The sequence below is a fragment of the Phycisphaeraceae bacterium genome (genome assembly GCA_019454185.1).
Classification (GTDB): Bacteria; Planctomycetota; Phycisphaerae; order Phycisphaerales; family UBA1924; genus JAHBWV01.
Genome location: CP075368.1, coordinates 2,129,049 through 2,185,515, shown reverse-complemented (window position 1 = coordinate 2,185,515; position 56,467 = coordinate 2,129,049). Strand labels below are relative to the sequence as shown.

The window sequence follows — 56,467 nt, the reverse complement described above, 5'->3', positions numbered from 1 at the left end:
GACCTCGTATTCTACGGCCTCACCCCCAGCTCAAGTCCCTTGCTCTCGATCTCGTGCTTGAGGCGTGAGACGAAGGTGTCCAGAGGCATCGCGCCGAGGTCCTTCTCGACTCCCCGGGCGCGGATGGAGACGGAGTTGGACTCGGCATCGCGGGGGCCGACGATGAGGAGATACGGGATCTTCTCGTCCGCGGCCACCTTGATCTTGGCCTGCACGCGTTCGTTGGCATCGTCGATGGATGCGCGGACGCCGGCGGTGTGGAGAGCGCTCAGGACCTTGTGGCCGTAGTCGTTGGACTTGTCGGAGATGGGCAGCACGCGGCACTGCTCGGGGCTGAGCCAGGTGGGGAACGCGCCCGCGAAGTGCTCGATGAGCACGCCGCAGAAGCGCTCCATGGAGCCGAAGGGGGCGCGGTGGATGACGACGGGGCGGTGCTGGCGGTTGTCGGGCCCGATGTAGGAGAGGTCGAAGCGGAACCCCATCTGGTAATCGACCTGGACGGTGCCGAGCTGCCACTCGCGGCCGATGACGTCCTTGACCACGAAGTCGATCTTGGGGCCGTAGAAGGCGGCCTCGCCGGGCTCTTTCGAGAAGGAGACGCCGAGAGATGCCGCGGCGTCGATGCAGGACTTCTCGGCCTTGTCCCACGATTCGCTGGAGCCGGTGTACTTGCTGGAGTCTGGATCGCGGAGGCCGACACGGACGCGGTAGTCCTTCATGCCGAGGACGTTGAAGATGGTCTTGACGAGCGAGAGGCAGCCCTGGATCTCGGCGGGGATCTGGTCCTCGGTGCAGAAGAGGTGGGCATCGTCCTGGGTGAATCCTCGGACGCGGGTCATGCCGTTGAGTTCGCCGGACTGTTCCCAGCGGTAGACGGTGCCGAACTCGGCCAGCCGCACGGGCATGTCGCGGTAGGAGTGCGGCGCAGAGGCGAAGATCTTGGCGTGGTGGGGGCAGTTCATGGGCTTCAACATGAAGCCCTCGATGAGCTGGTCATCGGGGAGGATGCGGTCTTTGGCGATGATCTGTTTCTGGGCGCGTTCGTTGAGGCCGCGGGCGAGGCGATCGGAGACGCCTTCGACGCGGCTCAGCATCTCGGCGCAGGAGCAGCCGGAGGAGCAGAGTTCGTCGAGGGCGTTGCGCTCGATGATGGGGGCGAACTGCGAGTCTTTGTAATAGGGGAAATGGCCGGAAGTCTTGTAGAGTTCGAGCGAGCCGATGTGCGGGGTGAAGACCTCGGTGTAGCCCTGCTTCTTGAGCTCGGCGGCGATGAAGGTCTGGAGTTCCTTGCGGATGATGGAGCCCTTGGGGGTCCAGAGGATGAGCCCCTGGCCGACGGCCTCGTCGATGTGGAAGAGGCGGAGGGCCTTGCCGATGGCGCGGTGGTCGCGCTTCTTGGCCTCTTCGAGTTGCACGAGATAGGCGTCGAGCTGCTCCTGGGTGGCGAAGGCGGTGCCGTAGACGCGGATGAGGCGATCGGAGTTCTCATCGCCGTGCCAGTAGGCGGAGGCGAGGGACATGACGCGGGCGGCGCCGATGCGGGAGGTGGAGGGGACGTGCGGACCCCGGCAGAGGTCTTCCCAGTTCTTGCCGGGTTGGCCGGTGGCGTAGAAAGAAAGTGACGGAGTGACGGAGTGACGGAGCGACGCAGTGGAGGAGTCGGAGGGGGGGAGTGGGGGGGCCGCTTTGGGACCGGTGTAGACAGAGGATGGCATCCCGAGTGCGCGTTCGGCGTTGTCGACCTTGTATTTGTTCCCCTCAGACTTCAGGCGCGGGAGGGCATCGGAGGCGGGCTGCTCGTAGCGGGTGAAGGGGCGGTCTTCCTTGATGATCTCGGCGATGCGGTTGTTGATGGCGTCGAAGTGATCTGAGGAGAGCTTCTTTCCCTCGGGGATGAACATGTCGTAGAAGAAGCCGGTGTCGGTGGGTGGGCCGTAGGCAAGGAGGATGTCTTTGCCGAGAACGTCCTGGATGGCCTCGGCCATGACGTGGGCGGCGGAGTGACGCATGAGGAAGAGCGCGTCGGGGGTGGCGGCTTGGTTGGCGCGGGGCGCGGTGATGATGGCGATGGAGGCATCGCGATCGATGAGGGTGGAGAGGTCGCGGAGCTGCGGGCCCTGTCCGTCATTGAGATCGATTTTGGCGCCGATGGCCGCCTTGGCGAGGCCGGAGCCGATGGACTCGGCGACCTGGCGCGCGGTGACGGGGGCGTCGAAGGACTTGACGGAGTTGTCGGGAAGGGTGATGCGGGGCATGGGGCTTTCTTTCGTGTGATGCCTGATGAGGGGCTGGAGCGCAGAGGATAGAGGGAAGGGTCAGATGGCGGCGTTGGCGAAGAGTTCGAGGCGGCCGCAGGAGGGGCAGCGTTGGGCCGTGATCTTCAGAGCGCGGGGGAGATGTGATGGGCTGACCTCGCCAAGGGACATGCCCATGAACTTTGCCGGTCGTGGCTCGCCGGCGCACCAGCGGGCCTGGAGAATCGCGGCATGGGCCGAGTCGGCGATGAAGCCGGGCTCAAGCGGGACATCGCAGCGGAGACAGGTCTCTGGGTGGAAGTCGGGTGGGGTTTCGGACATGGGATGTGTTCCTGCTGAAAGCGAACAAGCCCGACCGAAAGGCCGGGCTTGGTGGGGGTCGATGGGCGTGCTCGCGCGTCCGGCTTCAGGCGCGAGTGCGGTAGGGGGGCGTGGTCGTGGCGGGAGTTCGAATCGCCGGGTTCATAGTGGCAAAGGTTAGCCGGGGTGCGGGCGTGCCGCAAGGAAGGGTGCCGCGGTGCGAGAGGGACGAATGGGGAACAATCCTCTGTTGCACGATATATCTGAATCCGATATATTCGGAACCGATGGGTGTGGGCGGCGTAGAGGTGAGGGCACAAGGCACGAGGAGCGGACGATGCTCGGACGAAGCGGACAGCGGGACGACATGGAACTGGTGGTGCTCTCGCTTCTGGCCGAGGCGCCGAAGTACGGGTACGCGATCAGCAAGGAACTGGCGGCGAAGTCGGATGGGCGGGTGCGGCTGACGCCGGGCGTGCTGTATCCGCTGCTGAAGGAACTCGAAGCATCGGGATTGATCCAGGGGACGTGGGACGAGGTGAAGTCGGAGGAGGAGCAGCCGGGCGAGGGTCGGAAGCGCAAGTGGTATCGCGTGACGGCAAAGGGAAAGAAGCGGATGGCGCAGCGCCTGGCAGCGCACCGAGCGTTTCGGTCGTTGATCGACGCGCTGGTTGGCCCTGAGGCGGGGGAGGTGACGCGATGAGCACGGCGAGCAGCACACGGCCCGGTCTCTCGGGCGGCGAGCGCGATGCGATTGACAGCATGTGGCTGAGCCAGCCCGACCCGGTGGGGGCGTGGCTGGATGTGCTGATGGGACTGGTGCGACTGGGGAGCGCGGAGAAGCGGGCGATACGAGATGAACTGGATTCGCACCTGCGTGATCGGGTACGGGACCTGATGTTGACTGGGCTGCACGAGGCCAACGCGACGCGTGAGGCGATCGCGGAACTGGGCGATGCAGCCGAACTGGCGGCACGGTATGCGCGGGCGAGCAAGTCGCCGGCGCGAAGGAGAATCGCGATGAACCTGGGACTCTTCGGCATGGCTGGTGCGGCACTGGTGACGAGCTTTGTGGCGATGTCGGGGGGCGGCGAGCCGAGCCGGCCTGAGATCAGCGTGTACGCCGCGTCGGGGCAGCAGCGTCAGGCGGTTCCGATCGGCAGGTTGAGCGCGACGGGCAAGCCGCTGCAGGAGGTGCTGCGTGAAGTGGCTCTGAGTACGGGAAAGCGGCTGAGCGTGGATTGGCACTCGCTCGCCCCGCTCGGTCTGGAGACGGTGACGGAGGTCACGCTGGACGTGACGGATGGTGACCTGTCGCAGGTGTTCGGCGCGATCAACACGGGCTCTGTGAGAGCGGAGGTTCTATCAGGGATCGACCGTCAGGGTGCGATCGACTATCGGATCGCGGATGGTGTGCTGCGTGTCGCTTCGGCGCACGCGTTCGACATGCAGGAGCGGGTGCTCGTGACGATCGATCTGAGTGCCGCGCAGTTGCGTGGCGTGGCTGAGGATGAGATCCACTCGCTGGTGACGACGTTCATCGAGCCGGACGGGTGGGTGGACAACGGCGGGGAGATCGCGGCGATGTCGATCGTGGGGACGAAGTTGTTTGTGAAGGCGCCGCCGCGGGTGATCGAGGGTGTGAGGTGGATCGTGCGGGAGTGCGGGATCGATTCTCCGGCGATCGATCCTTCCGCTCAGTCTCGAGAGTCGGAGAATCGCGATGGCGATTCGGGCCGGTGAGTTCGGGGTGCAACCGGCAAGGCGGAGGCGGATCGGGCGGGGGGATGTAGAAGTCTGGTATAGTCTCGGGCGTGATATGCCCATACTGCGAGGTTGATAACGACAAGGTGATCGACAGCCGCGCGAGCGACGGCGGACGGGTGATCCGTCGCCGTCGCGAGTGCGTCCACTGCGGGAAGCGCTTCACGACGTACGAGCGGGTGGAGCAGACCTCGCGGCTGATGGTGATCAAGCGTGACGGGACGCACGTGCCCTTTGACAGGCAGAACGTGATGCGGGGGATCATCGCGGCGTGCGGGAAGCGGGCGATCTCCGAGGAGGTCAAGGCGAAGATCGCCGAAGAGGTGGAGGAAGGGCTGGTCAGGGACTTCGAGCGCGAGGTGGCGTCGCGGGTGATCGGCGAGCGGGTGATGCGGAAGCTGCTGGAGGTGGACGAGGTGGCGTTCCTGCGCTTCGCGAGCGAGTATCACCAGTTCCAGTCGGTGGACGACATGCGAAAGCAACTGGATGAGCTGGCGACGATGCCTCGTGAGGTGAAGGATCAGCAGAATTTGTTTTAGATGAGAAGCTGAGCGCGAAGGAAGAAGAAAGACAGGACTCACCACAGAGGCGCAGAGGACACAGAGGGGAAGCGGGGTGGTTTGGGCGCGTGGAGAGCACTCGAGCGAATCCCGGTGAGGCGGCGCGTGCGTTCGCGTGCACGTACCTGGCGCTTGAGGGCGCGGGGATCGTGGCGTTCTGGGCCGTACTGTGGCTTGTTCCCGGTGTGCGAAGTCACTTCGTGATGGCGGGCGCGCCGGATGCAACGTTTCTAGCGTTCGTGCTCGCGGATGCGGTGTTCTTGCCCGTGGCGGCTTGGGCGGGGGCGTGGGCGATCAAGCGCGGGGCGCGATGGACCGTGCCGCTTCTGTGGCTGCACGCGGGGGCGGCGGTGTACGCGGCGCTTATCGCTTGCGGCATGTGGGTGTTCGATCGGACGCTGTGGCTGGGTGCGGGGCTGATGCTGCCGTTGCTGCTCTTTCCGGTTGTGATCGCGAGCGCGTTCACGCGGGCGATTTCGTCGAATGGAGCAATGAACGGTTGCGATTCCGGAGTGAACAACGGGCTCACGCCGCTGGTCCGCACCGCGTGGCAGGTGCTGGTGTTCTGGACGTTCTTCCTGGCGGTCGTGCCCGCGGCGATCGGACTGGTCGAACGCGAGCTCGGCGTGCCGGTGTGGGAGGGCATCAAACCGTGGCGGCGGTTGGCAGCGGGCGCGATGTTCGCAGGCGCCAGCGCGATCGGATTGTGGAGCGCGACAGCGATGGCGATTCGCGGGCGGGGCACGCCGCTGCCGACCGATCCGGCCGTTGAGTTGGTGACGACGGGTCCGTATGCGTGGGTGCGGAATCCCATGGCGGTGGCGGGGCTCTTACAGGGGTTGTCGGTGGCGATCTACCTGGGCTCGGGTCTCACGCTCGCTTATGTGCTGCTGGGGTGCGCGATCTGGCAGGTGGCGGTGCGGCCGCAGGAGGAACGGGAACTGCTGGCGCGGTTCGGGGAGCGGTATGAGGCGTATCGGCGGCGGGTGCGGTGCTGGCTGCCGCGGTGGGGTGGGGATGGTGTCCGCGTGCGATGAACCCGCGAGCTCGCGCTCGATGCTGATCGACTTTGGGGCTCCCTTTGAGCGGCTCACTGCCCTTGCGCGAGCGAATACCCCTTGACGCCGTCGAAGGTGCGGAGGAGTTCGTAGGAGCAGATGGTGAAGGACTCGGCGATCTTGTCCATCAGCGCGACGCAGCGGCTCTGTCCGAAGGATCCGGGGACGACGCCGTCCTTGAGCTCGAAGCGGACGCGGTAGTAATCGACGCACTCGGTGTAGACCGAGCCGGTGGGCCAGACCTGTGTGCCGCGGTTGGAGATGACGGTGAGCTTGAAGGGCGTGTCGGCGCAGGCGCGCTGCATCTCCTCGGCGAGTGATATGGGGCTGAGGGGCGTGTCGAGGTAGATGTCGCAGCCGACCGCCTGGGTCACGAGGTTCTTGAAGGTGCGGATGACCTGCGGGCCGCTGGGCTTGGGAGCGCGGACAAAGCAGGTTTCTGAGGCGTCGGGCACGGCGGCAGCGGGCACGGTCTTGGGCTTGTTGCCGAGGTTGTTCTTGATCGCATCGACGAACTGCTGTGTGCCGACCGGCGGGGTGGCTGGATCTCCGAAGTCGCCGGTGTGGACGCCGGACTCGAGCGTCGCGAGCAGCGCGTTCTCGATGGTCGCGGCCTCGTGTCCCATGCAGACGTGGCGGAGCATCATCAGGCCGGAGAGGATGAGTGAGGTGGGGTTGGCGATGCCTCGCCCGGCGATGTCGGGCGCGGTGCCGTGCACGGCTTCAAAGATGGATATGTGGTTGCCGATGTTCGCGCTGGGCGCGAAGCCGAGGCCGCCGACGAGGCCGGCGCAGAGATCGGAGACAATGTCGCCCTGAAGATTGGGCAGAACGATCATCTGGTACTGCTGGGGCTTGACAACCAGGTTCATGCAAAGGGCATCGACGATCACGTCGCCGGTCTCGATCTCGGGGAAGTCCTTCGCGGCCTGCTTGAAGCGATCGAGGAAGAGACCGTCGGTCATCTTCATGATGTTGGCCTTGTGGCCGCAGTGCACCTTCTTCACGCCGAGCTTGCGGGCGGTCTGGAAGGCGAAGCGGTGGACCTCATCGCAGCCGGGTGCGGAGATGAGGCGCTTGCACTGGATCATGTCGTTGGAGAGGCGGTGCTCGACGCCGCCGTAGGTGTCCTCGATGTTCTCGCGGACGACGGACATGTCGATGTGGATGCCGGCCTTTGAGTAGACGGTGTGGACGCCGGGGAGGGTCTTGAAGACGCGGAAGTTGGAGTGGGCGTTCCACATCTTGCGGGCGGTGACGTTGATGGACTTGCCGCCGCCGCCCTTGGGCGTGCCCATGGGGCCCTTGAAGAGGATGCCGCAGTCTTCGGTGGTGCGGATGGCCTCATCGGTCATGCCTCGCGTGTTGCCCTTGGCAAAGACACCCTCACCCATCTCGACTGGGACGAAGGCGAGGCGTTCGAGGATGCCCGCGGCCTTGAAGAGGTCCAGCGTGGCGTTCATGATCTCAGGACCAATGCCGTCACCGTGGGCCAGGGCGATCGAGAGGTGGGAGGACATGGCGCGTATCTCTTGTGAGAACAGGGCTTTGTGACAAAGCCGCGTCCGGGTGCGAGCAAAGAGGGCGGGGGCAAAGGATAGACCTCGGCTCCCGCTTCTGGAAGCATCGGCGATTCGGGGGCGTGACTTATGGGGCGTTCAGGTCGCGAGATCGCTCAAGAACGCGATCTTCCGCGATCAGGGATCGCGGAAGATCGCGATGCTGGCGGTGTGGGCGTGAAAGTAGGCATCGCGCCCGACGGGGCCGATCTCGCCGGAAGCGAAGAAACCGGCGATAGGGAGTTCGCACGTGTCGGTGGCGATGGCGGTGCCGCCCTTCGCTCGTGCCGCACCGTCCGGCGTGGCGCGGAAGGCGCGCTGGAGCGAGCCGACATCGTGAGCGGGGGACGGGAAGAGACGCCGGCCTCGCATGTTGCACGTGAAGACGAGTGCTCCGGCGGGTCGGCCGTGGAGTTTCTGTCCGTCGAGGAGCATGGACAGGTCGCTGGTTGCTGTGTCGGCGTCGCGGACGTGCAGCCGGACGGTCTGGCCTACGCGGACGGTCTCGCTCACGGCGATGGCGCTGTGGTCTTTGTCGGCGCCGACCATGGCGCGGATCAGATAATCACCCACCCCGAATCGTTCCTTGTACTCATCCACGACGCGTCCCATGAGCAGGCCGCGTTTGAGCGCATTGCGCTCTTCCTCGCTGAGTTCGGCGAGGAGTTCCTGCACGACCTGGAGTGCGGGGCGCGTTCCGAGTTCGAGGATGAGGTTGCCCCGGGCCTTGGTGATGACGAGGTTCGGGCCGATCGGGCGGCAGCCCTGGCTGACGACTGCGTCGACGCGGAGTGGGCCGGAGAACGAGACGCCGACGCCCCCTCTGTCCATCATGCGGTCGTCGATGAGGAGGACGTTTCCGCCTCCATCCGGCGTGCGGGGAGCGGATGCCATGCCGCCGATGATCGGTGCCCGCGGATCGGTGCGGGCGTCGTTCAGAGCGGGAAGGAGGCGGGACACGGGGACGGAGTATGGATCGAGGATGGTGACGATCGCGCGGAGGTCGGGGCCTGCGTCGATGACGCGACGGATGGATTCACGCTGGCGTTCGATGTCCTGCTCGTCGTCGAGGACAAGGTCATCGATCAGGAACGGGGAAACCCTGACGCCGGGGAGCCACATGGCGAGCAGCGCGATACCGGGCGCGCCCTCGAGCTCGTGGGATGAGCCCAGCACCGATTCGGCGGTCGTGCCGACAAGACGCGTCGGGCTGAGAAGTCGTTGGACATGGGCACCGATGGTGCGCATGGACCAGGCGTGGTGCGAGGAAACGAAGAGGTAGACCAGGTCCGGTTGTGAGCGAGGGAGATTGGGCGTTGAGAGAAGACGCTCGCACGCGTTCGCTGCGGCGGTCAACGGGTCGGGCTCAGCGGAGATGCCGCTTGCCGTCAGGATGGATGGATGCTTGGTTCGCACGGCTCCATTACTGTACCGAAATCGTCACAAGAGAATGCAGAAGGCGGGTGCCTTGTGCGGATGAAAATGGTCCGGAGGGGATGATGTCGGCCCTTCCGATACTGGCTGAAGGTGTGCCTACCGGGCGGCAGGGGTTATTCCCTGCTGGTGGGCACGTTTGCAAGGACCTCAACGCGAGAGGCCTCGATGGTGCGGAGGCCGGTCCGCGGGTCAAGGATGATGTTGCCGACGACGCCGACAGTTTGGCCGATCTTGGTGTCGAGCCCGAGCTCGGGTGTCGGCTGGATATAGCCCAGCGTCCGCGTCGTCTGCCCGCCGATGGACTGCACACGGAGCATGCGCGGCAGTCGTACGCCGTCGTACAGCTCGCTCGTGGTGAGCTTTCCGGTGATGGTGTAGACGCGGTGCTGCTGCAGTTCCTGGATCGTGCGCTCGGTGGTGCCGGTGGCGGCGGTGGCCGCGAGGCGACGCTCTTCGAGTGCACGCATCTGGTCGCGCCACTCGGCGCGGATGCGGAGGATCTCGATGCGCTGCTGGAGCCCTGCGCGGATGAAGCGGTTCGAGGGGACATCGTCGACCTTGGCGAGAGCGGCCTCCAGCTCGGCGCGGAGCTCGTCGATCTCGGCCTCGGCATCGGACTGTGACTGGACCCGGCGGAAGGACTCGTCAAGGGCCTGCAACGATCCGGCAGCCGGGGGGGCTTGCACGGGTGCGACGGGTCGCTGCTCGATCACCATTGGCGAGTCTGCTGGAGTATCTGTTGCCGGGCGTGTGGCGGGCGGAGGCGTGCCGGTGCTCGTCGGCTCTTCGATGAGGGAGATCGGGGCAGGAGTAACGGGCTCAGTGGGGGCGGGTGCTGTCGGTGCGGGCGTCGGAGCCGGCGTGGGTGTGGGAGCGCTCGCGACACCGGCGGCGTTCAGTTCCTCGGGTGTCGGCGTGCGAAGGTTCGAGCGGAGAACAAAGCCCCGGGCCGCTTCGGGGGCGGCGACCTTGTACCCGGAAATGGCGTTCGACTGGTTCCGCACCGTCTCAAGTGCCGTCAGCTTGGTGCCGGCGGGGAGCGCCTGGCCTTCGGCGAGCAGGGCTTTCCAAGAGCCGTCGAGGCCGGCAACCGCGTTGGCGGCATAGAGGCGGGAGGGTGAGTTCAGGACAAGCGTGCCGGGGTCGTTGCCCTGCGTTACGGAATCGGCACGGACGAAGGCCCCGATGCCCGCCGGGTAGGCGATTCTGGCCCAGTCTCCGCTCTGGCCATCGACCCGAACGAGCGTGCCGGGTTGGAGCTCCGCGACCCGGTAGTAACGCTGGGAATCGCCGCAGTGGACGACGGCGGGCCGCTCTGTGATGGCCCAGTACGCGTCAACGGCCTTGATCTGCTGTGCGGCTGCCTCTGTCGAATAGAGCGAGGTCGCGACGCCGACGGCCGCAAGCGGGGCGAGGCAGGCCGGTGAGAGGGCGCAGGCAAGTGCAATGGAGCGAGCGGTGTTCATCGTGGCATTCCTTCGCGCGATTCGCATCGGTCGCGGCTGGCTAAGGCGTATTCCCCAGCGTCGCGGGAGGCCGGACCGTCAAATCGTATCGGCAAAAGTGGTTGAAGTTGAGTATTGGGGCGATCTTCCGTGCGGGAAAGAGTCGGCCTTGTTGCCGCAGGGGTTGTGAGGGGCTAACTTCTCCCTCGCATGACCTCTCCAAAGCACGTCGGGCGTCGTTTGCGGGTATGCGTCGGCGCGATCAGCGGGGCGATGCTCTTGTCATTGTCGGCAGGGTGCGAGTCGCCCCTGCGGGCATCGAGCGAGGCGGAGCTGCGCCGCTCGGTCGTGGAGAAGGTCCAGCGCGAGCTGGCAGAGAGCAAGGCCAACCCGGCACTGCGTGAGACGACCCGCGATGTGGGTGTCTCGCGTCTGGATCTGAAACCCGAGACGCTGAAGACCCTCGATGAGATGGCCGGCCCCGGCGCGTATGCCGGTCGGGAGTTGCCTCTGCCCGATGATCTTACGGCGACGCCGGCACGGACCGTGACGATCTCGCTGGAGCACGCGATCCGTTCGGCGGTGGAGCGGAATCTCCAGGTGCAGTTCGCGCGTCTGGCCCCGGCGGTCAGCGGGGCACAGCTTGTGACCGCCGAAGCGGCGTTCGACTGGACGTTCTTCTCGAACCTTGAGTACAGCAACGTCGATGAACCGAGGTCGAGGCAGTCCACGAGCGGGATTCTGACGGGTGTGAGCTCTGAGCAGAGGCAGGCGGTGTCGAGCACGACGGGGCTTCGCAAGCCGCTGGAGACGGGCGGCTCGTTCCAGGTGCAGCAGGAACTGATCTACACGGACAACTCGACGCCCGGCCTGCGGGTGAGCCCCGATCCCGCATCGCAGCTGGCCGTGACGGTGCAGCTCGACCAGCCGCTGCTCAGGAATTTCGGCTCGGATGTCGCGTTGGCGCAGGTGCGTCTGAGCCGCAACGCCGAACGCGAGTCGGTCGCGAGGTTGAAGCGTGATCTGATCTCCACGGTGACGGACACGGAGCGTGCGTACTGGCAGGTCGTGCAGGCCAAGCGGGATCTAGAGATCCTGCGTCGGCTTCTTGAGCGTGGCGTTGAGGTGCGCGATCAGTTGGCCCAGCGTCGGACGCTGGACGCGACGCCGGCGCAGATCGCCGACGCGACGGCGCGTGTGGAGCGGCGGCGCGCGGACCTGCTCCGCGCCCAGACCGCGCTGCGCCGGGCATCGGATCGGCTGAAGCTGCTCATCAACGACCCCGATCTGCCGGTCGGGGGCGAGGTCATTCTGCTGCCAGCGGATTCCGCTCTGGACGCGCCGGTCGCGTACTCACTGGCGGACTCGATCACGACCGCGCTCGAGAAGAGGCCCGAGATCCAGCAGGCGATCCTGTCGATCGACGACACGTCGATCCGGCAGCGGGTGGCGGAGCAGAACCGGCTTCCGCAACTGGACATGCGCCTGCAGACCCGGTTCCTCGCGCTCGAGGACAACGCGGGCGAGGCGTACGAGAATCTCGACGGCTCGTTCGTGGACTATCTGGTCGGGCTCTTCTTCGAGCAGCAGATCGGCAACCGCGCGCCGGAGGCGGAACTGAGGCGCCGCCGGATCGAGCGGATGCAGGCGACGATCTCGTATCAGAACACGGTTCAGCAGATCGTGCTCGAGGTGAAGAACGCGCTCGACAACATGACGACGAGTTACAAGCTGATCGAGCAGACACGGACGAGCAGGTACGCAGCAACGGAGGTCTTGCGTGCGCTCCTGGTGGAGAAGGAGACGATCCGGGGTTACACCGTGGAGCGCCTGGACCTGGAACTCAACCGGCAGGAGTCGCTGGCGAACGCCGAACGCGAAGAGGTCGCGGCCCTGATCGACTACAACGTCTCGCTGGCGGAACTCGCGGCGGCGACCGGCATGGCCCTGGAGCGTAATCGCATCGACTTCAAGGTTGAGGACCCGCCGATGGAAGGGTGGAGGATCCCCGTGCTGGTGAACGATCCGCGCGTGCCCGCTTCGGGGCAGGCGCCGGCAACGGCGGGACCGTGAGATGAGCGCGGGACCGGAGGAGATCGCAAGGGCCGTCGCCCAGTTGCGTGAGGGGCGACTGGTGGCGTTCCCGACCGAGACGGTCTACGGACTCGGCGCGCTGGCGACGGACGAGCGTGCGGTGGGGCGGGTCTTTGCGATGAAGGGTCGGCCCCCCGGGAATCCGTTGATCGTGCATGTCTCCGGCGAAGAGATGGCACGGACGTTGACCCCCCGATGGACCGATCGTGCATCCCGTCTGGCGCACGCGTTCTGGCCCGGCCCGCTGACCATCGTGGTCGAGCGAGGCGCACGGGTGCCCGCAGCGGTCTCGGGGGGCGGGTCCACAGTCGCGGTTCGATGCCCCGCGCATCCGCTCACTCTCGCGTTGATCGAGATGGTCGGCGAGGGCATCGTCGGGCCGAGCGCGAATCGATCCGGCTTTCTCTCGCCGACGAGTGCGGCTCACGTTGAGGACGAGTTCCGCGAAGAGATCGAACGCGGTGAACTGATGGTGCTCGACGGTGGCGCATGCCGCGCGGGGATCGAGTCCACCGTTGTGTCGGTTGTCGGCGAGACGCCAGAGGTCCTGCGACCCGGCGTGATCGGCGCGAGCGAGGTGGCCCGTGCGCTCGGGTGCGATGTGCGGGAGAGACGCGGGAGCGACGACCCCGCGGGCGGGCCGATGGCCTCGCCGGGACGGATGGAATCGCACTATGCCCCGCGGACACGGGCTGTGCTGCTTCCGAGAGAGCAGATCGGGCGTGCGATCGAGGAGAGCGGCGTGCCGATGGCGCTGGTCGCGATCGCGGGTCCGGGGCGGCCCCGTGTTCACACGCTCATCGAGATGCCCTCGGACGCGATCGGGTATGCCTCATCCCTCTACCGCGCGCTGCGCGAGGCCGACGCCTCGGGCGTGGAACTGATCATCATCGAACGTCCGCCGACAGGCGGTTCCGACGCCGAGATCTGGGCCGCCATCCACGATCGATTGGCGCGCGCAACCGCACGTCGCGTATGAAGCGAGATTCGCGCGGGTGTCGCTCTTTGTGTCTCAGGCGATGCTTACATGAGCGGCGGGAGCCCGAGGCCGCGCCGCAGCGTCGCGATCTGGCCTCCGTGCCATCCCTCGTGCCAAGCCGCCTTCAGCACAGCGTCCAGGCGCGTCGTCAGCCAGCCCCCCGAGTCGCCGTGCGCGGGCTTATCGAGATCGGCATCGGTGAGTGACTCTGCGGCGGCGATGAGCGCGTCCAGCGAGGATCTGTAGTTGGCGCGGAGCTCGTCGAGCGAGGGATACATGCCCGGATCGGCCGAGGGCTTGGACTTGCCGCCGAACAGCGCGCTGTACGTCTCGGGGATCGGGGGCATCACGCCGGAGATGGAAGAGGCGAACCACGCGCGGCTGAGGGCCTGATGCCCGAGCGTCCACGCGGCGTGATTGTCCGCGCCGTGGAGCTGCGATAGCGCGTGCTCATCGGGCATGGAGCCGATCTGGGCATCGGCGGTCGAGGCCGCGAAGCGGAGGAAGGCGATCGCCTGATTCGCGATGCTTCTGGAGGTGGTCGGCGTCGCGCGAGCGACGGTTGCTTTCCGAGATGCCGCCTTCTTCGGTGCGGACTTTCTCGGGGCCGTCTTCGCGGGCGAGCCCTTCTTCGCGGGCTTGCGAGCGGGGCTCTTTCGGGACGCCTTCTTCGGGGCCGACTTTTTCGGTGCCGGTTTCTTGGAGGGGGCCTTCTTCGATGCGGGCTTTCTGGCGGCGGCCTTCTTGCTCATGGCGATTGCTCCTAGGGAATCGATCGTAGAACACGTCTGGGCATAATCCTCAGACAGCCACGTCCTCCGGTGTTCGGCTCTCCGGAGCGATCTGATTCGAGCCGTTGCTCTCCTTGGCCAGTAGACTCGCACCAAGCATCACGGGTCCGACGCGACCGACGTACATCAAGGCGATTACGATCATCTTCCCCAGCGGCGAGAGGGATCCGGTGACGCCCCTCGATAGGCCGACGGTTCCGATCGCCGACGCGGCCTCGAACGTCAGGTCCTCCAACGAGGCAGACTCCGTCAGCGTCAGCAGGTATACGCCGATCACGAGCGCAAACTGATAGACGACAAGGTTTGACATCGCAGAACGGATTCGCTCCAGCGGCAGGGAGTGTCCGAGAAAGCGTGCATCCGTCGTGCCGCGCAGCGTCGCCCAGACGACCGAGAGAAGAGCCGTAAGGGAGGTCACCTTGATTCCGCCGCCTGTGCCGGCGGGCGATGCCCCGACCACCATGAGGATGAGCAGGACCACGGTCGTCGCACGAGATAGAGATCCAATCGGCACGGTGTTGAATCCCACGGTCGTGGAGGCCGACATCGCCTGAAAGAACGCAGCCATCAGGCGTTGATGGGGCGGAAGCCCGGAGATGAGCGGCTCATCAAGAAAGATGAGCACCGTCGCGAGAGCAATCATCAGTGGAGTCGTGAACAGGATGATCCGTGTCGTCACCGTCGTGCGCCGCGCCATGCCCGTCATCCGACGGAGGAGGTCAAGCATGACGATGAAACCAATCGCGCCGAGCAAACTCAGCACCGAAAGGATCATGTTCAGTCCCACATGCGATCGGAACGACTCCATGCTGTCGCCGTAAAGCCCGAAACCCGCCGTGCAGAACGCGGAGACCGAGTGGAACACGGCGTCCCAGAGGGGACGCGTCGATCCGGCGTCCCGGAACGCAAAGTAGAGTGCCGTCGCTCCAGCGGCCTCGATGAAGAGCGTAAAGAACATCGCCCCGCGCACCAGCGACGCAACCGTTATTCCATCGGGCAGCGTGAAAACAGCGCGTCCGACTCGCTCTCTGAACGCCGGGAGTCGCTTGCGATGCGCGAGCACGACGAACGATCCCGCTGTCATATAGCCGATACCGCCGATCTGGATCAAGAGCAGGATGACCATCTCACCAAAGAGCGTGTAGGTGTCACCGGTGGGAGTCGTCGTAAGGCCGGTCGTCGAAACCGCTGAGACCGCAGTGAAGAGGTGGTCGAGGATTCCAGCCCCGCCGGCATGGCTTACCGGCAGCATCAACGCAAACCAGCCGAAGAGCATGTAAGCGCCGTAGCCAAGAGCGATCTGCCTGGAAGGGCGTATGCGAGCCGCCGTGAGAAACAGACGCTTGATCCTGCGGTTCATGTTGACGGTGTCCACCGCCCGGCGCGCGTCCTGGATCGGACGCATCTGGAAAGCCCCCAGCATCGTGGGGCCACGTCGAGCGCATGGGATGGAATGTAGGTCGGCCGAGCTCGCCCATCACGCGGGCAGGCCGTTCGCGACGTGATCGCCCAACGAATGTCGGCAGTTCGTGCGAACGATACACGAACGTGACGCGATCGGTTCATTCCTCATCGAAGTAAGACTCGGCGTCGTCGGGCATCTCTTCGCTGAGGATCTCGGCGATGTCCTGCTCGGAGAGTGCCTCAGATTCCATGTGTTGCACGAGCGGCTGCTCGCGCTGCACCCGACCCTTGAGGTGCTCGGTGGTGTGCATCTCTTCGCCGCGCTTGCGACCCCGGACCAGGATCCGGATCGGAACCTCCTCGAAGGGGAGCGCGTCACGGAATCGCCCGAGCATGTACCGCCTGTAGTTGGCGTTGAAGAGTTGCGGGTGGTTGACGACCATCGCGATGGTGGGGGGGTGTGTGCGGACCTGTGCGGCGTAGAAGACCCGCGCGATGGTGCCGAGCTTGGAGGAGGGGCCGCGCTGCGCGAGAATCGATTCGAGGAGCCGGTTGAGTTGGCCGGTGGGGACACGCTGACCGGCCTGCTCGAAGAGATCGAACGCGACCTTGATGGGGGCCTTGAGGTTCAGGCCCGTGGCAGTCGAGATGACGACGATCGGGGCGAAGTCGAGCCCCCGCAGTTCCTTCTGGAGGTAGGCGTGGTAATCGGCCGGAGAGATCTCGCGCCCCTTGTCGTTCTTGCGGCCCGCGATCATGTCCCACTTGTTCACGACGATCACGCAGGGCTTGAAAGACTTCTGGATCAGCATCGCCATCTGCTGATCGACCTGCGACACGGGCTCGGTGGCATCGATCAGCATGAAGACAACATCGGCGCGGTCAATGGCCCGCTTGGCGCGATCGAACGCGTACCACTCGACGGCTCCGGTGAACGACTTCTTGCGGCGGAGGCCGGCGGTATCGATCAGCATCACCGACTTGTCGCCGGCCTGGATCCTGACATCGACCGCGTCGCGCGTCGTGCCCGCGATCTCTGAGACGATCACGCGGGGCTCGCCCGCAAGGGCGTTTACAAGTGAGGACTTGCCCGCGTTGCGCTTGCCGACAATCGCGATCTTCAGATCGACCAGCACGCCCTCGTTGTCCCCCGGCTCCGCAGGCGGCAGCAGATCGAACAGCTTCTCACGCATCTCGCGGCGCAGGTAGTTCGTGCGCGCGGAGCAGAGGATCGGCTCGCCGAAGCCGAGCGCGGCAATCTCGAACGCGTGGGCCTCCCACCGGGGCCCGTCCGTCTTTGTCGCGACGACGTGCACCGGCACGACGTGCCCATCTCGCTGACGCGTGCCAAGCCGCTGCTCGCGGAGCAGCCGGGTGATGTGCTCGTCGAGGGGCGTGATACCTGCCTGGGCATCGATGCAGAACAGGATCACGTCTGCCGATGAGATCGCTTCGGCGATCTGGGCCTCTATGTCCTTGGAGAGTTTCGAGAGGTCGGCACCGACATCGTCGAAGCGCTCGCCCTCGGCGACGTACACGCCGTAGCCGCCCGTGTCGGTGAGTTCGACGGTGCGTTCGGGCTCGCCCTCGTGGTGGCTGGGCAGGTCGATGAGGACGGAGACACGGTCGCGCGTCACGCCCGGCGCGTCGTCGACGATCGAGACCTTGTCGCCCGCGAGCATGTTGAGGAGCGAACTCTTGCCGACGTTCGGTCGGCCGATGATGGCGATGCGTGGGACTGGCATAAGAACCGTGATGATAGGGACCATCCGGTGGAGGGGCTGTGTGGGCTCGGGCCGGCCTCGTGTCTATGCGAGCGAGGGTGGCGCGGGCTAGTGAGTTGGGCTGTTCGAGTCAGGCCCCCGCAAGCTCGCAGTAATCGGGGCGGTCCGACGCCGACTCATGGCGGAAGGCCCGCAAGATACGGCCCCGGTGTACCAGGAACGCCCCGGGCATCTGGAAGCCGTCGCCCTCAAGCCGGCCCACGCCATGCCGATCGAGCAGCCCCGCCCGCAGACCCCGGATCCAGACACGCGCCCCGAAGAGCGCACCGAGGCGCCCGCGCTGGAGCTCGAACGCCCGGTACAGCGAGCGGTCAGGATCCGAGATGTGAGGGGTGTCGGAGAGGCCCATCGTGGCGAAGTACGCGCCGGCGCGTCGCGGCTCGCTCATGTGGACGAGAATGACCGACACATGGCTCGCATCCAACCGGGGCTTCATGCGTGCGAGATCGGCCACTGCCTCGCGACAGAACGTGCAGCCGATATGCCTCAGGAAGACCACAAGCGTCGGTCCCACGTCAGAGATCTCGCGGAGCGTGCGTCCATCCGATGCTCTGGCGACAGACAAGAGTGCGGTGTCGGGAGCGGCGCGGTCGGCGGAGGTGTCAATCGCCGCGATGCGTGAGAGGCGAGCTGCCTCGTTGGCTCGCCATGCGTGTGCGAGGATGAGGGTGAAGGGGATCCACCACACCAGATCGTTGGCGATGAGCATCGGCCAGAGTTCGGCTGGCGCATCACGCGTGATGAGCGCGGTCCAGACGAAACCGATGGGGCCGAAGATCTTTCCGAGCAAACCGACGAGAACGATCGGCCAGTGGCGTGCCGGGTTCGATGCAGCGAGCCAGTAGCCGATTCCGTAGACGCCGATCACCATGCCGAGGCACTGCCAGATGAAGGTATCGGTCGGGACGGGCGCGCCCAGAAAGATGAATGGGAAGCGAGGATCAAGGACAGACCACGCGCCCCACACGATGTTGTAGACGCCGGCGATGCGGAGCACTGCCCCCATCCAAGGAGGCGTGGGGCCGCCTGGCGATGCCTGAGAATTGGTGCTTATCTGGTCGACCATACGCGAGTGTTCGAGCGTGGTGCTTGGTTGGATGCCCCCGGTGAGTGAGGGTTTCCCGCCATTCCTGGCAGGTTCTGCGTCTTCCTTGTCGTTGGCGTGGACGAGGCGATGGGTCGTGCCTACTACGTTTGGCATGATGGAAGCCACCTCGCCCGAGTCCATGCTCCACCGGTTCGACGCCCTCGGCGCGAACTCGTGTTGTTGTTGAGCACAGGACGGTTCGTCGGCGGACTTCTGTTCCCCTTTTGACAGTCATTGCATCTGAGTGGTTGGGCGGCGGCACGTCCGCTCGCTGACCTATGTGCTCGGCGCGATCGGATCGGCACCAGGACCGGTTGCCATCGCGTCGAACGAGGGGCTGATTCATGGACCATGGCGCACGCGTGTACGAGAGCATTCTTGAGATGCTGCCGAGTGAGGAGAACCCCTCGCCGCTGGTGCGGCTCAATCGGCTCGCGCCGGAGGGCTCGACGCTCTGGGCGAAACTCGAGTGGATGAATCCCTTCGGATCCGTCAAGGACCGTGCGGCATCCGCGCTCATCGAAGCATTGGAGCGTGAGGGACGTATCTCGGCGGGGAAGTCCATCGTCGAGCCGACGAGCGGCAACACGGGGCTCTCCCTGGCGGCGATCGCCTCTGCGAAGGGATACGGCATGCGTGCCGTTGTGCCGAACAAGGTGCCTATCGAGAAGAAGGCGCTGCTCAAGCTCGCGGGCGCGGAGCTGGATGTCATCAACGACAACCTCTGTCCGAGCCCCGGCATGGGTGACGGCGCGATCGGCATGGCACGGACGCACGCGAAGGCGCAGCCCGATCGCTACGTCATGCCGAACCAGTACGAGAATCGCGCCAATGTCGAGGCCCACATCAGAACCACAGGGCCGGAGATCTGGCGCCAGACAGAGGGGAAGATCACGCACCTGTTCACTTCCCTCGGCACGTGCGGCACGGTGACGGGATGCGCGACGTTCCTGAAACAGAAGAACCCCGGGATCAGGATCGTCGCGATTCAGCCCTCTGAGGGGCACGACGTCCCCGGCATCCGCAACAAGAGCGAGTTGCACGTGACGAAGTTGTACGACGAGTCGCTTGTCGACGAGGTGATCGAGATCGACTTCGAGCGGGCGTACACCGGGGCGATGGAACTCGCCCAGCGCGAGGGGCTCCTCGCCGGACCGAGCAGCGGGCTGATCTTCGAGGGTGCGAGGCTTGTCGCATCGCGCGAGCCGGTCGGCATGGGCGTGATGATCTTCTGCGACAGCATCTTCAAGTACATGTCGAGCATGCTGAGGCACCTTCCGGCGTTGAAGGAAGGGACCGAGGCGTAGCCGGGAGCCAGAAAGTCACGAAGTCACGAAGTCAGGAAGTCACCAAGTCAGGAGGCGAATCATGAGCGAGTACGCGGACACGAACGTGCTGGTCTCGACGGATTGGGTCAAGGAGAATCTGGGCAGGCCGGGCATACGGCTCGTCGAGGTGGATGTGGATACGAAGGCGTATGACGCCGGGCACATCAGAGGGGCGGTCGGCTTCAACTGGCAGACCCAGCTGCAGGACCAGGTCCGACGCGACATCCCTACGAAAGCTGAGTTTGAGCGGCTGCTCTCTGAGGCCGGCGTCTCGAACGCCGATACGGTGATCCTCTACGGCGACAACAACAACTGGTTCGCGGCGTACGCCTTCTGGCTCTTCAAGCTCTACGGCCACAAGGATGTCCGGCTGATGAACGGCGGCCGTGCCAAGTGGCTCGCCGAGGACGACAAAGAATTGACCGTGGAGCCGACGCAGGTCAGGCCGACCACGTACACAGCGTCCGAGCCCGACCTCTCACTCCGAGCAATGGTCACGGACGTGCTCGGCGCGGTGAAGTCGCGCGGCGCGAACCTCATCGATGTGCGCAGCCCCGACGAGTTCAGCGGCAAGGTGATCGCCCCGCCCGGCATGACCGAGACGGCGCAGCGCGCCGGGCACGTGCCAGGGGCCCGGAGCGTGCCGTGGGCGACCGCCGTGCAGAAGGACGGCACGTTCAAGTCGATCGACGAGCTGCGAGAGATCTACCTGAAGGGGGCCGGGGTCGATCCGGAGAAGCCGACGATCGCGTACTGCCGCATCGGCGAGCGGTCGAGCCATACCTGGTTTGTGCTTCGATACCTGCTCGGACTCAGGGATGTCAAGAACTACGACGGATCGTGGACGGAGTACGGGAGCATGGTGGGCGTGCCGATCGAGCGTTGATCGCCTCGCGATGAACATGTGATGACGCATCCGGCGGGAGCCCTCGGCGGCTCTCGCTGCTGCGTGTGTCACTATTGAAAAAGAAAGCGAGCGTGCCGCCACGAGTTCGGCACGCCCGCGAGAAGGGGTGTGGATCGATCACGCCGCACACACGCGGCGTGAAGGTCATGCGTCAGTCACAGCACTCGAAGCCGAAGGCGTCGAAGAAGTCAAGGAAGTCGAGGATGTCGATCTGTCCATCACCGTTGTAGTCGCCCGAGGGGTGCTCCGAGCCGAAGGCGTCGAGGAAGTCGAGGAAGTCGAGGATGTCAACGAGCGTGTCGCCGTTGAAGTCAGCGAGCTTCGGAATGGGCATGTCACCGATGATCGAGATGTCGTCGATGTTCCAGCCGGGATAGGTGACGGAATTATCGGTGGTTCCCATGCCCCAGCGGATGTAGAGCGTGATGGCGTTGTTGGCCAGGGGCAACGCGTACTCGTGCTGCGTCCACGCGAGTTCATTGAATGAGCCGCTCGCGTGCTGCCAGATCGTGGTCCAGGTCGTGCCGTTGGTCGAGTACTGGACGTTGGCCTGATCCCACGTGCTGCTCTCGATGCCGAGGCGGCGCCAGAACCGCAGACGCACGTTCGTGGCGTTGGACGCGTTGATCGGCGTTGTGGTGAGGTACTGGGTGGGCGAGAGGTTGTTGGGATAGTCGCCGGCGAGGTTGTAGCCATAGACGTTCATCCCGGTGTAGCCCGATGTGGGATCTCCACCGTTTGAGCCGCCACCGGTGGGCACGCCCCATGCCCACTGGCCCATGGTGGTCCAGCCGGGATTTGTGTCGAGCGGGAAGCTCGCGACAACGCCCTCATTGGTCAGTGTGACGCTGACGGTGGCGGTGTTGCTGTCGAGGCCGTCGTTCGCCTTGAACGTGAACGAGGTCGATCCGGAGGAGGCGTAGGACGACTTGTAGTAGACCTGATTCCCGCCGCCCGCGAGGGTGTGGGGAACCGACAGGATGCCGGTGTTGGTTGTGGGATCCCACAACGCACCGACCGTCGGGAGCGATGTGATGATGAAGTCGAGCGGGTTGCCGACGCCGCTCAGGGCTTGGAGCGTGATGGTCTCAAGTGCTCCGGGCATGGCCATGATCGAGCCGTTGCTCGCGCTCGGCGGGCAGACCGGGCCGCTGGTGGCGATGCGGAGCGACCAGGCGTTCAGGGTTCCCGTATCGAGGTTGGCGTTGTCGGAGACGCGGAGGGTCCACGTTCCGGTCACGATCTCGCCGTTGAAATCGTCGAGAGAGCCAGGGCCATCGGGGTTGACGACGCCCTGGTCGTAGGTCTGGATGATGTTGTCGTCGCTTCCGCCTGTGCGGTTGTGGAGGCGAACAACGGTGCCCTCGGGCGAGATCAGCTCAACGATCAGGTCGCCCTTGAAGGTGTGGGTGATATCTACGGCAACATCCACATCGCCGACGCAGTATGCGTCAGAGACGCTGAGCGTGCTGTCGAAGCTGCTGTTGTCCGTGATCGGACGGGGAACATCGTTCGAGTGATAGACATAGCGGCCGACATCGAGGATCACCGAACGGGTCGTTGTCGCGCCGCTCGTCAGATTCTGGAACGTGACGGTCGCGGTCTGGATTCCTGCGGGGAGCGACCCGGCGGCGGGGCCGACGCCGACAAGCACAGAGTCCTCATCGCCAAGGCCCGTCAGGCCGACCGTCACAGGGCCGGAGCCGCCGTTGAGCGAGACCCACGGCTGATCCGCCGAGACCTGCACCGAGACGGGCGTCGGACGCTCGCTTGTCATGACATACAACCCGGATGCCGAGAACGGACCGCCCACGGGGCCGGAGGCGTTCAGGTTGCTCGCCGGTGAGACCGTCACCAGCGTCTGGCCGATCTCGAGCGTGTGGACGGCTTCAACCGTGCGGCTGTTGGAGAGATCGCTGAACGCGATGGTGTCCGAGTAGATGCCGGCGCCGAGCACGTTCGCGCCCGCGGCGAGCGACGCCGTGACCAGGATGCTGCCGCTCGCGGGCAGAGACCCCGAGAGCGTGCCGGTGCCACCGTTGATGAGGACGTTGCCGGTCGGCGACACAAGCGAGACCGAGTAGTTGATCGGGTCGCCGGTGGGGTTCGAGAGCGTGTAGCTGACGGTGGCGGGCGAGAAGGGGCCGCCCACGAGGCCGATGTGCGTCGTGTTGCCAAGCGGGGTGACCTGCATACCCAGCGGCGGGATGTGGCTCGCGAAAGCGGTGGTCTTGGAGCACTCTTCGAACTGGAGGCCGCCGCCGGTGTTACCGGAGTCTGGAACTCTGTTCGAGGCGCGGCACCCGCCGGAAGTGACGAAGTCGGGCGCGCCGCGGACGAGGATGCCCTCGACCTCATAGGTGTTGGCGTTCACGACCATCGAGCCGGAGTTGCCACCGTAGGCGTCGAGGTTCGACTGGAACCACGGCGTAGAGCCGTTGGCGTTCTTGCACTCTGCGCCGCCCGCGATCTTCTTCGGGATGACGACTGGGTGGCCGATCATGACAAGCGGATCGCCGTTGCTGATCGTGCCGCTGCGCCGGATCGGAACCGGGTTCCGCCCCGTGACGGTGCGGTCGATGCGCACGATGGAGTGGTCGAGTCCGCCGCCCAGTGCCTGGTTGATCTGGGCAACGCCGAAGTAGACATCGCTGGCGGGGACGATCGTCGGTGCGGAGCCGCCGCTCGTATCGATCTCGAAGTTGAAGACGAACGCGACGTTGGTCGCGCCCGTGACGCCGCCCGATCCGACGCAGTGACCCGCTGTCGCGACGATGTCCGTGCCGACGAGGAAGCCGGAGCAGAAGCCGATCTGGGGCTGACCCCGGAAGGGCTCATCCGCGCAGAGCGTTCCGCCTGAGCTCGTCCATGGCGATGTGTTCAGCGTGTACGTGCCGTTGCCGTTGTTGACGAGTTCAGAAGGAAAGACAACAACGCACGCGGCCTCGGCCATCTGGCGGAGCACCGGGTCGGTCTCCTGCCACACTTCGATTCGGTTGTCTGCGCCGTATATGACGCGCTCGGATGAAACCGGGCCGCGGGTTTGTCCGTACCACCACTCAGCGTGAGCACGGGCCTCGTTGACCGATCCCTGCTCCTTGTCGCGTGCTTCCTGAACCCGCTTGTCCGGGTGCACGGGGGCTGCATTCGAAACTTGAACCTGTGCATACGCACCCGAAACGGCCAGTCCTGACAGAAGGACAGCCGCGAGCGCACGAGCGCCATACTTCATCGATCACACTCCGTTTCTCAATTCTCTTCCGATCAAACACTCACCATCAAACCTGCTAGCGCCTCCCAGACAAGACTTCCGAACGAGACTCCAACTCGAAACTCCCAGACGCCCCATCAAGACCCGGCAAACACACGGTCACTCTCCAATGACTCGGCTGACTCGGCGCGTGAGCGGACACGAGGGTGGCCACCGCGCGCAGAAGCAACGCCAACTTACTGATTTGTTGCACCATTTACAAGCACAGACGCCCCATTCCTGAAGAACGATTTGAACGAATGTGGCAATCTAGGGGAATGTGCTACGCTCTCCCCGTGACCGAGACTACAAACGAATCGCTGGCCGATCTGCGCTTCTCTGATCTGCTCAGAGCGGTTGCCTCAAAGACGCCCTCACCGGGGGGCGGGGCGGTAGCCGCCGCTGTCGGTGCCCTCGGAGCCGCCCTCGGCTCCATGGTGGTCGCCTATTCCGTCGGGAGAAAGTCCCTCGCGGCCCACACACCCGAGCTGGAATCGGCCGCGATCCAACTGACCAGAGCCAGGGAACTGCTCCTGCTCCTCGCGGAGGCGGACGCCGCGGCGTACTCGCGCCTCAACGCACTGCAGAAACTCCCTGAGAACGACCCGAAGCGGATCGCTGAATGGAGCCAGGCCGTTGAGGGTGCGCTCGGCGCGCCGAACTCCATGCTCGCGGCGTGTGGTGACCTGCTTCGCCTTTTGGGCAAACTCGGCCCGATAACCAACCCGTACCTGAAGTCGGATCTTGCGATCGCCGCGCTGCTGACAGAAGCGTGCGCACGAGCCGCGGCGTGGAACGTCCGGATCAACCTCCCGCTGGTCTCAACAGAAGGTGAGCGAATGCGTCTTGACGCAGAGACCGATCGCCTCGTTGCAGATGCGGTGTTGAGGGCCGCTGCCATTGAGCGTGCCTGCGCCCCGGACGCGGCGCGATCCTGAACCATGGCCGAGCAGTCATCACATCACGAGCCAGAGACAACACGCGAGTGGTTCGACGCTGCCGATCCGGCGACGGGAGATGTCGGGCTCCGGTTCACCTGCACCCAGTGCGGCAACTGCTGCTCGGGGCCGCCGGGGTATGTGATTGTCGATGATGCTGAGATCGCCGCTCTCGCTTCGGAGCTCGGCATCTCGAACGATGCGTTCCGCGAGACCTACTGCCAGAGCACGTTCCTCGGCCTGTCCTTGAAAGAGAAGGACTCGCCGGCGGGCTTCGATTGCGTCTTTCTCGATCGGAAGTCTGTTCCGGGCAAGGCAGTCTGCTCGGTGTATGGGGCGCGGCCGGCGCAGTGCCGCGCGTGGCCGTTCTGGCCCGCGATGGTTCGATCTCCCGAAGGATGGAAGCAGGGGATGCGCACGTGCCCTGGAATGGGGAAGGGCGAGTTGCACGACCCGCGCGAGATCAGGATGGTGCGCGCGACGATCGAGGGACGATTGGATCCGGCGCGATGAGTGACGAGGGAACACTCCGTTCGATGGCGGCTGACTGGCTGCGCCAGGCGAATGAGCCGGCTGTTGTTGCGGAGCTTGAATCGATCTACGCCGAGGTGGCCCGCGAGATCGGCGAGCGTGGGCCCGCGTGCTGGGCTTCCGGCCGTTGCTGCAACTTTGAGAAGACGGGTCATCGCCTGTACACGACCGGCTTGGAAGCGGCATACACGGTGGTGCGGTTGGCGAGATTGGCAGAGCCGCGCGGGTTGACGGGCGCTGATGTCGAGCAGGCCCGAGCCAGCGGCGGATGTCCTTTTCAAGAACGAAACCTGTGCGGCGTGCACCCCGTCAGGCCGCTCGGCTGCCGCGTGTATTTCTGCGATCGCACGGCCCAGGCGTGGCAGCACGACCTGACCGAGCGCGGTATGGCGAAGATCCGCGAACTGCACGATCGCTACGGGACTGTGTACGCCTACGCCGAATGGCGGGAGTTGCTTGAGGCGATAGTGGGGTGAGTGCTGTGGCCGGTGGTGGCGATCTGGTTCACATGGGGTGTGAACCCGATCGAATGGATGCGACGGAGTTGGTACGCTGTCCGCATGCGTGCGTTTGCGTGGAAGCGGGCGATTCTGTTGTTCGTGGCCGTGGCGGCTATCGCCGTGGCGATCGGCTCGTTCTGCGTCGGCTCGCCGCGGTACTACTCTGACAAGTACAGCGCGTCGCCGGTCGCGTACGCGCCGCTCGAGTATCCGGGCACGTTCGCGCCGGAGAAGCAGGTCGAGCCGCACACGTGCGGGTTCCACGCGATCTCGTCGGTGTATCGCGCCTATGGGCTTGATCCGGGGACGAATCGACTCCGCTTCCGTCTGGGGACAGACAAGCGAGCGACAAACTTCGATCCGGAGTCGCTGGGCACGCTGCACCCGGACATGCTGCGCGTGCTGGGTCAGGACGGTTTCGATGCGAGTGTGGTGCTGCAGCCCAAGTCGCCGGAGTCTCTGCAACGTCTCGTGTCGCATATTCAGAGGGGGCACCCCGCAGTCGCACTCGTTCGTGCGCCCGGCCTGCACTGGATCGTGCTCGCGCCGCCACGGGAACACGAAACCGATGCGGAGCCGACGACGCTAATCGTGGACTCCTTGCAGGCGGAAGCGACGACGGAGGTCCTGCGAGCGTTCGTGACGGAGCGGGTGCTGAGCGCGGTGCTGATCAAGCCAGAGCAGTGATGAGGGTCACGGTCGTGATCAAGATCCCAGGGCGCGCGGCGGGTACTCGATCTCGCCAGCGCAGTTGTCGAGCCCACCGGGGACGAGTTCGAGGGCGAGCCACTTATGGGCCTCGCCGAAGGACGCTCGCAGCTTCGTACTGTCCAGATCGCGGAATCCGAATCGGATGAAGTCACAACGGTCGTACACCACGACTCGGCGACAGCCGCGTTCACTGGCCTCGCGGAAAGCCGCAATTGCGAGCGCCTCGGTAGGCACGTCGTGTGGCCAGTTCGCGAGATCTCCACCAAATGCCTCGACCGCGAATGCATCGGCGGTGCAAGGTCCATCGGCAGTGGGCTTGTCGAGTCGAACGACCACTGTGAGCAGCAGGATGTGGCCGCAGACATGTCCATCACGCTCCGCTATAAGCCAGATGACACCATCCGGACCGAATAGCTCGTGCAAACGGTCCACATCCATTGAGAGTGCCGCGGAGCGGTCACAGTGTTGCCACGTCGAGGCATGACGCTCGATGTCGGCTGGTTGTGCGTGCCTGATGCTGTACGAACCAATGGACCACAGGGCGCCCCAAGGACCGATGCTGCGTCTGTGCGTTGCCCATTCGAGCCCGCACTTTGGACACGTTCCGTGGATGTTGCCGTTCATCTCCTGGCCGCAGCGAACACACGCGCGGCCGAATCGCTCATTCCATCGGCGCTCTCGTCGCTTATAGAGAACGATGCTGATCCATGTGTATGCGACAATGCTGAGCACGAGGATCAGCATTGTTTCACGGAAGATGTCGAAGAAGAGCAGGAGCGTGATCGCGACAGCCACCACAAAGCACGCGGCAAGCACCTTCCCGCCATGCGTCAGAGCATTGATGAAGGATCGAATCCGACCCTGAGATCGTCGGCTCGCGCCCGGATTTTGCGGTGCTCTCATCACGTCGTGCTCGATCTCAGGCGTTCGGACCTGCCGTGTCCACTGCATCCGATCCAGACACGAACTCGCGCGGCGGATACTCGATCACGCCCGCGCAGTCGCCGAACCCGCCGGGGACGAGTTCGAGCGCGACCCAGCCGATGTTGTCCTCGTCCTCGCAATCGGAGTATGGCAGCCGGATGCTCCGCTTGCTGGCGGGCTCGAATCCGAACTTCAAGAGAAAGTGCGGGCGGCAGTCTGTTGCGACGCGCCTGTACCCCCGAGCCATTCCCTCGCGCAAGCCCGCAATGACGAGCGCTGAGCCGATTCCCATGCCCGTATGTCCCGCAGCGACAGCGAACTCGACCAGTATCAGAACTTCGGTCGTTTCTGGTTCCGCTTGATCCGCACGGTCGAGCCGCACGACCGATGGAACGAGCAGAATGTGCCCGGCGGGCTTTCCATCCCATTCCGCCACCAGAGAGATGGCCGCGTCGCCGGCTCTGGTACGGAGCAACTCGACGAGCGCGGGCGCCGCGATTCCTCCATAGGAGTCGGTGTGCAGTTGCCAGATCGGCCCGTTGATGCCGTACTCATCGGGCCTCGCACTGCGAACGGCGCAACCAGACGGCTTCCACCCGTCCTTACGCCGGTTTGTCGCCCAAATCAGGCCGCACTCGGGGCATGTGCCGTGCAGCTTGTCTGCCATGTCATAGCCGCAGCGGACGCACGCGTGGCCGACGCGAGACTTTACACGGCGTCGTTTCATATTCCCCCGGACGGCGTATGGAACGACAATGGCGAGCGCCGCGATTGTGACCCCGAATGGCGCGAGCGGGTGAAAGCCGATCAGCACCTCAACCACCCACTGGAGGACGAACTTCATCGCACGGTAGATGGCGTACACGATGATGCCGACGGTGACGACGAGAAGCGGCAGAGGCAGCCAGTCTGCCGCGAAAGTGCGGACCCTCACGCTCAATGGCGGATTCTCAGGTTGCTTGAGCTCGCTATTCATCTTCGCTGCTATCGAGATCGGATCCGCCCCGCGGCCTTCTTCTTTGCCGTTGGCCGCCCGACACGCTTTGCGGTCTTCTTCGCGACTTTCTTCCCGGCCTTTGGCGTTGTCACCTTTCCCTTCGCGGGCTTGGCGGAGTGCTTGGCGACGGATTTCTTGGCTGGCTTTGCCGCGGGCTTGGCGGCCGTCGCTTTCTTTGCGATTCCCTTCGCCGCACGCTTGGCGGTCGCGGACTTGTTCATGCTGAGGATGCTCCGCTCATAATGCGCGATGAAGTCCTTCGCCGACACCCGTCGGATCGCCTCGCCGATCACGTCGAGGGCCAAGTCCTCAAGCTTCTTGAAGCGGATGCAGCATTTGCCCATGTCGAGCTTCTTGCCGGTCTTCGCCCACTTCTCGCGGAACCAGTTCTCCTCAGCCCCCTCGCCGTAGACGGTCATCAGGTAGACCGACATGTAGTTCTTCTGCGAGGCGAACCCGGCGAACGGCAGACCCATCGACGGATCGCAGTGATACCCCGGCGGGTACACGCGGTGCGGGATCGCGTACCCCGGCATCCCATACCCCATGCACTCCTCGACGTCCTTATCGATGTTCGCCCGGATCGTCTGACGGACCGCGCTCAGGGCGGCACGCCGATCCTCGGGCAGTTCGGCCATGTACTGGTCAACGGTGGTGGCTTTGCTCTGCATGGGGGGAGTGTAACGAAGAAGGCAACAGGCACAAGGCACAAGGCACAAAGTCACGGAGTCAGGAAGTCACGGAGTCAGAAAGTCACGGAGTCACGAAGTCTGGAAACATGAAGTCGCCCCGTTCCAAGGTGGGAAGCCCGAAGTGCGGTTCCGGAGCGGCACAGCCGCGCGAGAATACAGCCCAGGGCGTTAGCCCTGGGTACAAGACGGTGAATCATCTTCCTGTCGCTGAATGCCCCAGTGACCCAGGGCTGTCTTCTCTCACGGAGATTCAGGGCGCGGGATGGGATTCGCGTCCGGCCGCTCACGATTGGCGTAGCGGCAGCGTTTCACGCCCAGCCAGACGAGGATCTCAAAGTGGAGCAGGCCAAGGATCAGCCCAATCGGCGAGAACAACGCGAGTCGATTCTCGCCGAGCAGCACGGCAGCCAGGATGAACCCCCAGAAGAGAACCGCGCCCGTGATCCATCCGACGCAGGCATGTGCGCAGATTGTCTCAGCAACCGCGCTCGTGATTCGTCGCTTATGCACGCGGCCAAAGAGCTGGATGCCCATCTCCTCAATGAAGGACAAGAAGACCAGGATGCAGAGCACGAGCAGTCCAGCAACGGCCATTCCCCAGAGCACGCCGACAGTCTCAAGTGCGCTCTCGAGCGTCCACGTCGTACGCACGAAGATCGACCACCCATGCATGCATCCGATGGGCACGATCAGAATAGCCGAGGCCACGGACGTGATCATCGCTCCTAGTGATCGTGTAGGCCCCTCTTCGATTCGAACACGCGACAGCATCGCGCGCGGGCGAAGATACATCTCTCGGATTGTTGTGAGGACTGCCTTCACGCCGGCACGGGTTAGATATCGCTGGTGCTCCACATCCTCCCGATGTTCCGGCACACGCGTGCCGCATTCAGGACACACATCGCGATCATCTTCGATCTCAAGCGGATACCCGCAACCAACGCATGCCGCATCCGGTGGTGAACGCCACGCTTGCCACGGACTCCCCGGCCTCGCATTCCGCGGCAGCGATTCGGCGATCGGCTTGCCGCACTCGGGGCAGTTGCCGCCGTGATCGAGCCCTTCGAGCACATACCCGCATCGCTCGCAGAGGAGCGTGAACTCATCGCGAGGATCGTGTCGGGATTGGATCTCAGGGGCTGGGCGCATCGACATCGATGATGTCCTTGACGCGATAGGTCCTGAGGACGGTCTCCATGTTGAACGCCGCGGGGCGCATGCGCTCGCGCCGGTTCTCCGGTGCCTGCAGGCGCACGCCCAGCGCGAAATCCGATCCCTCGAACGCCACATCGTACTGGGTGGCGATGCGTGCCTTGGAATTGCGATCTCCGTCGATGGGGATGCGCTCGGGGCGTGTGATCGTGCTGCGAAGGCTCGTCCGTCCGTTCTCGTCGGTGATCTCTACGGCGGTCGGCTCGTAGGTCTTGGGGTCCACCCATAAGAGCCGGTTGCCGAAGCGGGCCCGCGTGAGAATGCCGAGCGACTTGCCGTCGGTCGACCAGCGGGTCGCGCCGTAGCCCGTCGGATCAACGGGCACGATTCCCAGCAGCGCGATCAGATCGAGCGGATGAACGGGAATATCAAAGTCGGCGAGCGCAGAAGGGGTTGCTCTCGCGTGCGTGCCGACAATGGCGGACCCCGCCTTCACGTCGATCCACCAGTAACGCTCGGCATCGCACCCGAGATACGCGTAGGTCTCGGAGAGCTTGTCGATGCGGAGCGCGACCCGATCGGGCGCGATCGCCTGGAAGTGACCATCCAGAAGGTCCTCGGTCATCTTCCCGGAGTTCGCATCCCGATAGCGGACCCGCAACGCGACCGGCGTCCAGAGATGGTCATATGCCGTGGCAACCTCGTTGAACCTCGCCGCGGCTTCGGCATAGGCGGGTGCCGGCCCGCGCTCGGCCACCCGCTCGCCCCGCCGATCACTACCTGAATTGCAGCCCGACAGTGAACAAGCAAGCACGAGCGCGAGCACGGAGCAGAGCGTGGCGGCAGATCGTGGGGCAGATCGTGGGGCAGATCGTGGGGCGGATCGTGGGGGGGATCGTGGGGGGGGCTTCACGTCGTCACCGGCTCATCGTTGGCGAGCACGGCGGAGAGCTGCTCGGTCGCGTCGGCGATCATCGCTTCATCCATTCCCGGATCGACGACCTCGACCACCTGGCCTGGCGCATCGCCGACGGGCTTGAGTCGGACAGTCAGTGTGCCGCGCTGAGGAGACCCTTCGACCCGAAGCAGACGCTTGCGAACGAGGATGAGCGCGAGCAGATAACGGAACGCAAGACGCTTGGTCTCGGTCGCTTCACCGAGTTGCATGAAGAGGTCGAGCAATTCATCATCACCGATGAGGGCCCGTTTCCTCGTGTTGGGGGGCGACAGCGTCGCCCGCCAGTGCCCGACAAGGGGCCCGGTCGGGCGGTGTCCGGCGATCCACGCCTCGGTCGAATAGTCCGACCGGCGCATCAGTTCCGTGCCGGGTCGTTCGGGGTCGGTCTCGGTCCAGAGCGCGGCGATGTAGGACTCACCGACAGCGATCGGGCGTCCGGTGCCCGCGCACACGCCGCTGGCGCGTGCGATCTCGTATCCAGGCATCATGCTCATGTGGGCAGTCTAGCCGCCGCGCGAGAGAGAGGCCCGAGGCCCGCGTTCACCGGCAGGAAGCCGCGAACATGCGCCGCGCAGTCCCCCCCGGCGCAACAAGGAAGGACATGGTCTTGGCGCACTTCGGACATCTGGCGAGATACTCGCTGCCGGTGGCGTTCCTGTAGACGCGGACGTACTGGTTCGCGCACTCGAAGTAGACACCGATCGCGGGTCGCGCCGGTGTCGAGGGAGGTTCCGGTGGGGTGGCCCCCTCGGGCACGAAGGCATCGCCGTCAGGCGTGATCGCCGTGCTGGGGTATGCGATCGGCAGCGCGAATCCCCGATTCTCGCTCCCCGAGGTCCGTATTGTGGGCTTCTGGCGGTCAGACATCCGACACTCTGTATCGGCTTGGCCGGGTCTCCGCTCCTCAATGGGGTCTCTGGGACTGGCTTCCGGGGTCGGTCCCCGGGGGCGACCTTTCAGAAACCGAACTTGATTGATGGGGGTGTGGGAACTAGATTGGATGTCGCGAAATGGGTGCGGAGGCGCTCTCGCGTTCCCCGGAGCTGGCCGGGCTCGGTGCCTTGTTCACGAATGCTTAGCCCACTGACCATCCTGCCGGACCCTCCTGCGCCACCAACGGCGATCGGTCTGATTGCGGGCGGCGGCCAGTTGCCCGTGATCATCGCCCGCTCGTTGCGAGAGAAGGGCCACACTGTCCACGGTCTCGGGCTCTGGAGGCAGTACGAGGCGGGCCTGCCGGAGATCTGCACGTCGTTCCGCGATGTCGGGCTCCTTCGCGTCGGGTCCTGGGCGCGGATTCTCGCTCGTCTGGGCGTGCGCCACGCCATCATGGTCGGCAGGGTCGATAAGGCCAAGCTGATGCACGATCCGCTGCGGATGGTCAAGAACATCCCCGACGTCCGCACCGTCGTTGCCTGGTATCGCCACCTGCGCCACGACCGGCGCTCGCACGCCGTCCTCGGTGCCATCGCCGAGGAACTCGACCGTTGCGGCGTGCAACTCCTCGATTCGACCTATCCCATCCCTGCCGAGCTCGCGACCGAGGGCGTGATGACCCGTACCCGGCCGACCGCCATGCAGGAACAGGACATCGACTTCGTCTGGCCCATGCTCCGTGAGCTGCTCCGGCTCGACATCGGCCAGGCCGTCTCCGTACGCGAGCGTGACGTGATCGCAGTCGAGGCGGTCGAGGGCACCGACCGGATGATCGAACGCACAGGCACACTCTGTCGCGCCAAGGGCTGGACAATCTGCAAGGGGGCCCGCTCCGGGCACGACCGCCGATCGGACGTGCCGACGATCGGTCCTCAGACGATCGAGAATCTGCACGCCGCGGGCGCGGGGTGTCTCGCCCTTGCCGCGGGCGACGTGATCATGATCAACAAGGCCGAGGTGATCGATCTCGCGGATGCCCGCGGGATCTCGATCGTGGGCGTTCCCGTCGCCAAGGCCTGATCCGCTTCATCCAGTGAAGAGGCGTCTCCATGGCTGAGCGTGATTCTGTTGTTTCAGACCCGTCGGAGCGTGGGGGGCCGTCCTTGCCCGAAGAGACCCTGTACCTCTCACACCCCGCAGGCACGCGCCTCCGCGGGATCAGTGCGTCCGTGTGCGCACTGGGAGCTCTCTCGCTCGGAGCATTGATCCTCGCACGCCCCGGGATGCAACTCGAGCACGTCTTTGCCGAGAGCGGCGTCATGGAACGCACGCACCCGTGGACATGGCTCCTCTGCGTGGCGATCGCCGCCTTCGGGTGCTGGCGAGGCGGCGCGCGCCGGGATGTCTCATTCCTGTTGTGGGTCGGCTTTCTTTCGTTTGTTGCAGGCACGCGAGAGCTCGACCTCCACGTGCTGCTCAACCCCGAGAACATCCACATCCTCGGTCTCACAGCCGAGAACGCGGTCCGCTTCCGAAGCGACTGGTGGACCGACCCGAACACCGATATTCTCGTTCGTGTCATGTGGGGGGCGCTCTTCATCGTCGGGGCGGCGTGCTTCTTCGTCCCGCTCATCTGCGCGAGAGTGCGTTGGAAGCGCCTCCTCCTCGGGCTCGATTCGTTCGCGTGGACATTCGCCGCGGCATGCGGCTTTGTCGGTCTCGGATACGTCACGGATGATCTGCTGCTTCGGCTCACCGAGGATCCTCCGCCATGGGGACAGACCATGGAAGAAGCGGCCGAAACCGTGGGCGTCGCGCTCATCGCCTGCGCCCTGCTCCTGGCAGTCGTACGCGGCCATCACGCGCGTGCCGTCGCCTTGATGGATCGCACAAAGCGCGTCAACGAAGCGGCTTGACGTTGCGGCTTGTCTCCGCGATATACATCACCGGCAGAAAGTAGTTCCGACCCTGGTGCTGGAACACACGCCCGCTCACATCGAACATCGCGCCGTCGCCCGCACGGGCCGCGGCACGCTCGATCCCCTCGGTCGCGGTGCACGGCACAAGTATCATCGCAACATCGCCGGTACCCTCGGGCCCGGAGTCAAAGACAAGCGCCGCCTCGCCCCGTGGTGTCCGCGTCAGGCGCGCCTTCCGCCGCGGAATAACGGTGTCGTCGGCGAGCAGGGCGGCGTTCTGTTGTGCGCCGGGCTGTGTGCGAGTCGGTGTCGTAGTCCGGGGCGTGGCGCGGAGCGATTCCAGGTCCGAGATCAACTCATCGATCTCGGGGTCTTTCACCCCGGCAGGTGGACGCTCCCGGTTTGGCTCGACGGCATCGGGCGATACTGCCTTCTCGTCGATCAGTGAGAAGACCGTCGGAAGCACATAGTTTCGTCCTGCGTACGCGGTGATCTGGCCAGAGAGAAGGAACGCGCCGACAACCTGCACACGTGCGGCGCGCGAGCGAGCGCCCTCACCCGTCGCGCCCGCAGCGGACTCCATCCGACGCAGCGTCTCACACGGGATGACAGCCATCGGACGCTCACGCGTCCCCTCGGGCGATGGCGCGAACGCGAAGATGTACGCGCCCCAGTCTGTCACCATCAGCACGCCGCGCCGGCGAACGATGAAGGACCCCTCGGCCAGAAGGGGCGGACGCGGGCCGAGCGGGTCGATCGATGGAAGGCCCGCCTCGACAGCGACATCGACGCTCCCGGACGGGGAGGCCGCGCTCGTGCTCGACTTGGACGACGGGTAGAGGATCCTTGAAGCCGGACGCTCACGCAATTCGTTCCGCACACGCTCGATCGACTCGTCGTTGAGCTCGGCATCCTTCGAGGGATCAGCAGTTTCATCCGTGCCGATCGGGGGCGGCTCTTCCTGCGCCCGGGCGATACCCGCAGGCGCGACGAGCGTCACGGCCGCAAGCCAGAGAAAGACGTATCGAACGATCGCTTCGTGTTGGGCGTGCATACGTCAATATCCTATCGGGATGCTCGCCATCCCCGCGTGACAACCGACGCTCCGGCGAGGATCGGACGCCCGGATGCGGGCTATCATCCGCCCGTCAATCGGCTTTGAGCACGGCCGCGTGCCAGAGTGGACAAATGGAGCGGATTGCAAATCCGTTGGGGAAACCCTTCGTCGGTTCGAATCCGACCGCGGCCTTTCCGAGCGAGTGGGAGTCCCCATTGCGCAGCACACCGGCCCCTCGCCCGTCCCTGCGGGAACGGGCCTCCTTCGACCGACCACGAACCAATGGCCGACGCCTCTCGACCTCCACACACCGACGATCCGGCGACACCGGAGGCGGTGCGCGAAGCCGCGGCGTCTTTCGTCCGCGACGCGTCCGCCGTGCGGGAGCAGATCGGTCGGGTGATCGTCGGCCAGCGGGATGTGGTCGAGCAGGTGCTGGTCTGTCTCTTCGCCTCGGGGCACGTGCTCCTGGAGGGCGTGCCGGGCATCGGCAAGACGCTCTTGGTCCGAACACTCGCCCAGGCGCTCTCGTTGGCTCATGGCCGCGTGCAGTTCACGCCCGACCTGATGCCCGCCGACATCACAGGCACGACCATCGTCGCAGAGGATGATCGGGGCGACGGCAGGGTGCGCCGTGAATTCAGGTTCCAACCCGGCCCGGTCTTCACGCAGATGCTGCTCGCCGACGAGATCAACCGCGCCACGCCGAAGACACAGTCCGCCCTCCTCGAGGCGATGCAGGAGCGGGCCGTCACCGTCGGCGGCACGAGCCATCCACTGCCCAAGCCGTTCTTTGTCATGGCGACGCAGAACCCGCTCGAGCAGGAGGGCACCTACCCGCTCCCCGAGGCGCAGCTCGATCGATTCTTCTTCAAGGTGATGGTCGGGTACGCCACACGTGAAGAGATGTCTGAGATCCTCGAACGCACCGCCACCCGCGTCAGTGTCGAGGCAGAGCCCGTGCTGGACACGGCACGACTTCTCGCCCACCAGGCGCTTGTTCGGCGCGTGCCCATCGCTCCGAGCGTGCGTGATTACGCGGTGCGCCTCGTGCTCTCGACACACCCCAGGGGAAAGGCCGCCGGACCAGATGGAGGGCGCTTCGCAACCCCGATGGTCAACCAATACGTTCGGCTCGGCGCATCCCCTCGTGCTGCCCAGTCGCTCGAACTCGGCGCGAAGGTTGTTGCGCTTCTCGACGGGCGCGCCGCCGTCTCTGTGTCGGACATCCAGCGCATCGCGCTTCCCGCGCTCCGTCATCGCCTCATCATGAACTTCGAGGCCGAGGCAGAGGGTGTGAACGCGGACACTGTCGTAGAGAACGCCATCGCGACGCTGCCGGTCATGGCCGACGCGTGAGACCGCCGTCGCGTCACGCTCTCACATCAACGACCTGCCCCCATCGACTCGGATGACCTGACCGGTGACGTAGCGTGCCTCGAGAGCGAGCCAGCGCACGGCCTCCGCCGCGTCGCCGGGCGTCCCGGCCCGGGCCAGCGGGACTCGCGCCAGATACACCTCCTGCGCCGCGCGACCCGATTCATACCCCTCATCAGGCCACGCCACAACGCCGGGCGCGACGCCGTTCACTCGCACACGCGGGGCGAGGTCGCGCGCCAGCGAGCGCACAAGCTCGTGCAGCGAGGCCTTAGACATCGCGTACGGCGCGAACTCGCGGCGCGGCAGACCCATCGCGTGGATGTCGAGCATCGCGACGATCGCGCCGCCCCCGTCGAGCGGTGAGCGCGAGAGATGTGCCGAGAGCGCAGCGCTCAGCAGCGCGGGCGAGCCCGCGTTGACCGCATGGAATCGCGAGAGGATCTCGGCGTTGATCGAAGCGATGGGTGTCGGGGCATAGATCGACGCGTTGTGGACCAGCACATCGAGTCGAGGAAGCCGACGGGCCAACTCCGCCGCTCCGCGCTCGACCCCGGCGAGGTCTGAAAGATCGAGCCGCCAACACACGCCCCTGCGTCCGAGCGAGTGGATCTCCGCTCGCACACCTCTGGCCTCGGCCTCCGATGCGTGATGGTGGATGACAACGTCGCAGCCGGCGCGGGCGAGCTCAAGGGCGATGGCACGCCCGACACGCCGTGCCGCACCGGTCACGAGTGCGATCGGCGCGTCCGATTCGGCCAGGCGTGCGAGCTCAGTCTCAAGGTGCAGGTGCGTCAATCGCCGCCTCCATCTCCGCCGCCGTCGCCATCGGGTCCTCCGGCTGAGCCGTCGCCCGCCCCTTCCAGCCCCTCCTCGAAGGCATCGGGATCGATCTCTTTCTTTCGCTTCACGCGAGGTCGATTCGATTTCTCAAGTTCCCAGGCCGTAGGCGTGCGTGCCCGAGCACCCGCCTCTTTCCAGGCATCAACCTTCGGGCCGGCATGGCGCTTTCTGGTGCCGGGTGTTCTCGACTTTCGCGCGACCACCATCATCCCAAGCGCGATCACAACCAGTGCAACGCATATCCCGATCAGAAGAATGAGCAGGCCGAAGCCGTCGCGTATATTCGAGACGGGCTCGCTTCCGGCCTGCGCGATAGTTCGTGCGAGTATTGGCATCGAACCACTATAACCGCATGTGCCGCTCCCTCTCTCGTTGCGCACGGGCCCATCACGCAGATTTCATCGTGTATCCGCCCCGGACACTGCATCCCCGGGAAAGAAAAGCGGCCCGCCCGGAGTGGGCGAGCCGCCGTGTGTTCGGGAATCGGTGCGTCCGCTCCCGTGATTGTCCTCAGTCGTGACGCGTCCGCTCAGACGCAGCCGTAGCTGAAATCATCCACGAAGTCGAGCATGTCAAGGATGTCAACCAGCCCGTCGTTGTTGTAGTCGGCGTTGACACCTGCCGCGCCGCAGGGGCCGGGCTCGAGCTGGCACTGCCCGAAGGAGTCGAAGAACGCGAGGAAGTCGAGGATGTCAACCTGGCCGTCCACGTTGAGGTCCGGGTTGCAATCGGGCACCGGCACGACGCCCTCGTCTTGATAGCTGTCGTTCTGCCACTTGGGCTGGTCATGCACGCCCGCGACGAAGTTGTTGCGCGAGCGGCTCACCTCGATGCTCCGTCCGGCCGGAAGGCCCGCGATCGCTGAGGAGGGGTCCGGAGCCCACGCGGCATGCGTGCCGAAGTTCGTGAACTTCCAGTCGGCGATCACGCCTCGGTCAGAGAAAACCAGGTGGCCGGAGTCCGTCATCACGAGCGAGCGGGGCTCAGTTCCCGCCGGGAATGTGATGAGCGAATCGATGTGGATGCGATCGACGGTCGGAGAGTCGGTCATCACGCGGTACATCGTGGGCGAGCCCGATGAGCAGATGTACCAGCGATCCGGCATGGTCGGGTCAGGGAAGACGGAGCCGTCTCCGATGATCGACACACCAGTCGGAAACGGCTGGTTCGCACGAGGCGTCAGATCGTTGTTGAATCGCACGAACCGACCGTTCGTTGTGATCGCGACGATCTCGTCCTTCTTGTCGTCGTACTCCATGTCCACGATCGGCCCGGGCGCGGTGGCCTGCGCCAGCAGCGGGTACGACCCTTGGTTCAGGTCATACTTCTTGACCGATCCATCCGCATGCACAAACAGGTGGCCGAATCGCGACACCGCGATGTTCGCGCGCTCAGCGGTGAACGTCGGGAGCACCGTTGTCCAGACGCCCGTCGCCAGATCCTGCTTGTAAAGCCGGTGCTGGTTGGTCGCCGTATTCACCTTGAGCGCATACGCCTCGACGCCCATCGGATGCAGCGCAACCTGCAGGATCTCCATCCCGGGCGAGGGGGTCTGCGAAGACGAGTTCTCGTTGTTCAGGCCGAACACCTTGACCGGCTTGTAGATATGGAAATCCGAGCCGAACGTGACCTTCCCCGTCAGGCAGACCTGAGGCCAGACCACCCACAGCTGGTCGAGGTAGCGACGCGTCGTCGAGTCCACACCGAAATCCAGCATGCGGTGCCGGTTGACCCAGTTGCCGTCGTAGTTGAAGCCCTGGATCGCCGTGCGAGTCTCCTCGGTCGAGAACACGGACTGGACCGCAAGGTCACCATCATCAGAGGCCGGGTTCCGAATACGGAACGTCGGCTCGTTGAAGTTGGTGCACAGCCCCTTCAACCCGACGAGCGTCACGCAGTGCCCGCCGTCGCGATCGAACACGCCCCCGCCCTGCGGCTTGTAATAGCCGTAGCAGACGTTCGTCAGGCCCCCGATCATGCCGATGAAGAGCCATGCCGGCGGGACGTACCCGCTCCATGAACTGAGCGTGAACTTGTCCTCGTGCCAGTCTTCGATGAAGTCATTCCAGCCGTTATAGGCGTTGTTGCTCTTGGTTCCATTCGCGCCGCTGGTGCTCATGTACGTGCCCATCGCGTTGATGCGAGCGGTCACGTAGTTGTAGTTCGTCTGGCTCTGCCAGTTCCGGGGGCCGGACATGATGTTCCCGTACCCGTTGTTGGCGATATAACCGCGGATGTTCGTGAATGAGGTGGGGACGCAGTGCATGCCCCCGTTGTTGGAGAGCCCGGTGCGCCGCTGGTCAAAGTCGGGGACGCCGTAGCGATTGATGGTGCACTGGGCGTTCGCCGCTCCAGAGAGGGTTGCCAGCGCAACGGCTGTGCATGCGATTGTCTTCATGGTGGCTGTTTCCTTCGGTGGAGGCCTGGCCCGCGCCCTCCCAGGACGCGGGCCTCTCGGCCGTGCTGCCACACAATGAGGCGACCCCTAACCCGATGCGCGCGAGGTTTTCAAAATTTCCTCGCGATCTGCCGCAGGACACACGCAGGCCCATAAACACCCCGAACCCCCTCAAAGCGACACCCGACGCGGCTACCATCGCCCTTCGTTTGGAGATTCCCCATGCACTATGACGCCCACAAACCCGTGATCGAGGGACTTGAGGCGCGGATCTTGACCATCCGCGACTCTCTTTAACTACGACTCCAAGATGGCCCAACTCAAAGCCCTCGAAGATCGCATGGGCTCCGAAGGGTTCTGGGACAACCAGTCCGCGGCACAGAAAGTCGTCGCCGAGGTCAAAATCCTCCGCTCTCAGGTCCTCCCGCTCGCCGAGGCCATGACCGGTCTTGAAGACGCCAAAGTCGGATACGACATGGCCAAAGAGGCCGGTGATAAGGATCTCCTCGCCGAGGTCGATGAGGGGCTCTACCAGCTCGGCATCAAAATGGAGCGCGTCGAGCTCCAGTCCCTCTTCACCGGCAAGTACGACGCCGGAAACTGCTTCCTCACGCTCAACGCCGGTGTGGGCGGCACCGAGGCCAACGACTGGGCCGAGATGCTGCTCCGCATGTACATCTTCTACTGCGAGAAGATGGGCTGGTCGCTCGAAGAGGTGGACAAGGGCTTCGGACCCGAAGTCGGTATCGACTCCGTCACCCTTCACGTCAAAGGCCCGTACGCGTTCGGCTATCTCTCATGCGAGCGCGGCACGCATCGGCTCGCCAGGGTCTCGCCCTTCAACGCCCAGGGCAAACGCCAGACATCCTTCGCCACGGTCGATGTCATCCCCGAGATCGCAGAATCCGAGGTCGAGATCCCCGACAAGGAGATCGATGTCGTCGTCTTCGCGCGCTCCTCCGGCCCCGGCGGGCAGAACGTCAACAAGGTCGCCACAGCCGTGCGCATCACGCACAAGCCGACCGGCATCCAGATCACCACCAACACCTACAAGGAAATGACACAGAATCGCTCCGCAGCGCTCGCGCTCCTCAAGGCCAAGCTCCAGCAGATTGAGGACGAGAAGCGTGAGAGAGAGATCACCGCCGCGAAGGGCGGCACGCTCGAACTCGGCTGGGGCACGCAGATCCGCTCCTACGTCTTCTACGACAACCGCGTGAAGGACCATCGCACCAACTACGAGGAGACCGACTACGAGGCCGTTCTCCGAGGCGAACTCGCCCCCTTCATCGATGCGGAACTCAAACGCCGGCGCGCCGAGAAGGAACGGGTGTCGAAGTGATCCGGTGCCGCCGCGATGCATGACGCACCCGCGCTGGTCTCCGCCTTCCCCATCGCGCTGCGCACCCAGTCACGCCTCGCGCGGGCCGGTGCGATCCCTCTCCTCCTCGCCCACCCGGACTGGAAGTCCCCCGCGCCGACCGTCCTCTGGATGCACGGACGCACCGCTTACAAAGAGCTCGACCCCGGGCGATACCTTCGCTGGATCCGCGCCGGACTCGCGGTCTGCGCCATCGACCTCCCGGGCCACGGCGAACGCCTCATCCCCGAGTTCCACACCCCCGCCCGCACGCTCGATATGCTCCAGCAGGCAGTGGGGGAGGTCGATCAGGTCCTCGAGTTTCTCAGCGACCCCTCGCACGCAGAGGCCTTCGATCTCGACCGCCTCGCCATCGGCGGCATGTCCGCGGGCGGCATGACCACCCTCCGCCGGCTCTGCGACGAGCACCCGTTCAAGTGCGCCGCGGTTGAAGGCACGACGGGCAACCTGGCCGGGCTCTACGCGCCATCGAACAAGACGCCCGCAGATGCTCCCCCGTGGCCCGTCAGCCACGATCCGGCCCGTGTCGCCACGCTTGACCCGATGCAGAACCTCGCAGGATTCAAGCCGCTCCCGCTTCTCGCGCTCCATTCAGAGCAGGATCGCCTCGTCCCAGTCTCGACCCAGCGCCGCTTCATCGAGACCCTCCGTGGCCACTACGTCTCGCGTGCCGCAGACCCATCCCTCATCGAGTTCACTACCTGGCCATCGACCGGCGCGCCCGATGAGCACGTCGGTTTCGGACGCGTCTCCAACGAGGCCAAGAACATCCAGGCCGAGTTTCTGGCCAGGCACTTACGGGTGAACCCATGATCAGCCCGGATCGATCTCAACCATGACACGCCCGCCTTCGTTCTCGGCATATGCCAAGCTGATGACAAGATCGATCGCCAACGCGACTTCTTCGCGTGTCGGATTCTGAAGCGCGAACATCGCCGAGTCACGTTCATCGCACCGCGACGCCAAGTCCTCACGTCCTGCCGATCGGAGCAATGCCGCCAAGTCGATGTCGTCCCGGCTGCATAAGTTGATGATTCCATCACCAGCGTACTGGATCACACCGAGTTCCTTGCCCTTGGCATTGTGAATCCAGATGGAGACCCAGCCGCCGTTACTCGCTCGCGAGCTCTCGAAGCGTGACAGTGCGGCATGGACAAGGTCCCGCACCGTCGAGAACTGGTCGCTCGGCCAAGTGCCGACCACGCCCCCTCCGCCCCCGATCGCCTTCTTCAGTCGGTCCAACCATCCCATCGCTATCCTCCGGTCCATTCAGACAGAGTCACGCCATAAGGATCGGCCAATGCCCCTGCTCGCCGACATACCGAACCGCCGCCAGGTCTGGGCGTGGGCTCTCTACGACCTCGCCAATCAGTCCTTCCAGCTCCTGATCAACACCCTGCTCTTCGGCCTCTTCCTGCGAGAGGTCGTGGTCGGTGGAGACGATCCCCGCGCCGGCACCCGCATCTGGACCATGATCACCGCCGGATCGCTCCTCATCATCGTCATCCTCTCCCCGTTTCTCGGAGCCCTCGCCGACCAGAGGCAGTGGAAGCGGGAACTCCTCCTTGTCTCCGGCGTTCTCTGCGGCGTCCTCACCTGTGCCCTCGCGTCCCTCGGGCGAGGCGATCTCGCGCTCGCCGCGACGCTCTACATCATCGCCGCCGTCGCGTGCGGCCTCGGCGAGAACTTCCTCGGCTCGTTCCTTCCCCAGCTCTCAACTCCCGCCACCGTCGGGCGCGTCTCGGCTTTCGGCTGGACCATGTCTTACATCGGTGCGCTCGTGCTCCTCGGCATCGTCGCCGCGTGGATCATGCTCGCCGGGCGTGCCGAGATGTCCCAGGCGCGGCCCCTCTTCCTCTTCGCAGGCATCTGGTTCATCGTCGGCATCGTGCCTTCCTTCATCTGGCTCAGGGAGAAGCCGGTCGATGCCTCTCTGCCGGAGAGTCCCGCCTCTCTCGTGGGCTCCACCGCCTCCCGCCTTGTCAGGACTGTCCGCGAGGCCCACAGATTCCGCCAACTCGCCCGCTTCCTCGCCATCTTTTTTGTCTACAGCATGGGCACCCAGTCCGTGATCTACTTCCTCGGGATGCTCGGCGACGACATGGGCTTCAAACTCCCCCAGTTGATCCTCTTCGCTCTTGTGATGTCCATCGCCGCCGGCTTCGCCGCATTCACCACGTCGAGATTCCAGGACCGTCTGGGCCACACGCGGACGATCTCGATCTTCCTCGGTGTCTGGGTCGCGGGAGTTGGCGTGCTGATCGCCGCACAATTGACATCCCTACCCCCGGTGCTCTTCTGGTGCGTCTCGGCCCTGCTCGGCATCGGGCTCGGCGGGATCGGCACCTCCAGCCGCGCGATCGTCGGCGCGTTCACACCCCTCGACAGAGCCGCCGAGTTCTTCGGGCTGTGGGGGATGGTCTACAAACTCTCGGGCATCTGTGGCGTGCTCCTCTTCGGCACGCTCTCGACCCTTCTCCGCAATGCCGAGGGCGCGCCGCTGCTCGCCGAGTCCCGCGCCCTGGCCCTCGGGGCGCTCGCCGTCTGCTTCTCGGCTGGCCTCGTGCTGCTGCGACTCGTGGTCGATGAGCGAGAGGGAGTCGCCGCCGCGTCGCGTGAACGGACCGGCCCCTGAGTCCCACGACTGCATGCCCCAACCACCCGTATCCGGTGTCGCGGAGCACGATCTGGGTCCGAGGGCCTCGTGCGCATAAACTCCGCGTCACCCGCTCGCGAGTCGCGTCAGCAGGAGGCGTATGTGAATGCCGTGTGAAGCCGAGTTCCGGCTTCACACCCGCCGCTCGCGTACCCCGCTCTCAGTCGCTATCTTGCCCGCGTGTTTCTGTCCCCGTGGGTCATTGGGCGTCGATAGAGCGTGAGTTTCGGCTGAGAATCGCTCCTATCGTAAATACAGAGTTCCGAGTCCTGAATTGCGGACAGCCGCGTGATACAAGCATGACACCACCATCAGTTGCCCCCGCTCTGAATCCTCAGACCATCGATCCCACCGAGGGGGTTCTCCCGCTCGTCATCACGAAGGTAGAGGCCGGGCAGATACAGCCGGTCGCCATCGACGGCTCAGGCGCGATCCCCACGCCCGAGGCCGGGTCTCTCGACAACGCCGATCATCACGCCGGGCTCGGCGAACGCATCGCCACCGCCGTGGTCGTCGTTGCCCCTGTCATCGGCTTCGCAGTCGCAATGGTGCTTCTCTGGGGCGGCGTCTTCAACTTCACATACCTCGCCATCATGGTGGGCATGTACCTCGTGACCGGGTTCGGAATCACGATCGGTTTCCATCGCTACTTCACCCACAAATCCTTCGACACCAGCCGTCCCATGGCCGCCCTGCTCGGGGTCGCCGGCTCGATGGCGGTGCAGGGCACGCTCCTTGATTGGGCCGCGACCCACCGCAGCCACCACCAGCACAGCGACCACGAGGACGACCCGCACTCTCCACACAACCACGGCGGAGGCATCGTCGGCGTGCTGAAGGGGGCGTGGCACGCCCACGTCGGCTGGTTCCTGAAGGGCGTGCAGGTTCGCGATCGCAAGTACGTGGTCGATCTCGTCAAAGACCCCATGGTCCGGCGCATCAGCGCGCTCTTCCCGCTCTGGGCACTGCTCGGACTGATCATCCCCGCGATCATCGGCGGTCTCGTCATGATGTCATGGAACGGCGCCCTGCTCGGATTCCTCTGGGGTGGGCTCGTCCGTGTCTTCCTTGTTCACCACGTGACGTGGAGCGTCAACTCCGTCTGCCACCTCTGGGGCTCGCGTCCCTTCCGCAGCCACGATCACAGCCGCAACAACCCCATCTTCGGCGTGCTCGCGCTCGGCGAGGGGTGGCACAACAACCACCACGCATTCCCCGCCTCGGCCCGCCACGGGCTCCGCTGGTGGCAGTTCGACGCCAGCTACATCGTGATCAGGACCATGGCCGCGCTCGGCCTCGCGAGCAACGTGAGAGTCCCGTCGAGAGAGCGCATGGAATCCAAGCGGGCCGCCTGAAGCCCGTCGCTCACGGCCCCGAGTTCAAGACCCGCCGCTCCGCCTGAACCGCGCCGCGTACAACACGCCGGCCACGCCGATCCATCCGACCGCGATCAGCGCGGGCACGCGCACGCTCGGCTCAAGGAACGCACCCACGATCAGCCCAAGCTCCCCGATCACGAACAGCGCGGGCACGACCGGGTAGAGCGGCACGCGGAACGACCGTGCGGCATCCCGCTTCTTCCGGCGCAGCACAAACAGCGCGATCCCCGTCAGCCCGAAGAAGACGCCGTCGATCAGCACCACACCCGTCGTCAGCCGGTCCACCGCGTCCTTGCCCCCCGCAGCGAGCAGGAGAGCCACCGCGACGCCCGTGAGGAGCAGGATCGCCGCCACCGGCGTCCCGAATCTCGCCGAGAGTCGCGCGAACGGCGCGAAGAACCTCCCATCACGAGCCGCGGCATACACCAGCCGAGGCCCGCTCAGCAGCTGCGCATTCAGCACCCCGAACGCCGAGAGCGCGACTGCCCCTGCGATCACGCGCCGTCCGGTGCTCGGAAAGACCGAGCCCACCGCGTCCGCCGCGAGGGATTTACTCGTTGCGACGCCTCGGAACCCGAGCAGGTCGAGATACGCCCAGTTCGCGAGCAGATACACCACGATCACCACAACAACCCCGCCGACGATCGCGCGGGGCAGGGCCTTCGAAGGGTTCTTCACCTCGCCCGATATCCAGAGCGCGTGCTGCCACCCGCCGAACGCGAAGAACGCCGGCGTCAACGCCGCGAGCAGTCCCGCAAAGGGCGAGAGCGACCTCAGTGGCATCTCGTCCGGATTCGCGACGGGCTTCTCCGGGGAGACGATCAAGGCCAGCCCCGTGATGACCAGCAGCGTCAGCACCTTCGCGTAAACGGTGAAGTTCTGGATCCGCGCGCCCCAGCGAACACCCATGGCATTCGCGAGCGTCACGAGCCCGATCAGCGCGATCGACACCGCGAGCACGCCCCCCGATGATCCCGCCGGTCGGCCCGACGCAACGATCAGGTTCTCCGTGCAGATCACCGCGATCACGCCGATCGCCCCCGCCTGCACCGCCGTGGCGTTGCAGAAGACGAACAAGAACGCCGGGAACGGCCCGTAAGAGTCCCGCAGAATCTCGTACTGCGCGCCCGGCGCGTGATACATCCCACCCAGCTCCGCGAACGCCAACGCCCCGCAGAGCGCAATCCCGCCCGCAACGATCCACGCCAGCATCGCGAATCCGCCGTCCGCCGATACCGCGGCCACTCGGCTCGGCGTGAAGAAGATGCCCACGCCGATGATCGCGCCGATCACCACGCACATCGCATCCCGCGTCCCGAGCACGCGCAAAATACCCCCGCCCTCTCCGCCCTTCGAAGGATCGCTCATCCGGCCGAGTCTACACGACCTCTCGCGAACAGGCAGGACACAAAGAAACGCCGGCCGCCATAAGGCGACCGGCGTTCTACTGATTCAACTCAAACCGTCAGGCGATCAGGCCCGGCGGCGGCGGCTCACGAGGCCGAGGCCCGCGAGAGCGACCATCGATGCGGGAGCCGGGACAACGATGTCCGTGAAGCCCGTGAGGACGATCACGTCATTGTCACCAGAGGCCATGAAGTCCACCGCGACATGCAGCGTCGCGAAAGAGGACAGGTCCGGGCCGGCGATCGGGCCGGTCGCGAACGCGCCGTAGTTGTACAGCGAGCCCGAGGGGCCGGGGCCGAAGGAGACCGAGCCGCCGACGTTCACGCCGAGATCCGTGACCGGACCGGCAACCCACGACCGCTGGATCGTGTCGAAGCCGCCCGTCGTCGAGATGCCGACGCCGTTGCCCGTGAAGTCCGTCATGCCGCCGACGATCGATGAGACGATCGTGGTCGCGCCCGCATCGAGCGTGATCGGCATGCTGAACTCGAACGAGAACGCAGACGCGCCACCGGCGTCGACAATCGCCAGGCCGTAGGCGATCGTCGCACCCGCATCACGCGGGCCGGCGAGCGTCTCGATCGTGGTGTCACCAAAGGTGTACACCGCGGGGACCAGGCGGAACTGACCATCGGCCTCGAACGATGCCAGCTCATAGCTGGAGCCATCGATCACCACCGTCGCCACAGGACCAGCGACGGCAAGACCAGCCACACACGCAACAGCCGCAGCAGCGGCAACACATCGAGCGAAACGCATGCTCTTTCTCCTCTTCTCTATGGCACCCGCTATGGCGGGGTACAAATTCCACTCACGCCCGACATGGCGTGCCGCAGTAAGAATGCCACAAGTCGCGGAGAATTCAAGGTTTAGACGCCGTCTTTGCACCCAATCAGGGAAGATCCTGAGGCCGTTCCGGGGCTCTCGGACCCTGAAACTGGCTATAGGACCTTTTCCCCGTTGTTATGAGACGTGCGTCGGGAACCCGATCCGACCCGCCCCGGATCGGGTATCCTTTCAAGTGCCATCCTCTGAGCAGGATCGGTCGCTTCGGAGTCGTTGATGTCTGCCACTGCCTGATCCATCCCGGCCCGTCTGACCATCGCAATCCGGACCCTCGTCCGGAATGTCTTTGGCAGCAATGAGAACGCCGGGATCGCGCGCACTACGCCCGCCAATGGGCGTTCTTCACACACTCGGCTTCATCCGTGCTTCGGTCTCTCTGAGCCGATGCACGATCTTCCACATCAACGCGTTTCCGCGCGCGGGTCTTCCAGACCCGACGCCGCCGGTCACGACGGATCAGCAAACCACCCATGTCACACAAGTCTCGTCCGGACTCCGGATTCACCTGTATCGTCTGCTCCTTCCAAGTCAGCCAGAGCGCCTGGGGCACTCGCCACCGCAACCACTGCCCGCACTGTCTCTGGTCACGCCACCTCGACGACGAGCCGGGGGATCGATGCTGCCCGTGCCGCGAACCGATGGAGCCCATCGCCATCGAAGTCCGAAAGGACGGCGAATGGTCGATCGTCCATCGCTGCGCGGGCTGCGGCACACTCCGCACCAATCGCATCGCGGGAGACGACCACGAACTCGCGCTCCTCGCACTCGCTCTCAAGCCCATCGCCACACCGGCATTCCCACTCGGAGACATCGGCCGCCGGTGATGCAACCACTATGCCGGGCCGGGACCGTTCGCACGGCCCCGGCCTCTTTCGCTACGCTCATGCCATGCCACACGTCACCATCCGAAACGCCGTGCCGGACGACGCCTCGCTCATCCTCCGACTCGTCAAAGACCTCGCGGCATACGAGCGTGAGCCCGACGCCGTCGTCATGACCGAACAAATGGTCCTCGCCCACATCTTCGGCATCGGCCTTCCTCCCGGCTCGCGCGGCCCATACGCCGAAGCAATCATCGGTGAGGTCGATGGTGTCGCACAGGGATGCGCCGTCTTCTTTCACAACTTCTCGACATGGACCGGCAAGCCCGGCGTCTACCTCGAAGACCTGTTCGTTCGGCCCGAAGCCCGCGGCGCCGGGCTCGGTCGCGCCCTCCTCACTCGAGTGGCCCAGATCGCCCTCGAACGCGGTTGTGCCCGCGTCGACTGGCTCGTCCTCGACTGGAACGAACCGGCAATCGGCTTCTACAAAGGGCTCGGAGCACGCGCCCTCACCGACTGGACGATCTTTCGACTCGACGAAGGGCCCATGCGCCGCCTCGCAGGTACCGATTGAACGCCCGACCCTCGAAAGCACCAACCGAATCCAAACCGGCAGGAGAATCCGCCGCGAATCGAACGCCGAACCCATCGGTACACTCTGTCCGGTGACGCACACGCCCACGCGGCATCCAATCGTCAAGGGGCTACCGAGGGAATTCGCATGAGAACAGGAACCGCGATCGCTCTCTTTGGTCTCTGTGTGATCGCCGCGGCACTGGTCACGTGGTCCATCGCCGCCGCGAAACGCCCGAGCGGTACGCTCCTCTCGCTCGTCTCCACGGCCACGGCCGGCCGGCCCGCAACCGCCGGCATCCAGCACACCCAAGGCACAGACATGAACGCTCCACAAGGCCCGCGCTACTCGCGCTCAGGCAACGACATCTCTCGCCTCGGCGAGTCGCGCATCAACGAACTCGCGACCAAGCTCTCACCCGAAGACGCGAAGGTCATCCTGAGAAAGGGCACAGAGGCCCCGTTCTGCGGCAATCTGCTCGATAACAAGCTCAAGGGCACGTACATCTGCAAGCTCTGCGAGCTGCCCCTCTTCTCCTCAGACGCCAAGTTCAACTCCGGCACCGGCTGGCCCTCGTTCTTCCAGCCCTTCGATCGCGACCACATCCGTTATGAGAAAGACGTTTCACACGGCATGGTCCGCGTCGAGATCATGTGCGAGCGATGCGGCGGCCACCTCGGACACGTCTTTGACGATGGCCCCGCGCCCACAGGACTCCGATACTGCCTCAACTCCGCCTCGCTCGACTTCGTCGAAAACGGTACCGAACTCCCCCCCATGGCTCGCCCCGTTGCGATGGAGAAGGCGTACTTCGGCGGCGGCTGCTTCTGGGGCGTCGAAGACCGCTTCCAGCAGATCCCAGGCGTCATCAACGTCGTCAGCGGGTATCAGGGTGGCAAGACCCAGAACCCGACCTACAAGCAGGTCTGCTACGAAGAAACCGGCCATGCTGAGGTCGTCGAGGTCTCCTTCGATCCCGCCCACGTCACCTACGCCGAGCTCCTGAAGTGGTTCTTCAAACTCCACAACCCGACTACCCTCAATCGCCAGGGCCCGGATGTCGGCACGCAGTATCGATCCGCCATCTTCGCGTCTGACCAGCGACAGCTCGACGAGGCCACGGCCTACATCGCAACGCTCCAGCAGACCGACAAATTCAAGAACAGGAAGATCGTCACGCAGGTCCAACTCGTCGCCGATGTCGGTCCCTTCTGGCCCGCCGAAGAGTACCACCAGGACTACCACGAGAAGCACGGCGGAACCTGCGCCCTGCCGCCCGACGACGAGTGATCTCCGCTCTCGCGGCATCGATGGCGGGCGAATGATCCACGCATGGCATGGATCCTCCTCACCGTCGCCGGATTGCTCGAAGTCGTCTGGGCCATCGGCATGAAGCAGAGCCACGGATTCACCCGCCTCTGGCCGAGCGTCTACACGATCGTCGCGATGCTCGTGAGCTTCACCCTCCTCGCCCTGGCGATGCGGGTGCTCCCCCTCGGGATCTCCTACACCGTCTGGGTCGGCATCGGAGCACTCGGCTCCGTCATCGCCGGCGTCCTGATCTTCGGAGAACGCATGAACCTCGTCCAGTTCGCATGCCTCGCCTGCATCGGTCTCGGCATCGTGGGACTCAAACTCACGACTCCAGCCAAGAAGCCGCCCTCCAACATCGCATGGCGCGGCTGATCAGTCGCTCTCCGCGCGTTCGAGAAGAACAAGCCACTCAGCGTTCCCCGTGCCCTTTTTCTTCCGCCTTGCACTCACAGAGCCGCCCAGCACCGGCGACTTCGTCACCGCGATCGCTCTCACCCCGAGCGTGGGCATCTCCGACACCACCCGATCAGTGATCGCCTCCGCCTCTTCCTCACCGAGCACCGTCACCCCGACCCGCGCACCGGATTCCCCGACCTCGTAATGGGGCTTGATCAGCGTGATGATCCGCCCGCCTGGTTTCATCCACCGCAGCGCGGCAGGAATCGCGTGCCGCTGCCTCGTCCACCCGAGATCAATCACCACAAGATCGACCCCGCCAGCATCGCTCACATCCCGGGGAGGCGCAGCGTGCAACGCGTTCGACCTCTCCATCACCACCACGCGCGGATCCTTCCGCAGTCTCCAAGCGAACTCGCCGTACGCCGTGTCAACCGCATAGACCCTCGCCGCGCCGTGCCGCAACAGGCAGTCCGTGAACCCGCCCGTGCTCGCGCCGAGATCGGCGCACACCATCCCGCTCGGGTCAAGACCGAACTCGCGCAGCGCATGCTCCATTTTGAGCCCGCCGCGGCTCACATACGGGCACTCGTCCTGAGCCCCGTCAACCGGCATCGCTCACTCGGCCTCCGAAACCGGAGCCCACTTCTCTTCGCGCTCCAGCCCCCGCGGGTGCAGAATCTCCCAGAGCTTCTCCAGCAGTTCCCGCGTCCCGAGCTTCGCCGCGCCGGAGAGCGCGACAACCTCCGTGTCCCTGCCGAGCTTGAGCTTGAGGCGAAGCTCCTTCACCTTCGCGGTCCGCTCCTTCTCGTCGGGCAGGAGATCGAGCTTGTTCAGCGCGATGATCTCCTGCTTCTCTGCGAGCGTCGTGCTGTACCCCGCGAGCTCCGCGCGAATCGCGTCGTAGTTCTCCGCTGGCGTCCGCTCGTTGTCGGGCATCACATCCAGCAGATGCACGAGCACACGCGTCCGCTCGATGTGCCTCAGGAAGTCATGCCCGAGCCCCGCGCCGTCCGCCGCACCCTCGATCAATCCCGGAATGTCGGCGATCACGATCCGTCGATCCTGGTCAAGCTCCGCGATGCCCAGCTGCGGCGAGAGCGTTGTGAACGGATAGTTCGCGATCTTCGGTGTCGCCCGCGTCAGTGCCGCGAGCAGCGTCGACTTCCCCGCGTTCGGCATCCCCACAAGCCCGACATCGGCGATGAGCTTGAGTTCCAGACGCAGCGTCCGCTCAACCGCCGGCTCGCCCGGCTTGGCGTGCATCGGAGTCTGGTACGTCGAGGTCTTGAAGTGCTCGTTCCCGAATCCGCCCCGGCCTCCCGGCGCGATCACCACGCGCTCATCAGGCTTGATGTCGCAGACCTGCTCGCCGGTCTCTTCGTCAAAAACCAGCGTCCCAGGCGGCACACGGATCACGCAGTCGCTCCCGTTCGCGCCGTGCTGCTGCTTGTACCGACCCGGCTCGCCCTCCTCCGCCTCCCAGTGATACTGGCCTCGGAAGGTGTACAGCGTGTTGACGTTGTGGTCACCCACCAGGATGACGGACCCGCCGTCACCCCCGTCGCCCCCGTTGGGGCCACCCTTGGGTTCGTACTTCGCCCGACGGAACGAGATATGACCATCCCCGCCCTTGCCGGACTTGACCTTGATAATGGCGCGATCGACAAACATGGACCCTGACGATAGGCCCACTCGGCGTCATACCCGCGAACCAATCCCCGAACTCACGCCGCCCGGTGGTACGCGCCCGAGGCGAACCGCCCGAGAAGCCGATCCCGATCCACATTGGTCGCGAACTCGTCGAAGAGCACGCCCATGAACACCGGCCCGGGCACACCATCGTCGTCCGCCCACATGACCGTCCCCCGGGCCAGCACCTCCTCGACCGGCGCGCCCTTCGCATTGCCGGGCGGGAGCTTCACCTCCAGCACAATCGATGTCCCCGGCTCGATCGCACGATCGAGCTCCATCCGCACGCCACCCTCGCTGATGTCATACGCGTGACCCTCGAGCAGCGTGGGCTCTCCAGGGACGCGCACCTTGACCTCGGTGTACGCGGGGCTCACCGAGAATCGCTCAAACGTGCGCCGATTCTCGCCATTGATCGTGTGGAGGACGGGGTTGATCTCACCGGGCATGGCACCGCTCCAGAGGGGGCCTGCCGGCCCCGCTCTGAGTTATCGACCACGACCCAACCCGACTTGATCGTCAGATGGCCACAGGGCGCAAAACGTGCTCTCGATCAACCGCTACGCGTTCTCTGCGGCTCCGTCCGATGCCGCTCCCAGCCGCTCCGGAAGCCCGTGCACGACCAGATTGAGTGAAACCCGCCCGAGCGAGACACCCAAGCGATTCTCCAGATCCTCTCTCAAACGCGGGCTGAGCGCATCGACCAGATGAACGCCAAGATCCTCAGGCACGTCCATCACACGCCCGTCCGCCGTCGTCAGATGAACATGATCGCGCATGTCCGAGTCGTAGCGTGTCGCGCCCGAAGGGCATGGAATCCGCTGCGCCAGCCCCGAACGCACAAAGACCTCAAGCGTGTTGTATACCGTCGCAAGACTCAGGCCCGGCTCCAGCCGTCGCACCAAGTCGTACAGCTCCTCGGCCGTTGGATGCGTGTGCGTCGATGCGAGCGCCTCGTACACCAACTCCCGCTGACGGGTGCAGCGGAGATTGCTCGAACGAAGCACCTCTCTCGGAGCCCTGCCCATCGCGTGTTGGTCCTGTGAGGACGGCATGACGAATCCTAGGCCCGTACCCGCGATCCACGCACAATGCACGTGTTTCCCAACCCCAAACCACACAAGGGGTTAGTCACTCGGTGGCAGTGCCTGCTTACTCGACTTCCTCTTCCTCATCCGGCGCGACAAGGTTCATCTTCAGATGCGGGATCCCCGCCTCGGAGAACTCGTCGCCGTCTCTCGCCCAGCCGAGCTTCTCATAAAAACCCTTCGCACCCTTCTGCGAGTGGCAGAACAGCTCGCGAAGCCCGAGCTCGCCGAACGCGCGGCACTCCACCTCGACCACAAGCCGCCTCCCCAGCCCCTCACCCTGGCGCTGCGGATCGACAGCCATCTGCATCAACTTCCCTATGCCTCGCTCCGGATAATCAGCCAGGAGCAGCGCACACCCGATCACCCGCTCTCCCGATGGATGATCGAACACCGCAACGAAGTGCTCGAAGCGATCCTCATACCCCGGGAACAGGTCGCGAAACTTGTGGATGTCCAGCCCAAGAGGCCTCAGCAGCACCTGCTCACGCAGCGCGACCTCCTGCGCGTACAACGCGCCGTCGCTCGGTGTGATGCGCTTGATTCGAACCACGGGCGGAACCTCCCGACGCGAACCCCGAACCGCAACAGGCCGGACGCGGCGTGTGCCAAGAATAGCACCGACCACACGACCGGTGTCGGCCCTGTGCCGCTCATCCTCAGGCAGAGTCGCCACCCTCCCGATCACTGCTCGGCCAAGCAGTGGGGGAGATGCACGCCGCCCTCCACCCGTCTCGCCCGATTCCTCACGCTACTGGTTCAGCAGCCGGTAGAGGTGCTCATTCGATCGCCGCTCACGCCCCAGGATGCGGCTCGAAGAGACCCCCGACATCACCTGCCAGATATCCGCGATGACCTCCGGACGGTGCAGGTATCCCCAGTGGTCAAACATCCGCTCCTTCATCGAAGACTTCGGCTGATCGAGCACCCGCGCCGCCGCTTCGATCGACGCCCTGTCAGAGATCGCGCCCAGCACCGATGCCGCGTTCGTCCTCATGGGTGTCCCGCTCGTAGCCGGATGCGCGGACTTTGCCCCGAGCCGGAGCGCGCTGCAATCGACAGCGACCGTGCGAGGGGGCAGAATGCTCGTGTCAACCGACTGCGGCCCGTGCTGCCCGAGACGCTTCTCACCCGGGTTCTTCACCGTCGATGAGTGACGCAGCGCATCATCGCTCACGTGGTTGTACACGTGAACGCGATCCGAGTACGTTGCCAACTGGTGCATCGGCTCGCCCGGGTTGAGCGCGGTCCACTCGACATCCGCGTTCAGCAGCAGCGTCTCCCCGAAGACAGGATGCCTCAGCGACTGATCGCTCACCACCGAACGCATGAACTCGCGGAGCACCTGATTGCCCATCGAGTGGGCCGTGAGATGGATCCGCTTGCCGCACAGTTCCGGACGCGCCCGACGCCTCTCCGGATCGAAGAACTCTGCATAGAAGCGAACCAGCTTCGAGAACAGACGCCCCATCACCATGCCCGCAGGTGCAGCAATCTCCTGGTCCTTCCAGTAGCGATGGATCTTGCCCCACGAAGGCCAGGTGTAATAGACGATCTGCGAGACCGGGCTGTGCGCGTTCGAGGCGTAGACCTGTGTCAGCCGGTGCAGATGCACCAGCGCATCCGGCCACGAGTAGTTGAAGCCGTGGATGAAGAAGAGCACATCGCCCTTCCCCTCCGGTGCCGCGCTCATCGTGTCGTACAGCGACTTGAACATCCGCTGCGTGCCCGGCAGCGTCTCCGCCTTCGTTCCCTTCGTCACATCGTCATACCCCGGCTCGAAGGTGTCCTTCAGGAACGTCACCGCCCCCTCAAGATCGGCCGCGCTCGGAGTCGCCGGCAGGCCGTTGTCCCTGAACGATGCGATCCGGAACGTCGGCAGCGAGTCCAGACGCTCGCTCTGCGAGTCCGTCACGACCACCCGCTCACGTCCGGACTTTGGATCCGTCTCGACACGACGATTCGTCACGATCCAATGTTGAGCCATGGCAGCAGTCCTCCCGCCCGCGGCGGGCATCGCCGCAGAACTTCCCCAGCATACCAAGATCGCGACCCAAGATGTGGGGAGAACGCTCGCAAGCAGACATTCAAAGTCGCCCTGCGATGCACACACGCCTACCATCCCGACCCCACAGCCCGACGGGCACCAAGACGTGTGAGCTGCTCTCACCCGCCCCGAATCAAGCGTGGATCGTAAGTCTTGGAGTTTCAAGCATGTACGCGATCATCGAAGAGTCCGGTGGCCAGCGCAAGGTGACCAAGGACGAGACCATCCTCGTCGATCTCATCAACGGTGGCGAGTCAAAGGCCGGAGAGAAGATCACCTTCGATAAGGTCCTCGTCATCGGCGAAGCCGGCGGCAGCGCAAAGCTCGGAACCCCTTATGTCTCAGGGGCTTCCGTCGTCGGCGAGATCGTCGAGCCCATGGTCCAGGGCGACAAGCTGTACATCTTCAAGTTCCGCCCCAAGAAGGGCCACTCGCGCAAGACCGGCCACCGGCAGCGCTACACCAGCGTCAAGATCACTGCGATGAACGGCTGATCAGAACCAGCCGATGAAGGTGGCCGAGTCGGCTCGGCCCGCTGTGTCGTGGGCGGTATGCATTCCGAGCCAGGAGCAACCGCATGCAAGCCCAGTTCCAGCAACTCGTCGCCGAAGCCCAGGCCGCGTACAAGAAGGGCGACTACCACAAGGCCCTCGGCCCGCTCATCCAGATCGCCAAGGCCGCGCCGCAGGATCCCGACGCGCAGTTCCGCCTCGGGCTCTGCCAGGCGTACCTCGGCAAGAACGTCGATGGACGTGCGTCCATCGATCGCGCCGTCAAACTCAAACAGAATGATCCGAGGTTCCACTGCGGACTCGCCTTCATCTCGCGACGCGAGGGCAAGGTCGCGCGAGCGCAGAAGGAACTCGATCGCGCCATCGAGATCGATCCCCGCCACGAGCCCGCCGTCAAGATGAAGGCCGAGCTCCTCTACTTCGCCGACGATGCCGAGGGAGCGTGCCGAATCATCGAAGAGGCCAACGCCTCCGGCTTC

Annotated in this window: 55 protein-coding genes and 1 tRNA gene (1 of these 56 running past the window's edge); 26 read left to right on the top strand and 30 right to left on the bottom strand. The window is 64.8% G+C overall.

Annotated features, from left to right (window positions below):
• Positions 1 to 11 precede the first annotated feature (11 nt).
• Together thrS and KF838_09350 are read right to left on the bottom strand one after the other, a co-directional pair.
• Entirely contained in the window at positions 12 to 2,255 is a 2,244-nt protein-coding gene (thrS, locus tag KF838_09355; protein QYK46990.1) for a threonine--tRNA ligase, read from the bottom strand.
• 60 nt (positions 2,256 to 2,315) lie between these two features.
• Positions 2,316 to 2,576, bottom strand: a complete 261-nt coding sequence (locus KF838_09350) for a hypothetical protein (GenBank protein QYK46989.1) — start codon at positions 2,574 to 2,576, stop codon at positions 2,316 to 2,318.
• Positions 2,577 to 2,892: 316 nt separating this feature from the next.
• Here KF838_09350 and KF838_09345 point away from each other — a divergent pair, with 316 nt between their 5' ends.
• From KF838_09345 to KF838_09330, 4 genes are all read left to right on the top strand, one after another.
• Positions 2,893 to 3,258, top strand: a complete 366-nt coding sequence (locus KF838_09345; GenBank protein ID QYK46988.1) for a PadR family transcriptional regulator — start codon at positions 2,893 to 2,895, stop codon at positions 3,256 to 3,258.
• The gene (locus KF838_09340; protein QYK46987.1) at positions 3,255 to 4,298 is read left to right on the top strand and encodes a hypothetical protein; all 1,044 of its coding nucleotides are present in this window, start codon (positions 3,255 to 3,257) and stop codon (positions 4,296 to 4,298) included. Before KF838_09345 ends, KF838_09340 begins: the two co-directional genes overlap by 4 nt.
• A gap of 71 nt (positions 4,299 to 4,369) precedes the next feature.
• Positions 4,370 to 4,858, top strand: coding sequence for a transcriptional regulator NrdR (gene nrdR, locus KF838_09335; GenBank protein ID QYK46986.1), 489 nt, complete (start codon positions 4,370 to 4,372; stop codon positions 4,856 to 4,858).
• Between the two features lie 89 nt (positions 4,859 to 4,947).
• On the top strand, positions 4,948 to 5,916 hold the full coding sequence (locus KF838_09330) for an isoprenylcysteine carboxylmethyltransferase family protein (GenBank protein QYK46985.1): 969 nt from the start codon (positions 4,948 to 4,950) through the stop codon (positions 5,914 to 5,916).
• Positions 5,917 to 5,969: 53 nt separating this feature from the next.
• Here the strand turns inward: KF838_09330 and KF838_09325 are convergent, their stop codons facing one another.
• The 3 genes from KF838_09325 to KF838_09315 all read right to left on the bottom strand — a co-directional run bounded on the left by KF838_09325 (position 5,970) and on the right by KF838_09315 (position 10,399).
• Positions 5,970 to 7,457 (bottom strand): NADP-dependent isocitrate dehydrogenase, encoded by a 1,488-nt coding sequence (locus tag KF838_09325; GenBank protein ID QYK46984.1) that lies wholly within the window; start codon positions 7,455 to 7,457, stop codon positions 5,970 to 5,972.
• Between the two features lie 177 nt (positions 7,458 to 7,634).
• Positions 7,635 to 8,912 (bottom strand): FIST C-terminal domain-containing protein, encoded by a 1,278-nt coding sequence (locus KF838_09320; protein QYK46983.1) that lies wholly within the window; start codon positions 8,910 to 8,912, stop codon positions 7,635 to 7,637.
• A gap of 134 nt (positions 8,913 to 9,046) precedes the next feature.
• Positions 9,047 to 10,399 (bottom strand): hypothetical protein, encoded by a 1,353-nt coding sequence (locus tag KF838_09315; protein ID QYK46982.1) that lies wholly within the window; start codon positions 10,397 to 10,399, stop codon positions 9,047 to 9,049.
• 189 nt (positions 10,400 to 10,588) lie between these two features.
• On the opposite strand from KF838_09315, the gene KF838_09310 reads away from it, so the two are divergent.
• Both KF838_09310 and KF838_09305 read left to right on the top strand, forming a co-directional pair.
• A complete protein-coding gene (locus KF838_09310; protein ID QYK46981.1) occupies positions 10,589 to 12,451 on the top strand; it encodes a TolC family protein in 1,863 nt (620 codons plus the stop codon).
• Between the two features lies 1 nt (position 12,452).
• Positions 12,453 to 13,451 (top strand): threonylcarbamoyl-AMP synthase, encoded by a 999-nt coding sequence (locus KF838_09305; GenBank protein QYK46980.1) that lies wholly within the window; start codon positions 12,453 to 12,455, stop codon positions 13,449 to 13,451.
• A gap of 44 nt (positions 13,452 to 13,495) precedes the next feature.
• Here the strand turns inward: KF838_09305 and KF838_09300 are convergent, their stop codons facing one another.
• The 4 genes from KF838_09300 to KF838_09285 all read right to left on the bottom strand — a co-directional run bounded on the left by KF838_09300 (position 13,496) and on the right by KF838_09285 (position 18,631).
• Positions 13,496 to 14,203, bottom strand: coding sequence for a DinB family protein (locus KF838_09300; protein QYK46979.1), 708 nt, complete (start codon positions 14,201 to 14,203; stop codon positions 13,496 to 13,498).
• Between the two features lie 49 nt (positions 14,204 to 14,252).
• On the bottom strand, positions 14,253 to 15,647 hold the full coding sequence (locus KF838_09295) for a hypothetical protein (GenBank protein ID QYK46978.1): 1,395 nt from the start codon (positions 15,645 to 15,647) through the stop codon (positions 14,253 to 14,255).
• Between the two features lie 157 nt (positions 15,648 to 15,804).
• On the bottom strand, positions 15,805 to 17,391 hold the full coding sequence (der, locus tag KF838_09290) for a ribosome biogenesis GTPase Der (protein ID QYK46977.1): 1,587 nt from the start codon (positions 17,389 to 17,391) through the stop codon (positions 15,805 to 15,807).
• A 109-nt stretch (positions 17,392 to 17,500) separates the two neighbouring features.
• On the bottom strand, positions 17,501 to 18,631 hold the full coding sequence (locus tag KF838_09285) for an AhpC/TSA family protein (GenBank protein QYK46976.1): 1,131 nt from the start codon (positions 18,629 to 18,631) through the stop codon (positions 17,501 to 17,503).
• 230 nt (positions 18,632 to 18,861) lie between these two features.
• On the opposite strand from KF838_09285, the gene KF838_09280 reads away from it, so the two are divergent.
• Positions 18,862 to 19,824 (top strand): cysteine synthase family protein, encoded by a 963-nt coding sequence (locus tag KF838_09280; protein ID QYK46975.1) that lies wholly within the window; start codon positions 18,862 to 18,864, stop codon positions 19,822 to 19,824.
• A gap of 61 nt (positions 19,825 to 19,885) precedes the next feature.
• On the top strand, positions 19,886 to 20,731 hold the full coding sequence (locus tag KF838_09275) for a sulfurtransferase (protein ID QYK46974.1): 846 nt from the start codon (positions 19,886 to 19,888) through the stop codon (positions 20,729 to 20,731).
• A 172-nt stretch (positions 20,732 to 20,903) separates the two neighbouring features.
• On the opposite strand, the gene KF838_09270 is transcribed toward KF838_09275, so the two are convergent.
• Positions 20,904 to 23,984 (bottom strand): proprotein convertase P-domain-containing protein, encoded by a 3,081-nt coding sequence (locus tag KF838_09270; GenBank protein ID QYK46973.1) that lies wholly within the window; start codon positions 23,982 to 23,984, stop codon positions 20,904 to 20,906.
• A 314-nt stretch (positions 23,985 to 24,298) separates the two neighbouring features.
• Here KF838_09270 and KF838_09265 point away from each other — a divergent pair, with 314 nt between their 5' ends.
• The 4 genes from KF838_09265 (at position 24,299) to KF838_09250 (ending at position 26,658) form a co-directional block, all read left to right on the top strand.
• A complete protein-coding gene (locus KF838_09265; protein QYK46972.1) occupies positions 24,299 to 24,940 on the top strand; it encodes a cyclodeaminase/cyclohydrolase family protein in 642 nt (213 codons plus the stop codon).
• 3 nt (positions 24,941 to 24,943) lie between these two features.
• The gene (locus tag KF838_09260; GenBank protein ID QYK46971.1) at positions 24,944 to 25,453 is read left to right on the top strand and encodes a YkgJ family cysteine cluster protein; all 510 of its coding nucleotides are present in this window, start codon (positions 24,944 to 24,946) and stop codon (positions 25,451 to 25,453) included.
• Complete coding sequence (locus KF838_09255) at positions 25,450 to 25,947, top strand: YkgJ family cysteine cluster protein (GenBank protein QYK46970.1); 498 nt, start codon at positions 25,450 to 25,452, stop codon at positions 25,945 to 25,947. The genes KF838_09260 and KF838_09255 overlap by 4 nt, the downstream gene beginning before the upstream one ends.
• Positions 25,948 to 26,031: 84 nt before the next feature.
• Positions 26,032 to 26,658: a hypothetical protein gene (locus KF838_09250; GenBank protein ID QYK46969.1), complete on the top strand. Its 627-nt coding sequence runs from the start codon at positions 26,032 to 26,034 to the stop codon at positions 26,656 to 26,658.
• Between the two features lie 18 nt (positions 26,659 to 26,676).
• On the opposite strand, the gene KF838_09245 is transcribed toward KF838_09250, so the two are convergent.
• The 7 genes from KF838_09245 to KF838_09215 form a co-directional block, all read right to left on the bottom strand.
• Positions 26,677 to 27,585, bottom strand: coding sequence for a hypothetical protein (locus KF838_09245; protein QYK46968.1), 909 nt, complete (start codon positions 27,583 to 27,585; stop codon positions 26,677 to 26,679).
• A gap of 16 nt (positions 27,586 to 27,601) precedes the next feature.
• The gene (locus KF838_09240) at positions 27,602 to 28,540 is read right to left on the bottom strand and encodes an N-acetyltransferase (GenBank protein QYK46967.1); all 939 of its coding nucleotides are present in this window, start codon (positions 28,538 to 28,540) and stop codon (positions 27,602 to 27,604) included.
• A gap of 50 nt (positions 28,541 to 28,590) precedes the next feature.
• Complete coding sequence (locus KF838_09235) at positions 28,591 to 29,274, bottom strand: DUF1801 domain-containing protein (protein QYK46966.1); 684 nt, start codon at positions 29,272 to 29,274, stop codon at positions 28,591 to 28,593.
• Positions 29,275 to 29,535: 261 nt separating this feature from the next.
• Positions 29,536 to 30,450 carry a hypothetical protein gene (locus KF838_09230; GenBank protein QYK46965.1) on the bottom strand — a complete coding sequence of 305 codons (915 nt, stop codon included), beginning with the start codon at positions 30,448 to 30,450 and terminating at the stop codon, positions 29,536 to 29,538.
• On the bottom strand, positions 30,428 to 31,204 hold the full coding sequence (locus tag KF838_09225) for a hypothetical protein (GenBank protein ID QYK46964.1): 777 nt from the start codon (positions 31,202 to 31,204) through the stop codon (positions 30,428 to 30,430). The genes KF838_09230 and KF838_09225 overlap by 23 nt, the downstream gene beginning before the upstream one ends.
• 152 nt (positions 31,205 to 31,356) lie before the next feature.
• A complete protein-coding gene (locus tag KF838_09220) occupies positions 31,357 to 31,899 on the bottom strand; it encodes a hypothetical protein (protein QYK46963.1) in 543 nt (180 codons plus the stop codon).
• 46 nt (positions 31,900 to 31,945) lie between these two features.
• The gene (locus KF838_09215; protein ID QYK46962.1) at positions 31,946 to 32,272 is read right to left on the bottom strand and encodes a hypothetical protein; all 327 of its coding nucleotides are present in this window, start codon (positions 32,270 to 32,272) and stop codon (positions 31,946 to 31,948) included.
• A gap of 204 nt (positions 32,273 to 32,476) precedes the next feature.
• Between KF838_09215 and lpxI the strand changes: the two genes are divergently transcribed.
• Complete coding sequence (gene lpxI / locus KF838_09210) at positions 32,477 to 33,361, top strand: UDP-2,3-diacylglucosamine diphosphatase LpxI (GenBank protein QYK46961.1); 885 nt, start codon at positions 32,477 to 32,479, stop codon at positions 33,359 to 33,361.
• 29 nt (positions 33,362 to 33,390) lie between these two features.
• Entirely contained in the window at positions 33,391 to 34,197 is an 807-nt protein-coding gene (locus tag KF838_09205; protein ID QYK46960.1) for a hypothetical protein, read from the top strand.
• Here the strand turns inward: KF838_09205 and KF838_09200 are convergent.
• Positions 34,181 to 35,254: a hypothetical protein gene (locus KF838_09200; protein ID QYK46959.1), complete on the bottom strand. Its 1,074-nt coding sequence runs from the start codon at positions 35,252 to 35,254 to the stop codon at positions 34,181 to 34,183. The genes KF838_09205 and KF838_09200 overlap by 17 nt on opposite strands.
• Before the next feature lie 112 nt (positions 35,255 to 35,366).
• Between KF838_09200 and KF838_09195 the strand changes: the two genes are divergently transcribed.
• Positions 35,367 to 35,449: transfer RNA gene (locus KF838_09195), tRNA-Cys, on the top strand.
• A 90-nt stretch (positions 35,450 to 35,539) separates the two neighbouring features.
• Entirely contained in the window at positions 35,540 to 36,616 is a 1,077-nt protein-coding gene (locus KF838_09190; protein QYK46958.1) for an AAA family ATPase, read from the top strand.
• Between the two features lie 21 nt (positions 36,617 to 36,637).
• Here KF838_09190 and KF838_09185 read toward each other — a convergent pair whose 3' ends face one another.
• The 3 genes from KF838_09185 to KF838_09175 all read right to left on the bottom strand — a co-directional run bounded on the left by KF838_09185 (position 36,638) and on the right by KF838_09175 (position 39,875).
• A complete protein-coding gene (locus KF838_09185; protein QYK46957.1) occupies positions 36,638 to 37,432 on the bottom strand; it encodes an SDR family oxidoreductase in 795 nt (264 codons plus the stop codon).
• Positions 37,429 to 37,812: a hypothetical protein gene (locus KF838_09180; GenBank protein QYK46956.1), complete on the bottom strand. Its 384-nt coding sequence runs from the start codon at positions 37,810 to 37,812 to the stop codon at positions 37,429 to 37,431. The genes KF838_09185 and KF838_09180 overlap by 4 nt, the downstream gene beginning before the upstream one ends.
• Before the next feature lie 194 nt (positions 37,813 to 38,006).
• Complete coding sequence (locus tag KF838_09175) at positions 38,007 to 39,875, bottom strand: hypothetical protein (protein ID QYK46955.1); 1,869 nt, start codon at positions 39,873 to 39,875, stop codon at positions 38,007 to 38,009.
• 310 nt (positions 39,876 to 40,185) lie between these two features.
• Here KF838_09175 and prfB point away from each other — a divergent pair, with 310 nt between their 5' ends.
• Both prfB and KF838_09165 read left to right on the top strand, forming a co-directional pair.
• Positions 40,186 to 41,217 carry a peptide chain release factor 2 gene (gene prfB / locus KF838_09170; GenBank protein ID QYK46954.1) on the top strand — a complete coding sequence of 344 codons (1,032 nt, stop codon included), beginning with the start codon at positions 40,186 to 40,188 and terminating at the stop codon, positions 41,215 to 41,217.
• A 15-nt stretch (positions 41,218 to 41,232) separates the two neighbouring features.
• Complete coding sequence (locus KF838_09165; GenBank protein ID QYK46953.1) at positions 41,233 to 42,069, top strand: prolyl oligopeptidase family serine peptidase; 837 nt, start codon at positions 41,233 to 41,235, stop codon at positions 42,067 to 42,069.
• On the opposite strand, the gene KF838_09160 is transcribed toward KF838_09165, so the two are convergent.
• Positions 42,070 to 42,507 carry a hypothetical protein gene (locus KF838_09160; protein ID QYK46952.1) on the bottom strand — a complete coding sequence of 146 codons (438 nt, stop codon included), beginning with the start codon at positions 42,505 to 42,507 and terminating at the stop codon, positions 42,070 to 42,072.
• Between the two features lie 49 nt (positions 42,508 to 42,556).
• On the opposite strand from KF838_09160, the gene KF838_09155 reads away from it, so the two are divergent.
• Both KF838_09155 and KF838_09150 read left to right on the top strand, forming a co-directional pair.
• The gene (locus KF838_09155; GenBank protein QYK46951.1) at positions 42,557 to 43,891 is read left to right on the top strand and encodes an MFS transporter; all 1,335 of its coding nucleotides are present in this window, start codon (positions 42,557 to 42,559) and stop codon (positions 43,889 to 43,891) included.
• Between the two features lie 320 nt (positions 43,892 to 44,211).
• On the top strand, positions 44,212 to 45,267 hold the full coding sequence (locus tag KF838_09150; GenBank protein ID QYK46950.1) for a fatty acid desaturase: 1,056 nt from the start codon (positions 44,212 to 44,214) through the stop codon (positions 45,265 to 45,267).
• 24 nt (positions 45,268 to 45,291) lie between these two features.
• On the opposite strand, the gene KF838_09145 is transcribed toward KF838_09150, so the two are convergent.
• Complete coding sequence (locus KF838_09145) at positions 45,292 to 46,659, bottom strand: amino acid permease (protein ID QYK46949.1); 1,368 nt, start codon at positions 46,657 to 46,659, stop codon at positions 45,292 to 45,294.
• 105 nt (positions 46,660 to 46,764) lie between these two features.
• On the bottom strand, positions 46,765 to 47,457 hold the full coding sequence (locus tag KF838_09140) for a hypothetical protein (protein QYK46948.1): 693 nt from the start codon (positions 47,455 to 47,457) through the stop codon (positions 46,765 to 46,767).
• Positions 47,458 to 48,014: 557 nt separating this feature from the next.
• Between KF838_09140 and KF838_09135 the strand changes: the two genes are divergently transcribed.
• The 4 genes from KF838_09135 (at position 48,015) to sugE (ending at position 50,625) form a co-directional block, all read left to right on the top strand.
• Positions 48,015 to 48,368, top strand: a complete 354-nt coding sequence (locus tag KF838_09135; GenBank protein QYK46947.1) for an RNHCP domain-containing protein — start codon at positions 48,015 to 48,017, stop codon at positions 48,366 to 48,368.
• Positions 48,369 to 48,537: 169 nt separating this feature from the next.
• Positions 48,538 to 48,939, top strand: coding sequence for a GNAT family N-acetyltransferase (locus KF838_09130; protein QYK49829.1), 402 nt, complete (start codon positions 48,538 to 48,540; stop codon positions 48,937 to 48,939).
• A gap of 147 nt (positions 48,940 to 49,086) precedes the next feature.
• Positions 49,087 to 50,229 (top strand): bifunctional methionine sulfoxide reductase B/A protein, encoded by a 1,143-nt coding sequence (locus KF838_09125; GenBank protein ID QYK46946.1) that lies wholly within the window; start codon positions 49,087 to 49,089, stop codon positions 50,227 to 50,229.
• 42 nt (positions 50,230 to 50,271) lie between these two features.
• Positions 50,272 to 50,625: a quaternary ammonium compound efflux SMR transporter SugE gene (sugE, locus tag KF838_09120; protein ID QYK46945.1), complete on the top strand. Its 354-nt coding sequence runs from the start codon at positions 50,272 to 50,274 to the stop codon at positions 50,623 to 50,625.
• Here the strand turns inward: sugE and KF838_09115 are convergent, their stop codons facing one another.
• The 6 genes from KF838_09115 to KF838_09090 form a co-directional block, all read right to left on the bottom strand.
• Complete coding sequence (locus KF838_09115; protein QYK46944.1) at positions 50,626 to 51,264, bottom strand: hypothetical protein; 639 nt, start codon at positions 51,262 to 51,264, stop codon at positions 50,626 to 50,628. It abuts the gene before it with no gap.
• Positions 51,265 to 51,267: 3 nt separating this feature from the next.
• Entirely contained in the window at positions 51,268 to 52,323 is a 1,056-nt protein-coding gene (gene obgE / locus KF838_09110) for a GTPase ObgE (GenBank protein QYK46943.1), read from the bottom strand.
• A 53-nt stretch (positions 52,324 to 52,376) separates the two neighbouring features.
• Positions 52,377 to 52,790, bottom strand: a complete 414-nt coding sequence (locus KF838_09105; protein ID QYK46942.1) for a PilZ domain-containing protein — start codon at positions 52,788 to 52,790, stop codon at positions 52,377 to 52,379.
• Between the two features lie 111 nt (positions 52,791 to 52,901).
• Positions 52,902 to 53,396 carry a transcriptional repressor gene (locus KF838_09100; GenBank protein ID QYK46941.1) on the bottom strand — a complete coding sequence of 165 codons (495 nt, stop codon included), beginning with the start codon at positions 53,394 to 53,396 and terminating at the stop codon, positions 52,902 to 52,904.
• 97 nt (positions 53,397 to 53,493) lie between these two features.
• A complete protein-coding gene (locus KF838_09095; protein ID QYK46940.1) occupies positions 53,494 to 53,982 on the bottom strand; it encodes a GNAT family N-acetyltransferase in 489 nt (162 codons plus the stop codon).
• Between the two features lie 198 nt (positions 53,983 to 54,180).
• Positions 54,181 to 55,398, bottom strand: a complete 1,218-nt coding sequence (locus KF838_09090) for an alpha/beta hydrolase (GenBank protein QYK46939.1) — start codon at positions 55,396 to 55,398, stop codon at positions 54,181 to 54,183.
• A 245-nt stretch (positions 55,399 to 55,643) separates the two neighbouring features.
• On the opposite strand from KF838_09090, the gene rplU reads away from it, so the two are divergent.
• On the top strand, positions 55,644 to 55,970 hold the full coding sequence (gene rplU, locus KF838_09085; protein QYK46938.1) for a 50S ribosomal protein L21: 327 nt from the start codon (positions 55,644 to 55,646) through the stop codon (positions 55,968 to 55,970).
• 83 nt (positions 55,971 to 56,053) lie between these two features.
• Positions 56,054 to 56,467, top strand: partial view of a sulfotransferase gene (locus tag KF838_09080; GenBank protein QYK46937.1) — the start only. It continues 1,050 nt past the right edge of the window; 414 of the gene's 1,464 nt are visible here — the first part of the coding sequence; it begins with the start codon at positions 56,054 to 56,056; its stop codon lies beyond the right edge, outside the window.

Bases quoted from the DNA above. Each gene is read 5' to 3' on its own strand.
- thrS (QYK46990.1), bottom strand. From the start codon at position 2,255: ATGCCCCGCATCACCCTTCCCGACAACTCCGTCAAGTCCTTCGACGCC.
- KF838_09350 (QYK46989.1), bottom strand. From the start codon at position 2,576: ATGTCCGAAACCCCACCCGACTTCCACCCAGAGACCTGTCTCCGCTGC.
- KF838_09345 (QYK46988.1), top strand. From the start codon at position 2,893: ATGCTCGGACGAAGCGGACAGCGGGACGACATGGAACTGGTGGTGCTC.
- KF838_09340 (QYK46987.1), top strand. From the start codon at position 3,255: ATGAGCACGGCGAGCAGCACACGGCCCGGTCTCTCGGGCGGCGAGCGC.
- KF838_09325 (QYK46984.1), bottom strand. From the start codon at position 7,457: ATGTCCTCCCACCTCTCGATCGCCCTGGCCCACGGTGACGGCATTGGT.
- KF838_09315 (QYK46982.1), bottom strand. From the start codon at position 10,399: ATGAACACCGCTCGCTCCATTGCACTTGCCTGCGCCCTCTCACCGGCC.
- KF838_09310 (QYK46981.1), top strand. From the start codon at position 10,589: ATGACCTCTCCAAAGCACGTCGGGCGTCGTTTGCGGGTATGCGTCGGC.
- KF838_09305 (QYK46980.1), top strand. From the start codon at position 12,453: ATGAGCGCGGGACCGGAGGAGATCGCAAGGGCCGTCGCCCAGTTGCGT.
- KF838_09300 (QYK46979.1), bottom strand. From the start codon at position 14,203: ATGAGCAAGAAGGCCGCCGCCAGAAAGCCCGCATCGAAGAAGGCCCCC.
- KF838_09295 (QYK46978.1), bottom strand. From the start codon at position 15,647: ATGCGTCCGATCCAGGACGCGCGCCGGGCGGTGGACACCGTCAACATG.
- der (QYK46977.1), bottom strand. From the start codon at position 17,391: ATGCCAGTCCCACGCATCGCCATCATCGGCCGACCGAACGTCGGCAAG.
- KF838_09285 (QYK46976.1), bottom strand. From the start codon at position 18,631: ATGCCAAACGTAGTAGGCACGACCCATCGCCTCGTCCACGCCAACGAC.
- KF838_09280 (QYK46975.1), top strand. From the start codon at position 18,862: ATGGACCATGGCGCACGCGTGTACGAGAGCATTCTTGAGATGCTGCCG.
- KF838_09275 (QYK46974.1), top strand. From the start codon at position 19,886: ATGAGCGAGTACGCGGACACGAACGTGCTGGTCTCGACGGATTGGGTC.
- KF838_09270 (QYK46973.1), bottom strand. From the start codon at position 23,984: ATGAAGTATGGCGCTCGTGCGCTCGCGGCTGTCCTTCTGTCAGGACTG.
- KF838_09260 (QYK46971.1), top strand. From the start codon at position 24,944: ATGGCCGAGCAGTCATCACATCACGAGCCAGAGACAACACGCGAGTGG.
- KF838_09255 (QYK46970.1), top strand. From the start codon at position 25,450: ATGAGTGACGAGGGAACACTCCGTTCGATGGCGGCTGACTGGCTGCGC.
- KF838_09250 (QYK46969.1), top strand. From the start codon at position 26,032: ATGCGTGCGTTTGCGTGGAAGCGGGCGATTCTGTTGTTCGTGGCCGTG.
- KF838_09245 (QYK46968.1), bottom strand. From the start codon at position 27,585: ATGAGAGCACCGCAAAATCCGGGCGCGAGCCGACGATCTCAGGGTCGG.
- KF838_09235 (QYK46966.1), bottom strand. From the start codon at position 29,274: ATGCAGAGCAAAGCCACCACCGTTGACCAGTACATGGCCGAACTGCCC.
- KF838_09230 (QYK46965.1), bottom strand. From the start codon at position 30,450: ATGTCGATGCGCCCAGCCCCTGAGATCCAATCCCGACACGATCCTCGC.
- KF838_09220 (QYK46963.1), bottom strand. From the start codon at position 31,899: ATGAGCATGATGCCTGGATACGAGATCGCACGCGCCAGCGGCGTGTGC.
- KF838_09215 (QYK46962.1), bottom strand. From the start codon at position 32,272: ATGTCTGACCGCCAGAAGCCCACAATACGGACCTCGGGGAGCGAGAAT.
- lpxI (QYK46961.1), top strand. From the start codon at position 32,477: ATGCTTAGCCCACTGACCATCCTGCCGGACCCTCCTGCGCCACCAACG.
- KF838_09205 (QYK46960.1), top strand. From the start codon at position 33,391: ATGGCTGAGCGTGATTCTGTTGTTTCAGACCCGTCGGAGCGTGGGGGG.
- KF838_09200 (QYK46959.1), bottom strand. From the start codon at position 35,254: ATGCACGCCCAACACGAAGCGATCGTTCGATACGTCTTTCTCTGGCTT.
- KF838_09190 (QYK46958.1), top strand. From the start codon at position 35,540: ATGGCCGACGCCTCTCGACCTCCACACACCGACGATCCGGCGACACCG.
- KF838_09180 (QYK46956.1), bottom strand. From the start codon at position 37,812: ATGCCAATACTCGCACGAACTATCGCGCAGGCCGGAAGCGAGCCCGTC.
- KF838_09175 (QYK46955.1), bottom strand. From the start codon at position 39,875: ATGAAGACAATCGCATGCACAGCCGTTGCGCTGGCAACCCTCTCTGGA.
- prfB (QYK46954.1), top strand. From the start codon at position 40,186: ATGGCCCAACTCAAAGCCCTCGAAGATCGCATGGGCTCCGAAGGGTTC.
- KF838_09165 (QYK46953.1), top strand. From the start codon at position 41,233: ATGCATGACGCACCCGCGCTGGTCTCCGCCTTCCCCATCGCGCTGCGC.
- KF838_09160 (QYK46952.1), bottom strand. From the start codon at position 42,507: ATGGGATGGTTGGACCGACTGAAGAAGGCGATCGGGGGCGGAGGGGGC.
- KF838_09155 (QYK46951.1), top strand. From the start codon at position 42,557: ATGCCCCTGCTCGCCGACATACCGAACCGCCGCCAGGTCTGGGCGTGG.
- KF838_09150 (QYK46950.1), top strand. From the start codon at position 44,212: ATGACACCACCATCAGTTGCCCCCGCTCTGAATCCTCAGACCATCGAT.
- KF838_09145 (QYK46949.1), bottom strand. From the start codon at position 46,659: ATGAGCGATCCTTCGAAGGGCGGAGAGGGCGGGGGTATTTTGCGCGTG.
- KF838_09140 (QYK46948.1), bottom strand. From the start codon at position 47,457: ATGCGTTTCGCTCGATGTGTTGCCGCTGCTGCGGCTGTTGCGTGTGTG.
- KF838_09135 (QYK46947.1), top strand. From the start codon at position 48,015: ATGTCACACAAGTCTCGTCCGGACTCCGGATTCACCTGTATCGTCTGC.
- KF838_09130 (QYK49829.1), top strand. From the start codon at position 48,538: ATGACCGAACAAATGGTCCTCGCCCACATCTTCGGCATCGGCCTTCCT.
- KF838_09125 (QYK46946.1), top strand. From the start codon at position 49,087: ATGAGAACAGGAACCGCGATCGCTCTCTTTGGTCTCTGTGTGATCGCC.
- sugE (QYK46945.1), top strand. From the start codon at position 50,272: ATGGCATGGATCCTCCTCACCGTCGCCGGATTGCTCGAAGTCGTCTGG.
- KF838_09115 (QYK46944.1), bottom strand. From the start codon at position 51,264: ATGCCGGTTGACGGGGCTCAGGACGAGTGCCCGTATGTGAGCCGCGGC.
- obgE (QYK46943.1), bottom strand. From the start codon at position 52,323: ATGTTTGTCGATCGCGCCATTATCAAGGTCAAGTCCGGCAAGGGCGGG.
- KF838_09105 (QYK46942.1), bottom strand. From the start codon at position 52,790: ATGCCCGGTGAGATCAACCCCGTCCTCCACACGATCAATGGCGAGAAT.
- KF838_09100 (QYK46941.1), bottom strand. From the start codon at position 53,396: ATGCCGTCCTCACAGGACCAACACGCGATGGGCAGGGCTCCGAGAGAG.
- rplU (QYK46938.1), top strand. From the start codon at position 55,644: ATGTACGCGATCATCGAAGAGTCCGGTGGCCAGCGCAAGGTGACCAAG.